General features: G+C 73.4%; 49 protein-coding genes and 1 tRNA gene (2 of these 50 cut by a window edge). 21 read left to right on the top strand and 29 right to left on the bottom strand.

Features of this window, described 5'->3' with window-relative positions; all coding sequences use genetic code 11:
- On the bottom strand, positions 1 to 229 hold the 5' end (the start) of the coding sequence (panC, locus tag OIE12_RS18260; RefSeq protein WP_329136651.1) for a pantoate--beta-alanine ligase. It extends 812 nt beyond the left edge of the window; 229 of the gene's 1041 nt are visible here — the first part of the coding sequence; its start codon is at positions 227 to 229; its stop codon lies beyond the left edge, outside the window.
- Complete coding sequence (locus OIE12_RS18255; RefSeq protein WP_329136649.1) at positions 226 to 1254, bottom strand: Rossmann-like and DUF2520 domain-containing protein; 1029 nt, start codon at positions 1252 to 1254, stop codon at positions 226 to 228. The genes panC and OIE12_RS18255 overlap by 4 nt, the downstream gene beginning before the upstream one ends.
- 248 nt (positions 1255 to 1502) lie before the next feature.
- Here OIE12_RS18255 and OIE12_RS18250 point away from each other — a divergent pair, with 248 nt between their 5' ends.
- From OIE12_RS18250 to OIE12_RS18235, 4 genes are all read left to right on the top strand, one after another.
- Complete coding sequence (locus OIE12_RS18250) at positions 1503 to 2708, top strand: sensor histidine kinase (RefSeq protein WP_329136648.1); 1206 nt, start codon at positions 1503 to 1505, stop codon at positions 2706 to 2708.
- Between the two features lie 106 nt (positions 2709 to 2814).
- Positions 2815 to 3486, top strand: a complete 672-nt coding sequence (locus tag OIE12_RS18245) for a response regulator (RefSeq protein WP_030378591.1) — start codon at positions 2815 to 2817, stop codon at positions 3484 to 3486.
- Positions 3487 to 3623: 137 nt separating this feature from the next.
- A complete protein-coding gene (locus OIE12_RS18240; protein ID WP_329136646.1) occupies positions 3624 to 4256 on the top strand; it encodes an AAA family ATPase in 633 nt (210 codons plus the stop codon).
- Positions 4257 to 4303: 47 nt separating this feature from the next.
- A complete protein-coding gene (locus OIE12_RS18235; protein WP_329136643.1) occupies positions 4304 to 5332 on the top strand; it encodes an SAM-dependent methyltransferase in 1029 nt (342 codons plus the stop codon).
- Between the two features lie 54 nt (positions 5333 to 5386).
- Here OIE12_RS18235 and OIE12_RS18230 read toward each other — a convergent pair whose 3' ends face one another.
- The gene (locus OIE12_RS18230) at positions 5387 to 6538 is read right to left on the bottom strand and encodes an NADH-quinone oxidoreductase subunit D (protein WP_329136642.1); all 1152 of its coding nucleotides are present in this window, start codon (positions 6536 to 6538) and stop codon (positions 5387 to 5389) included.
- 31 nt (positions 6539 to 6569) lie between these two features.
- On the opposite strand from OIE12_RS18230, the gene OIE12_RS18225 reads away from it, so the two are divergent.
- Both OIE12_RS18225 and OIE12_RS18220 read left to right on the top strand, forming a co-directional pair.
- On the top strand, positions 6570 to 7124 hold the full coding sequence (locus OIE12_RS18225; RefSeq protein WP_329136640.1) for a PH domain-containing protein: 555 nt from the start codon (positions 6570 to 6572) through the stop codon (positions 7122 to 7124).
- Positions 7125 to 7183: 59 nt separating this feature from the next.
- The gene (locus tag OIE12_RS18220; protein ID WP_329136638.1) at positions 7184 to 8515 is read left to right on the top strand and encodes a PH domain-containing protein; all 1332 of its coding nucleotides are present in this window, start codon (positions 7184 to 7186) and stop codon (positions 8513 to 8515) included.
- Between the two features lie 271 nt (positions 8516 to 8786).
- On the opposite strand, the gene OIE12_RS18215 is transcribed toward OIE12_RS18220, so the two are convergent.
- A complete protein-coding gene (locus OIE12_RS18215; protein WP_329136636.1) occupies positions 8787 to 10175 on the bottom strand; it encodes a hypothetical protein in 1389 nt (462 codons plus the stop codon).
- Positions 10176 to 10430: 255 nt separating this feature from the next.
- Positions 10431 to 11552: an alpha/beta hydrolase gene (locus OIE12_RS18210; protein ID WP_443053848.1), complete on the bottom strand. Its 1122-nt coding sequence runs from the start codon at positions 11550 to 11552 to the stop codon at positions 10431 to 10433.
- 147 nt (positions 11553 to 11699) lie between these two features.
- Here OIE12_RS18210 and folP point away from each other — a divergent pair, with 147 nt between their 5' ends.
- From folP to OIE12_RS18185, 5 genes are all read left to right on the top strand, one after another.
- Positions 11700 to 12560 (top strand): dihydropteroate synthase, encoded by an 861-nt coding sequence (gene folP, locus OIE12_RS18205; RefSeq protein ID WP_329136634.1) that lies wholly within the window; start codon positions 11700 to 11702, stop codon positions 12558 to 12560.
- Positions 12557 to 13066 carry a nuclear transport factor 2 family protein gene (locus OIE12_RS18200; RefSeq protein WP_329136632.1) on the top strand — a complete coding sequence of 170 codons (510 nt, stop codon included), beginning with the start codon at positions 12557 to 12559 and terminating at the stop codon, positions 13064 to 13066. The genes folP and OIE12_RS18200 overlap by 4 nt, the downstream gene beginning before the upstream one ends.
- 287 nt (positions 13067 to 13353) lie before the next feature.
- Positions 13354 to 13713 carry a dihydroneopterin aldolase gene (folB, locus tag OIE12_RS18195; protein ID WP_329136630.1) on the top strand — a complete coding sequence of 120 codons (360 nt, stop codon included), beginning with the start codon at positions 13354 to 13356 and terminating at the stop codon, positions 13711 to 13713.
- Positions 13710 to 14318: a 2-amino-4-hydroxy-6-hydroxymethyldihydropteridine diphosphokinase gene (gene folK / locus OIE12_RS18190; protein WP_329136628.1), complete on the top strand. Its 609-nt coding sequence runs from the start codon at positions 13710 to 13712 to the stop codon at positions 14316 to 14318. Before folB ends, folK begins: the two co-directional genes overlap by 4 nt.
- A gap of 53 nt (positions 14319 to 14371) precedes the next feature.
- A complete protein-coding gene (locus OIE12_RS18185) occupies positions 14372 to 14869 on the top strand; it encodes a DUF3180 domain-containing protein (protein ID WP_030378603.1) in 498 nt (165 codons plus the stop codon).
- Between the two features lie 25 nt (positions 14870 to 14894).
- Here OIE12_RS18185 and folE read toward each other — a convergent pair whose 3' ends face one another.
- From folE to dacB, 6 genes are all read right to left on the bottom strand, one after another.
- The gene (gene folE, locus OIE12_RS18180) at positions 14895 to 15500 is read right to left on the bottom strand and encodes a GTP cyclohydrolase I FolE (protein ID WP_329136626.1); all 606 of its coding nucleotides are present in this window, start codon (positions 15498 to 15500) and stop codon (positions 14895 to 14897) included.
- A 188-nt stretch (positions 15501 to 15688) separates the two neighbouring features.
- Positions 15689 to 17725 (bottom strand): ATP-dependent zinc metalloprotease FtsH, encoded by a 2037-nt coding sequence (gene ftsH / locus OIE12_RS18175; RefSeq protein ID WP_329136625.1) that lies wholly within the window; start codon positions 17723 to 17725, stop codon positions 15689 to 15691.
- Between the two features lie 200 nt (positions 17726 to 17925).
- Complete coding sequence (gene hpt / locus OIE12_RS18170; RefSeq protein ID WP_030378606.1) at positions 17926 to 18486, bottom strand: hypoxanthine phosphoribosyltransferase; 561 nt, start codon at positions 18484 to 18486, stop codon at positions 17926 to 17928.
- A gap of 76 nt (positions 18487 to 18562) precedes the next feature.
- Complete coding sequence (gene tilS / locus OIE12_RS18165) at positions 18563 to 19768, bottom strand: tRNA lysidine(34) synthetase TilS (protein ID WP_329136623.1); 1206 nt, start codon at positions 19766 to 19768, stop codon at positions 18563 to 18565.
- Positions 19769 to 19942: 174 nt separating this feature from the next.
- Positions 19943 to 21076 (bottom strand): zinc-dependent metalloprotease, encoded by a 1134-nt coding sequence (locus OIE12_RS18160; RefSeq protein WP_329136621.1) that lies wholly within the window; start codon positions 21074 to 21076, stop codon positions 19943 to 19945.
- Positions 21077 to 21274: 198 nt separating this feature from the next.
- A complete protein-coding gene (dacB, locus tag OIE12_RS18155) occupies positions 21275 to 22693 on the bottom strand; it encodes a D-alanyl-D-alanine carboxypeptidase/D-alanyl-D-alanine endopeptidase (RefSeq protein ID WP_329136619.1) in 1419 nt (472 codons plus the stop codon).
- Between the two features lie 1059 nt (positions 22694 to 23752).
- On the opposite strand from dacB, the gene OIE12_RS18150 reads away from it, so the two are divergent.
- Both OIE12_RS18150 and OIE12_RS18145 read left to right on the top strand, forming a co-directional pair.
- Positions 23753 to 24244 (top strand): inorganic diphosphatase, encoded by a 492-nt coding sequence (locus OIE12_RS18150; RefSeq protein ID WP_006142076.1) that lies wholly within the window; start codon positions 23753 to 23755, stop codon positions 24242 to 24244.
- 146 nt (positions 24245 to 24390) lie between these two features.
- Positions 24391 to 26148 (top strand): threonine/serine ThrE exporter family protein, encoded by a 1758-nt coding sequence (locus OIE12_RS18145; protein ID WP_329136617.1) that lies wholly within the window; start codon positions 24391 to 24393, stop codon positions 26146 to 26148.
- A gap of 19 nt (positions 26149 to 26167) precedes the next feature.
- Here OIE12_RS18145 and OIE12_RS18140 read toward each other — a convergent pair whose 3' ends face one another.
- From OIE12_RS18140 to OIE12_RS18130, 3 genes are all read right to left on the bottom strand, one after another.
- On the bottom strand, positions 26168 to 27130 hold the full coding sequence (locus OIE12_RS18140; protein ID WP_329136614.1) for a DedA family protein: 963 nt from the start codon (positions 27128 to 27130) through the stop codon (positions 26168 to 26170).
- A gap of 146 nt (positions 27131 to 27276) precedes the next feature.
- The gene (locus tag OIE12_RS18135; protein WP_329136613.1) at positions 27277 to 28737 is read right to left on the bottom strand and encodes an aldehyde dehydrogenase family protein; all 1461 of its coding nucleotides are present in this window, start codon (positions 28735 to 28737) and stop codon (positions 27277 to 27279) included.
- 171 nt (positions 28738 to 28908) lie between these two features.
- The gene (locus OIE12_RS18130; RefSeq protein WP_329136611.1) at positions 28909 to 29733 is read right to left on the bottom strand and encodes a helix-turn-helix domain-containing protein; all 825 of its coding nucleotides are present in this window, start codon (positions 29731 to 29733) and stop codon (positions 28909 to 28911) included.
- Positions 29734 to 30080: 347 nt separating this feature from the next.
- On the opposite strand from OIE12_RS18130, the gene OIE12_RS18125 reads away from it, so the two are divergent.
- Entirely contained in the window at positions 30081 to 30590 is a 510-nt protein-coding gene (locus tag OIE12_RS18125) for an ATP-binding protein (RefSeq protein ID WP_329136609.1), read from the top strand.
- A gap of 165 nt (positions 30591 to 30755) precedes the next feature.
- Here the strand turns inward: OIE12_RS18125 and OIE12_RS18120 are convergent, their stop codons facing one another.
- Entirely contained in the window at positions 30756 to 31013 is a 258-nt protein-coding gene (locus OIE12_RS18120) for a DUF397 domain-containing protein (RefSeq protein ID WP_329136607.1), read from the bottom strand.
- A gap of 486 nt (positions 31014 to 31499) precedes the next feature.
- On the opposite strand from OIE12_RS18120, the gene OIE12_RS18115 reads away from it, so the two are divergent.
- Both OIE12_RS18115 and OIE12_RS18110 read left to right on the top strand, forming a co-directional pair.
- The gene (locus tag OIE12_RS18115; protein ID WP_329136605.1) at positions 31500 to 32018 is read left to right on the top strand and encodes a hypothetical protein; all 519 of its coding nucleotides are present in this window, start codon (positions 31500 to 31502) and stop codon (positions 32016 to 32018) included.
- 139 nt (positions 32019 to 32157) lie between these two features.
- Positions 32158 to 32715, top strand: coding sequence for a DUF4232 domain-containing protein (locus OIE12_RS18110; protein ID WP_329136603.1), 558 nt, complete (start codon positions 32158 to 32160; stop codon positions 32713 to 32715).
- Positions 32716 to 32834: 119 nt separating this feature from the next.
- On the opposite strand, the gene OIE12_RS18105 is transcribed toward OIE12_RS18110, so the two are convergent.
- Positions 32835 to 33977 (bottom strand): DUF2786 domain-containing protein, encoded by a 1143-nt coding sequence (locus OIE12_RS18105; protein WP_329136601.1) that lies wholly within the window; start codon positions 33975 to 33977, stop codon positions 32835 to 32837.
- Between the two features lie 91 nt (positions 33978 to 34068).
- On the opposite strand from OIE12_RS18105, the gene OIE12_RS18100 reads away from it, so the two are divergent.
- A complete protein-coding gene (locus OIE12_RS18100) occupies positions 34069 to 34791 on the top strand; it encodes a Clp protease N-terminal domain-containing protein (protein WP_329136599.1) in 723 nt (240 codons plus the stop codon).
- A 97-nt stretch (positions 34792 to 34888) separates the two neighbouring features.
- Entirely contained in the window at positions 34889 to 36562 is a 1674-nt protein-coding gene (locus tag OIE12_RS18095; RefSeq protein WP_329136597.1) for a bifunctional 3'-5' exonuclease/DNA polymerase, read from the top strand.
- Positions 36563 to 36730: 168 nt separating this feature from the next.
- Here OIE12_RS18095 and argG read toward each other — a convergent pair whose 3' ends face one another.
- Positions 36731 to 38179 (bottom strand): argininosuccinate synthase, encoded by a 1449-nt coding sequence (argG, locus tag OIE12_RS18090; protein ID WP_329136595.1) that lies wholly within the window; start codon positions 38177 to 38179, stop codon positions 36731 to 36733.
- Positions 38180 to 38403: 224 nt separating this feature from the next.
- On the opposite strand from argG, the gene OIE12_RS18085 reads away from it, so the two are divergent.
- Positions 38404 to 39519: a fatty acid desaturase family protein gene (locus OIE12_RS18085; RefSeq protein WP_329136594.1), complete on the top strand. Its 1116-nt coding sequence runs from the start codon at positions 38404 to 38406 to the stop codon at positions 39517 to 39519.
- 33 nt (positions 39520 to 39552) lie between these two features.
- Here the strand turns inward: OIE12_RS18085 and OIE12_RS18080 are convergent, their stop codons facing one another.
- From OIE12_RS18080 to OIE12_RS18070, 3 genes are all read right to left on the bottom strand, one after another.
- Positions 39553 to 40692 (bottom strand): hypothetical protein, encoded by a 1140-nt coding sequence (locus OIE12_RS18080; protein WP_329136593.1) that lies wholly within the window; start codon positions 40690 to 40692, stop codon positions 39553 to 39555.
- Between the two features lie 91 nt (positions 40693 to 40783).
- On the bottom strand, positions 40784 to 40951 hold the full coding sequence (locus tag OIE12_RS18075) for a hypothetical protein (RefSeq protein WP_329136592.1): 168 nt from the start codon (positions 40949 to 40951) through the stop codon (positions 40784 to 40786).
- Between the two features lie 79 nt (positions 40952 to 41030).
- A complete protein-coding gene (locus OIE12_RS18070) occupies positions 41031 to 41321 on the bottom strand; it encodes a hypothetical protein (RefSeq protein ID WP_329136591.1) in 291 nt (96 codons plus the stop codon).
- A 153-nt stretch (positions 41322 to 41474) separates the two neighbouring features.
- Here OIE12_RS18070 and OIE12_RS18065 point away from each other — a divergent pair, with 153 nt between their 5' ends.
- On the top strand, positions 41475 to 43004 hold the full coding sequence (locus OIE12_RS18065; RefSeq protein ID WP_329136589.1) for a helix-turn-helix domain-containing protein: 1530 nt from the start codon (positions 41475 to 41477) through the stop codon (positions 43002 to 43004).
- 16 nt (positions 43005 to 43020) lie between these two features.
- Here the strand turns inward: OIE12_RS18065 and OIE12_RS18060 are convergent, their stop codons facing one another.
- The 4 genes from OIE12_RS18060 to OIE12_RS18045 all read right to left on the bottom strand — a co-directional run bounded on the left by OIE12_RS18060 (position 43021) and on the right by OIE12_RS18045 (position 46728).
- Positions 43021 to 43887: a hypothetical protein gene (locus tag OIE12_RS18060; RefSeq protein WP_329136587.1), complete on the bottom strand. Its 867-nt coding sequence runs from the start codon at positions 43885 to 43887 to the stop codon at positions 43021 to 43023.
- Complete coding sequence (locus OIE12_RS18055) at positions 43868 to 45457, bottom strand: protein kinase domain-containing protein (RefSeq protein ID WP_329136585.1); 1590 nt, start codon at positions 45455 to 45457, stop codon at positions 43868 to 43870. The genes OIE12_RS18060 and OIE12_RS18055 overlap by 20 nt, the downstream gene beginning before the upstream one ends.
- A 177-nt stretch (positions 45458 to 45634) precedes the next feature.
- Positions 45635 to 45838 (bottom strand): hypothetical protein, encoded by a 204-nt coding sequence (locus OIE12_RS18050; RefSeq protein WP_329136584.1) that lies wholly within the window; start codon positions 45836 to 45838, stop codon positions 45635 to 45637.
- Between the two features lie 143 nt (positions 45839 to 45981).
- A complete protein-coding gene (locus OIE12_RS18045; RefSeq protein WP_329136582.1) occupies positions 45982 to 46728 on the bottom strand; it encodes a TetR/AcrR family transcriptional regulator in 747 nt (248 codons plus the stop codon).
- Between the two features lie 88 nt (positions 46729 to 46816).
- On the opposite strand from OIE12_RS18045, the gene OIE12_RS18040 reads away from it, so the two are divergent.
- Entirely contained in the window at positions 46817 to 48274 is a 1458-nt protein-coding gene (locus tag OIE12_RS18040) for an MFS transporter (RefSeq protein WP_329136580.1), read from the top strand.
- A 52-nt stretch (positions 48275 to 48326) separates the two neighbouring features.
- Here OIE12_RS18040 and OIE12_RS18035 read toward each other — a convergent pair.
- The 5 genes from OIE12_RS18035 to topA all read right to left on the bottom strand — a co-directional run.
- Positions 48327 to 48400, bottom strand: a tRNA-Thr gene (locus tag OIE12_RS18035).
- A 109-nt stretch (positions 48401 to 48509) separates the two neighbouring features.
- The gene (locus OIE12_RS18030) at positions 48510 to 50144 is read right to left on the bottom strand and encodes an alpha/beta hydrolase (protein WP_329136578.1); all 1635 of its coding nucleotides are present in this window, start codon (positions 50142 to 50144) and stop codon (positions 48510 to 48512) included.
- 170 nt (positions 50145 to 50314) lie between these two features.
- The gene (locus OIE12_RS18025; RefSeq protein ID WP_329136576.1) at positions 50315 to 51520 is read right to left on the bottom strand and encodes a DNA polymerase III subunit delta'; all 1206 of its coding nucleotides are present in this window, start codon (positions 51518 to 51520) and stop codon (positions 50315 to 50317) included.
- A gap of 254 nt (positions 51521 to 51774) precedes the next feature.
- Positions 51775 to 55023 (bottom strand): dTMP kinase, encoded by a 3249-nt coding sequence (tmk, locus tag OIE12_RS18020; protein WP_329136574.1) that lies wholly within the window; start codon positions 55021 to 55023, stop codon positions 51775 to 51777.
- A gap of 341 nt (positions 55024 to 55364) precedes the next feature.
- A protein-coding gene (gene topA, locus OIE12_RS18015; RefSeq protein ID WP_329136572.1) for a type I DNA topoisomerase crosses the window boundary here: on the bottom strand, positions 55365 to 56878 show its 3' portion. 1327 nt of this gene lie beyond the right edge of the window; only the last 1514 of its 2841 coding nucleotides appear in the window; the start codon falls outside the window, past its right edge; it ends in the stop codon at positions 55365 to 55367.

Genomic DNA, 56878 nt, shown 5'->3' with positions numbered 1-56878 from the left:
CGAGGTCCTCGCCGGCGCCGAACTGCAGCGGGTTGACGAAGACGGTGACGACGACGAGGCCCGCCGCGCCGACGTGCGCGCGGGCGGCCCTGATGAGGGTCGCGTGGCCCTCGTGGAGGGCGCCCATCGTCATGACGACGCCGGTGGTGCCGCTCCCCGCACGCTGGGCGCGCAGCTGTTCGAGGTCGCGGAGGGTGGGGGCGAGGGCGAAGCCGTGGCGGGAGCTCATCGGGTGTGCCCACTTCCGGGGTTCTCGGGGTTGTCGGGGTCGTCGAAGTCGTCGTGGGGTCCTGCGCCGGGGTTTCCGAGCGGCCCGGGTGCTCCGGGGCCGCCGGGGGCCTCGGGGAGGTCCGTCGCGCCCGCGAGCACCCCGAGCAGGTCCTCGGCCGGCTCCGGCCTGAGCAGGCCGTGGGCGAGCGCCCGGTCGGCGGTGGCGCGGGCCATCGCGAGGTAGCCGGGCACGACCGCCGGGGCGTGCCGGCGCAACTCGGCGACGTGCGCGGCCACCGTTCCCGCGTCCCCGCGCGCGACGGGGCCGGTCAGGGCCGCGTCGCCGGAGCGCAGGGCGTTGTCGAGGGCGGCGCCGAGCAGCGGACCGAGCATCCGGTCGGGTGCCCCGACGCCGGCCGTGCGCAGCAGCTCCATCGACTGGGCGACGAGGGTGACCAGGTGGTTGGCGCCGAGCGCGAGGGCCGCGTGGTAGAGCGGCCGGCTCTCCTCGGCGATCCACTCGGGCTCGCCGCCCATCTCGATCACCAGGGCCTCGGCGGCCAGCCGCAGCTCCTCGGGCGCGGTGACGCCGAAGGAGCAGCCGGCCAGCCGCTGGACGTCCACGGGGGTGCCGGTGAACGTCATCGCCGGGTGCAGGGCGAGGGGAAGCGCGCCGGCGCGGCGGGCGGGGTCGAGCACCTTGGTGCCGTAACGGCCCGAGGTGTGCACGAGGAGCTGCCCGGGGCGCACGGCGCCGGTCTCGGCGAGGCCGGCCACCAGCGGAGGCAGGGCGTCGTCGGGGACCGTGAGCAGGACGAGCTCGGCACGCCGCAGGACCTCCTCGGGGGCGACGAGGGGGACGCCGGGCAGGAGCGCCTCGGCCCGGCGCCGGGAGGCGTCGGAGACGCCGGAGGCGGCCACCGGGCGGTGCCCGGCGAGCTCCAGGGAGGCGGCGAGGGGCGGGCCGACGCGGCCGGTGCCGATGACGCCGACGGTGAGTCGGGCGGGGCGGTCCCGGGGGTCTGGCTGCTGGACTGTACTCACGCGAGGGTGGCCTTCCCGTTCCAGTCCGCGAGGGGTACCGGACGATTTCTCGTCATGCTAACGCGATCCCCGGGCCGGGGCTCCGCTCCCCCGTCGTTGCCCGAAGGGCGGCCCGCCGAGGCCCCTCCGGGGCAGCCGCACCGGCCACTCGGGCACCGCAGCATCCACCTTGGGGAGTACGCGCCGGGTCCCCGGATCGACCCTCCGGTTGACTCCTGCATACCGCACGGTTCTTTACGCTGGGTTACGTGCAGCGCCTCTACGACTTCCTCCGCCGGCACCCGACCTGGGTCGACAGCTTCTGGGCCGTTGTTCTCTTCGGCCTGGCCGGTGTGAGCGTGGAGAGCACCGACGGGGTCAGGGGGCACCACGGCGGTTACGCCGAGTCCCTGATCCTGTCCGCCGTCCTGTGCGTCGTCGTGGCCCTGCGCCGCCGGGTGCCGGAGCGGATGCTCCTGCTCACCACCGCCGTCGGGCTGGCGCAACTCGTCCTCGACGTGGAGCCGACGGCCGCCGACTTCGCCATGCTGGTGATCGTCTACACGGTCGCCGCCAACGGCGCCCGCTGGGCCTCACGGTTCGCCCTGGCCGTCGGCCTGTGCGCGGCGGCCGTCGGCGAGATCCGCTGGCCGGAGCCGGACACGAGGGCGCTGACACATGTCGCCCTCGTCGTCTTCATGACGGTGCCGTTCGCCCTCGCCTGGGTGCTCGGCGACTCGCTGCGCACCCGCCGCGCGTACTTCGCGCAGCTGGAGGAGCGCGCCGCCCGCCTGGAGAAGGAGCGCGAGGCGCAGGCCAAGGTCGCGGTCGCCGCCGAGCGCGCCCGCATCGCCCGCGAGCTGCACGACGTCGTCGCGCACAACGTCTCCGTGATGGTCGTCCAGGCCGACGGCGCCGCCTACGTCCTGGACGCCGCCCCCGACCAGGCGAAGAACGCCCTGGAGACGATCTCCTCCACCGGCCGCCAGGCCCTCGCCGAGATGCGCCGCCTGCTGGGCGTGCTGCGCACCGGCGAGCACGTGGAGGGCGGCGAGTACGTGCCGCAGCCGGACGTCGAACAGATAGACGAGCTGATAGAGCAGTGCCGCTCCTCCGGGCTGCCCGTCGACTTCAAGGTCGAGGGCACCCCGCGCCCGCTGCCCAGCGGCGTGGAACTGACGGCGTACCGGATCGTGCAGGAGGCGCTCACCAACACGCGCAAGCACGGCGGCCCCAACACGGGCGCCAGCGTGCGCCTGGTGTACTTCGACGACGGCCTCGGGCTGCTCATCGAGGACGACGGCAAGGGCGCCCCCCACGAGCTGTACGAGGAGGGCGGCTTCGACGGACAGGGGCACGGGCTGATCGGCATGCGCGAGCGGGTCGGTATGGTCGGCGGCACGCTCGACGCGGGCCCGCGCCCGGGCGGCGGGTTCCGCATCAGCGCGCTGCTGCCGCTCAAGCCGGTCCACTGACACGTGCACGTTTCGGCCAGTCGCACCTTCGAGAACCCGCCAGACGCACCTCTGAGATCTTCAGACGCACCTTCGGAAACCCGCCAGACGATGTGAGGACACCGCCATGTCGATCCGCGTGATGCTCGTCGACGACCAGGAGCTGCTGCGCACCGGCTTCCGCATGGTGCTCGCCGCCCAGCCGGACATGGAGGTCGTCGCGGAGGCGGGCGACGGCGTCGCGGCGCTGGCGGCGCTGCGCGCGACCGCGGTCGACGTCGTCCTGATGGACGTCCGCATGCCGAAGCTGGACGGCGTGGAGACCACCCGCCGGATCTGCGCCCAGCCCGATCCGCCCAAGGTGCTGATCCTGACCACGTTCGACCTCGACGAGTACGCGTTCTCCGGGCTCAAGGCGGGGGCCTCCGGCTTCATGCTCAAGGACGTGCCGCCCGGCGAGCTCCTCGCCGCGATCCGCTCCGTGCACAGCGGGGACGCGGTGGTCGCCCCGTCCACCACGCGCCGGCTGCTCGACCGCTTCGCTCCGATGCTTCCCGAGACGACGGCCCGGCCCCGGCACGAGGGTCTGGAGCGGCTCACCGAACGCGAACGCGAGGTGATGGTGCTGGTCGCGCAGGGCCTGTCCAACGGTGAGATCGCGGCCCGGCTGGTGCTCTCCGAGGCCACGGTGAAGACCCATGTGGGCCGCATACTCACCAAGCTGGGGCTGCGGGACCGGGTGCAGGTCGTGGTCCTGGCGTACGAGACGGGCCTGGTCCGCGCGGGCGGCAACGGCTGACGGAAGCCCGGCCCCGACGGCCGGCGGAAGGGCCCCGACGGCCGGCGGAAGGGGCCCCTGCGGCCTGCGGGAGGGCCGCTGCGCCGGATCGGCCGAACGTGGCCGTCCGCCCGGCGCCGTACCACTAGGGTCTGCGCATGCTCCTGTGGATCAACGGGCCCTTCGGGGGCGGCAAGACACAGACCGCGTACGAGATACGGCGGCGGTTGCCCGGCAGCGTCGTCTGCGACCCCGAGCACGCCGGTTTCGGGCTGCACCGCATGCTCCCGCCGGAGCTGCGGGGAGACTTCCAGGACCTCGTCTCCTGGCGGCAGGGCGTCGTGGAGGTCCTCGACCTCACCCTGAGCAGGCACGACGGCGTGGTGATCGCCCCGATGACGGTCACCGACCCCGGGTACTTCGCCGAGACCGTCGGCAGGCTGCGCGAACTCGGCCACGACGTACGGCACTTCTCACTGCTCGCGGAGCGCGAGACCGTCCTGCGGCGGCTGCGCGAGCGCGGCCCCGGCGAACTGGTCGGGCGCGCCGTCTCCCGGCGCACCGGGCCGCGCCGGGAGAGCTGGGCGGTCCAGCGGCTCGACCACTGCCTCGAACGGCTGCGCGAGCCGGAGTTCGCCGAGCACCTGTGGACCGACCACTCGACGGTGCCGAAGACCGCCGACCGCATCGCCGTCCTGGCCGGCCTGACACTCCGCCCTAACCACGAGGGCCGGCTGCGCACCCGGGCGCGCCAGGCGCGGATCGGGCTCCGGCACATCCGCTTCGACTGACCCGCCCGGTCCGCGTCCGCGCACGCGGCGGCACATAGCCTGTGCGGGTGAGCGAGGAAACGGCGGACGAGGGGCCCGGGCCCGAGTGGCAGGGGTGGCGGGAAGCCGCCCAGGAGGCCCTGTACGGGCCGGAGGGCTTCTACCGGCGCCAGGGACCCGAGGGACCCGCCGGACACTTCCGTACGTCCGTACACGCCTCGCCGCTCTACGCGGCCGCCGTGGCCCGGCTGCTCGCCCGGATCGACACGGCGCTGGACCGCCCCGCCGAACTGGCCTTCGTCGACATGGCGACCGGCCGCGGGGAACTCGCCGCCGGTGTCCTCGCCGCGCTCCCCGGAGAGCTCGCGTCCCGCACGCGCGCGTACGCCGTCGAAATCGCCGGCCGTCCCGAGGGACTCGACCCCCGCGTCACCTGGCTGACCGAGCCCCCCGAGGGCGTCACCGGGCTCCTGTTCGCCAACGAGTGGCTCGACAACGTGCCCGTGGACGTGGCGGAGACGGACGCGGCCGGGGTACGGCGCCGGGTCCTCGTGCGGCGGGACGGCACCGAACGCCTCGGGGAGCCCGTCACCGGGCCGGAGGCGGAGTGGCTGGAGCGGTGGTGGCCGCTGCCCGAGGACGAGAATCCTCGCGCCCGGGAGGGCCTGCGCGCCGAGATCGGGCTGCCCCGGGACGCCGCCTGGGCCTCGGCCCTCGCCTCACTCGGCCGGGGGCTGGCCGTCGCCGTCGACTACGCGCACACCAGGGACGCCCGGCCGCCCTTCGGGACCCTCACCGGGTTCCGGGCGGGCCGTGAGACGCGCCCCGTGCCCGACGGCGCCCGCGACCTCACCGCGCACGTCGCCCTGGACGCCTGCGCGGGCCCCGGCGCCCGGCTGCTGCCCCAGCGGGAGGCTCTGCGCGCCCTGGACGTCACCGGCGCCCGTCCCCCGCTCGCACTGGCCACCACCGACCCGGCGGCGTACGTACGCGCCCTGGCGTCGGCCGGCGAGGCCGCCGAGCTGACCGCCCCGGGCGGTCTCGGCGACTTCGGGTGGCTGCTCCAGCCGGTCGGCATCGCGGACGTGCCTCTATAAGCGGACGCGCCCCTACAAGGAGCACGATTTCCGCGTGCCGCCCCGCGTGCCGCCCTACTTGTCGATGTCGCCGACCACGAAGAACATCGACCCCAGGATGGCCACCATGTCCGCGACCAGCGTCCCCGGCAGCAGTTCGGTGAGCGCCTGGATGTTGTTGTACGAGGCCGAGCGCAGCTTGAGCCGGTACGGCGTCTTGTCGCCCTTGCTGACCAGGTAGTAACCGTTGATCCCGAGCGGGTTCTCGGTCCAGGCGTAGGTGTGGCCCTCGGGGGCCTTGAGCACCTTGGGCAGGCGCTGGTTGACCGGGCCCGGCGGCAGCTCGGCGAGCCGGTCCAGGCAGGCGTCGGCGAGGTCGAGGGCGTTGTGGGTCTGCTCCAGCAGGCACTCGAAGCGGGCCAGGCAGTCGCCCTCGTCCCGAATGACGACCTTCAGGACGTCCTGGAGCTCCCCGTACGCCAGGTACGGCTCGTCCCGCCGCAGATCGAAGTCGACCCCGGACGCGCGCGCGATGGGGCCGCTCACTCCGTAGGCGTGCACGGCCTCGGGCGCCAGGACGCCGACCCCGCGGGTACGGCCGCGGAAGATCTCGTTGCCGAGCACCAGGTCGTCGTAGACGTCCATGCGGGAGCGGACGGCGGCGACGGCTCCGCGCGCGCGTGCGGTCCATCCGGCGGGCAGGTCCTCCTTGAGGCCGCCGACCCGGTTGAACATGTAGTGCAGCCGCCCGCCGGAGACCTCCTCCATGACGTGCTGGATCTCCTCGCGCTCCCGGAACGCGTAGAACATCGGCGTGATGCCGCCGAGCTCCAGCGGGTACGAACCGAGGAACATCAGGTGGTTGAGCACCCGGTTCAGCTCCGCGAGCAGCGTGCGGATCCAGACCGCGCGGCCGGGGACCTCCATGCCGAGCATCCGTTCGACGGCGAGGACGACGCCCAGTTCGTTGGCGAAGGCCGACAGCCAGTCGTGGCGGTTGGCGAGCACGATGATCTGGCGGTAGTCGCGCGCCTCGAACAGCTTCTCGGCACCCCGGTGCATATAGCCGATCACCGGCTCGGCGCTCAGGATCCGCTCGCCGTCCAGTACGAGGCGCAGCCGCAGCACGCCGTGCGTGGAGGGGTGCTGGGGGCCGATGTTGAGCACCATGTCGGTGCTCTCCGCGGCGCCGCCGATACCGACCGTGGTCTCCGTCGTGGGAGTCATGGCACCAGTCTCTCGTACGTACGCTTGCGGCATGGAGCAGGGGAGCACCGCGGCCGGTACCGCGGCGGACGGCGGGCACGGGGGCGCGGCCGACGGCGGTGACGCCGGTACGGGCGTGGGCGGCGAGCCCGTGTGGCGCGGGCTTCCGCCCGGACTGCTGCGGATGCGGCGGCTGCTGCTGGTGCTGTGGCTCGTGCCCGCGGCCCTCGCCGCCGGGCTGCTGCCGGGGCTGCTGGCCGGGCCCGGCTGGGCGCTGTTCGCGCTGCTGCCGCTCGTCGCCCTCGCCTGGGGCTGGGTGCTGCTCGGCCGCAACTGGCGCTCCTGGCGGTACGCCGAGCGCGCGGACGAGCTGCTGATCAGCCGGGGCGTGCTGTGGCGCGAGGAGACCGTGGTGCCGTACGGCAGGATGCAGCTGGTGGAGGTCTCCTCCGGCCCCGTCGAACGGCGGTTCGGACTGGCGACCGTGCAGCTGCACACGGCGGCCGCGGCCACGGACGCGACGATCCCGGGCCTCGCCCCCGTCGAGGCCGAGCGCCTGCGCGACCACCTCACCCGGCTCGGCGAGGCCCGATCGGCGGGGCTGTGACGGGCGAGGGGGCGCGGGGGGAGCGTGCGGCGGAGGCCCCGGAGGAGCGTGTGCCGGGCGTGCGGGAGCATTCCGCGCCGAAGACGCACACCGGCGCGGGGCCCCGGCCCGGTGAGCGGCGGCTGCACCCCGTCACGCCGTTCCGGCGCGCCTGGGCGCCGGTCGCCGTCGTCTTCGGCTGGGCCGTGCACGACCCCGACCAGACGCAGCGCCAGCTGGACCGGCTGGCCACCACCACCCTGCTGCTCGCCCTCGCCGTCCTCGTCCCGGCCGCCGCCCTGTACGGCTTCCTGAGCTGGTGGTTCACCCACTTCTCGGTCACCGAAAGCGAGCTGCGCATCCGCACCGGACTGCTGTTCCGCCGCACCGCGCACATCCGGCTCGAACGGCTCCAGGCGGTCGACGTCACCCAGCCGCTGCTCGCCCGGGTCGCGGGCGTGGCCAAGCTGCGGCTGGACGTCATAGGCGTCGACAAGAAGGACGAGCTGGCCTATCTGGGCCAGTCCGAGGCCCGCGCCCTGCGCGCCGAACTCCTCGCCCGCGCGGCCGGTTTCGCGCCCGAGACCGCGCACCGGGTGGGCGAGGCACCGGCCCGCCGACTGCTGCGCGTGCCGCCCGGCCGGCTCGCCGTCTCGCTGCTGCTGACCGTCACCAACTGGGCCGCGCCGGCCGGCGCGCTCGTCGTTCCGGCACTGCTGTGGCTCGCCACCCACAACCTGTGGACAGTGCTGGCGACCGCGCTGCCGCTGCTCGGCGCGGCCGGCGCGGGCAGCGTGGGCCGGTTCGCCACCGAGTACGACTGGACGGTGGGCGAGTCGCCCGACGGGCTCCGCATCGACCGCGGACTGCTCGACCGCGCGCACGAGACCGTGCCGCCGGGGCGGGTGCAGACCGTGCGGTTCGTGCAGCCGGTGCTGTGGCGGCGGCGCGACTGGGTGCGGGTGGAGCTGGACGTCGCCGGGTCGTCCAACTCGCTGCTGGTGCCGGTCGCCCCGCGCGAGGTCGCGGAGGCGGTGGTGGCCCGGATACTCCCGGGCGTCACCGTGCCGGCCGGTCTGTCGCGCCCGCCGCGCCGGGCGGGCCGTTGTCTGCCGGTGTGGTGGCGGGGCCACGGGCTCGCGGTGACGGACACGGTGTTCGCCGCCGGGCGCGGGCTGCTGCGCCGCCGGCTCGCCCTGGTCCCGCACGCGAAGGTGCAGAGCGTACGGCTGACGCAGGGGCCGTGGGCACGGCTGCACGGACTGGCCTCGGTGCACGTGGACAACGGCGCGGGCGGCACGGTCACGGCCCGGCTGCGGGACGCGGGCGAGGCGGCGGCCCTCCTGCGCGCCCAGGCGGACCGCTCCCGCACGGGACGCCGGGCGGCCCGCCCGGATCGCTGGATGGCGTGAGCGGGCGTTGAGTGGCGGCCTCCGGGGCCGGAAGCGGCCTCCGGGAGCCGGGCCGGTCTCGAGCCGCCGTGGGCGGCCGCTGAGCGCTGCGGGCGTGGTGCCGGCCGACGGCCGATGGGGGCCGGCCGCGCCCACGCGGCGGAGCCGCAGATCGGATGCGGCCTTGCGCTCCTGAGGGGGGCGCGGCGGCGGCTCGCGCCCCCCTCAGGGACGCCGGTGGCCGCCCTGGCATGGTCGGGGCCGGGATGGCCCCCGGTCGGGTGCGCCCGGCCTACGACGCCGCCGTGCGGAGACCCTCGATGTCGATCTGCTCGGTCTCGTCGTGCTCGGTCAGGTCGATGACCTGTCCGGCCCGCACCTCGGGGCCGGCCGGCTTGAAGCCGGACTCGGCCTCCGCCTTGTGCAGCGCGAGCGCCTCCTGGCCGACGACGTCCGCGAGGTCCTCGTTGTGCACGGAGTCCGCCGTGCGCTCGGGGGCCGTCTTCTGGGTGCCGAAGAAGTCGAAACCGCCCTGGACGGAGGGGCGCCGGGGAGCCTCGGTCGGTACGACGGCGACCGCGGTCGGCACGGTGAAGTGCCCGGGTCCGGCCGGCCGGCCCAGGGAGGCGGGTGCGGCGTGCTCGGGGGCGGGGGCCGCCGCAGAGTCCGTCGGCCCGTGGGCGGCGGTGTCCTGCGCGGGGGCGTCGGCCGCGGCGGCCGCGTCCTCGGCGGAGCGCTGTCGGGGGGCGCGGGTCGGCGGGTCGTCCTGCGGACCGCGGTCGTCGGGCGAGCCGCCCTCGCCGTCCTGCTTCCCCTCGGGCTCCTGCCCGTGCGCGGCGGCCTCGGCGGCCGGCTCGGGAAGGTCGTCGCCCTCCGCGGCCGCCTCGGACGCCTCCGCCCCGGCGGCCGCGTGCTCGACGGGGTCGGACGCGTCCTCGGTGACGGAGGCGGGCTCCGAGGCGTCCGCCTCCTCGTCGGCGCCGTCGGCCTTGTCGGCGGCGCCCTCGCGCACCAGACGCTCCAGCGCGGACCCGGCCTGCCGGAAGAGCTTCGCGCCGGCCGGGGAGAACGCCCGGGGCGCCTCGGAGGCCGCCGGTGCCGACGCGTCGGCGTCGCTCCCGGCCGCCGTGGCGGCGGTCGTCGCACCGGCCTCGGCCGTCGTGGCGGCCGTCGTCGCCACGTCCGACGCCGCCGTGTCCTCCGGCGCGGACTCCTCCGCCTCCGGTGCCGCCTCTATCTCCAGCAGGCGGCGGCCCTCCAGGGCGCTCGCCCGCTCCGTCTCCGCCGTGGCGTACCGGCGCAGCAGCGCGGCGTGCTCGTTGCGCAGCCGGGCGAGCTCCGTCCGCTTGCCGCGCAGCTTCTGCTCCAGCTTCTGGCGCAGCTCGCGCGACTCCTCGATGTCGGTCTCGAGCTCCGCGACCCGCTCCTCGTGCCGCCACTCGTCGCTCGCCCGCGCGCGCGTGAGGTCGGCGACGCGCTTGCCGGCCGCGACGTCCCAGCGGCGCATGACGAACGTGCCGACGACCGTCGTCACCGCGGCACCCGCGGCCAGCCCACGGAGCAGCGCGGCTTCCGTGAACAACCAGGGCCCCACGGCGCAGACGACCGAGACGCCTGCGATCACCGAGGGGGGCAACAGCCGGTGCAGGGGCGGGGAATGACGGTGGCGTCCACGTGGCATGGCCAGAAACTTACCGCGCGTAGGCGAATGATGGTGCCCCGCCCGGTAAAAACACGGCCACACCGAAAGCTTCACCCCGCATCAGCCGTACCAGGGGCGCGGACGGGAAGTGCGGGGGCGGTGCGCGGGAGTTACGGCGGCGCGCTTTCAAGATCATTCATGGCGGGGGTCCAGGGTGCCGGACAGCGCGGAATTCCGGCCCCGCACACACCACCTGACCTGCGCATACGCCACCCTCGCCCATTGCACCGCGAATTACCGCTCGCCGATCCGGTCGCTCATCCACCGCAGCGTCGCCGGGATCTCCCGCCGCCAGGTGTTGAAGTTGTGGCCGCCGCTGTCCAGGATGATCGACGAGATCCGGGTGACCCCCTTGGCCTTCACCCGCCTTATGAACTCCAGCGTGTCCTTGTAGTTGTTCTCGCCCGTGCGGCTGCTGCTGACGAGCAGTGAGGTGTCCGGCGCGGGCAGGTGGGCGAGGCACCACCACAGGTCGGCGCGGTCGCGCAGGTTCCGGTCGCCGCCGTAGAGGTCGCCGGTGGTGCGGTCGACCGGCGCCCGGTAGTACGGCGACAGGCCCGCCCCGGCGGCGTAGACCTCCGGGTGATGCATGGCCAGTTTCAGTGCGCAGTAGCCGCCCGTGGAGTCGCCGACGACACCCCAGCCGGCGGGCGCGCGGTCCACCCGGTAGTGCACGCGGACGGCCGCGGGCAGGTCCTCGGCGAAGAACGACTCGGTACGCGGACCGCCCGGGACGTCCGCGCACTCCGTGTCGCGCGGCGGCGCCACGGTGGGCCGCAGCATCACGAGCACCATGGGGCGCATCCGTCCCGCCGCGGCCAGCCGGTGGGCCGTCCGCGGGTAGCGCAGCCCCCGGACCAGCGCCTCGGCCGTGCCCGGGTAGCCGGTGAGCACGACGGCGACGGGGAACGTGCGGGTGCGGTAGCGGGGCTGGAAGTACTCCGGCGGCAGGTAGACCAGCGCGGGCGTGGCGATCCGGGTCGTACGGCCGACGACGCGGACGCGCTGGATCCGTCCGCCGGTCCCGTCCGCGTCGCGGAGGCCGACGACGCGGAGCGCTCCGCCCGCGCCGCCCTGGCCGCCCGTGCCGTACGGAGTGTGGTCGACGACCACACCCTCGCCCCGCTCCTGGCCGAAGAGGTCCGCCCAGCTCGCGTAGAAGCCGAAGCTCCGGTTGGCGGCCAGGACGACGCAGGCGAAGAGCGCGAGCTGGGTGGCCAGCAGCAGGCCGACGCGGCCGCCGACGGTCCGCCAGGTGGTGCGGGCCAGGCGGGGCCAGCACCAGACGGCTCCGGTGAGCAGTGCGGTGGCGCACAGTGTGGTCGTGAGGAGGGTGGGGGTGCTGGTGAGGCCCACGGGGCGTCCCTTCGCCTGTACCGGCAGGTCCGGCGAACCGGGAGGAAACAGGTTATGCCCCGCACCCCTCAGGGGCGTTGCCCCGTGTCCCTCAGGGGCATTGCCCCGTGTCCCTCATCAGGCGCGTGCGCCGCCTACGCTGAACACATGCGCGACAAGACCGGGCGGAGCCCCGTGGGTGGACTGCCGACATGGGACCGCTGTGCGGTCATGGGCGTCGTCAACGTGACGCCCGACTCCTTCTCCGACGGGGGCCGCTGGTTCGACACCACCGTCGCCGTCAAGCACGGCCTGGACCTCGTCGCGGAGGGCGCCGACCTCGTCGACGTCGGCGGCGAGTCCACCCGGCCCGGCGCCACCCGCGTCGACGAGGCGGAGGAGCTGCGCCGCGTCGTCCCCGTCGTGCGGGGCCTGGCCTCCGAGGGGGTCGTCGTCTCCGTCGACACCATGCGCGCGCGGGTCGCCGAGCAGGCGCTCGCCGCCGGTGCCGTCCTGGTCAACGACGTCAGCGGCGGCCTGGCCGACCCGGCGATGGTCCCCGTCGTCGCCGCCTCGGGCGCCCCCTTCGTCGTCATGCACTGGCGCGGCTTCCTGGAGGGCGGCAACGTCAGGGGGGTGTACGAGGACGTCGTCACCGAGGTCGTCGACGAGCTCCACGCGCGCGTGGAGGCCGTGCTGGCCGGCGGCGTCGCGCCCGACCGGGTCGTGGTCGACCCGGGGCTCGGCTTCTCCAAGGACGTCGACCACGACCTCGCCCTGCTGGCCCGCCTGGACCGGGTGCTCGGCCTCGGCCACCCGCTGCTGGTCGCCGCCTCCCGCAAGCGGTTCCTGGGCCGGGTGCTGGCCGGTCCGGACGGCGCCCCGCCGCCCGCGCGGGAGCGGGACGCCGCCACGGCGGCCGTCTCCGCGCTGGCCGCGCAGGCGGGCGCCTGGGCGGTCCGGGTGCACGAGGTGCGCGCGACCGCCGACGCCGTGCGTGTCGCCCGTGCCGTGGAAGGAGCCCGATGACCGCTCCCCACCTCGACGTCGAACAGGTCGAACAGGCCAACACCGCCTTCTACGAGGCGATGGAGCGCGGCGACTTCGAGGAACTGTCGTCGATGTGGCTGACCCCGTCCGACGTGGGCGTCGACGAGGAGTACCACGACCCCGCCGAGGCCGGGGTGATCTCCTGCGTCCATCCCGGCTGGCCGGTGCTCACCGGGCGCGGCGAGGTGCTGCGGTCGTACGCGCTGATCATGGCGAACACGGAGTACATCCAGTTCTTCCTGACCGACGTGCACGTGTCGGTGACCGGCGACACCGCGCTGGTCACGTGCACCGAGAACATCCTCAGCGGCGGACCCGCGGAGGACGGCGACGAGCCGGGTCCGCTCGTCGGCCAGCTGGTGGTCGCCACCAACGTCTTCCGGCGCACGCCGGACGGCTGGCGGCTGTGGTCCCACCACGCCTCCCCGGTGCTGGCCGAATCCGACGGCGGGGAGCCGGACGGCACGCCGGACGCGACGGCCTGAGCGAACCCCTCCGCCCGGCCGGTACGGGCCGGAACGCCCCGGAACGTCCCTCCGCATGCTGGACGTGGGGGAATTCACGGCCCCCGTGCGGCGGCCCGCCCGGTGGCGCCCTTCGCCCAGGTGGGGCGGCCGGAGCGGCCCGTTCCGGCCGTCGTCCAGGCCGTGCCCCCGTGCGGGGGTGCTGTCAGTGGGCGCGGGTAGATTCGTTCGTGGCCGGTATGCCGCCCGCATATGGCCCCGACGGCCGCTGCCCGGCCGTTCCCGTACGAGACGCAGGAGTGAGGCGCGTGGATCGTGTCGCGTTGCGCGGCCTGAGGGCCCGCGGGCACCACGGCGTGTTCCCCGAGGAACGCGAGCGGGGCCAGACCTTCGTGGTGGACGTGGTCCTCGGCCTGGACACCCGCCCCGCCGCGGCGGACGACGACCTGACGAAGACGGTGCACTACGGCATCGTCGCCGAGGAGATCGCCGCCCTCGTCGCGGGCGACCCCGTCGACCTGATCGAGACGCTCGCCCAGCGCATCGCCGACGCCTGCCTGCGGCACGAGCCGGTCCAGGAGGTCGAGGTGTGCGTGCACAAGCCCGAGGCCCCCATCACCGTGCCGTTCGACGACGTGACCGTCACCCTCACCCGGAGCCGCGTATGACAGCCTTCACCCCCGGTCCCAGCGACCCGGTGGTCCAGCCCGTGCCCGCCGCGGTGACCGCGCGCGTGGACGCCGCCGACAGCACGCTCCAGAACCCCCGGCGCGCGGTGCTCTCCCTGGGCTCCAACCTCGGCAACCGCCTGGAGACGCTCCAGGGCGCCGTCGACGCCCTGGAGGACACGCCCGGCGTCCGCGTCAAGGCGGTCTCCCCCGTCTACGAGACGGAGCCGTGGGGCGTCGAGCCCGGCAGCCAGCCGTCGTACTTCAACGCGGTGGCCGTGCTGAGGACGACCCTGCCGCCGTCCTCGCTCCTGGAGCGGGCGCACGCGGTGGAGGAGGCCTTCCACCGGGTCCGGGACGAGCGCTGGGGGCCGCGCACCCTCGACGTGGACATCGTGTCCTACGACGACGTCGTCTCCGACGACCCGGTGCTCACCCTCCCCCACCCCCGCGCGCACGAGCGGGCCTTCGTCCTGGCGCCCTGGCACGACGTGGATCCCGCGGCGGCGCTGCCCGGGCGCGGCCCGGTGGCCGAACTGCTCGACGGGATCACCCGTGAAGGCGTGACGCCGCGCGCCGACCTGGAACTCCGGCTGCCCGAGTAGTCGTTAAGGTCTACCGAGCCGGAACGACCGCTCGACACCGACGAAGGGGCACCGTGGAAGAGCTGCGCATCAGGACGCTGGCGGCGGTGTTCGTGGTGGCCGGAGTGCTGTCCTGGTCGGGCGCCCGCCTGTGGATGGCGGTGGGGACCCTGCCGAGCGTCCCGCTGGCCGCGCCGATCGTACTGGCGCTGATCGCCGTGGTCCTGCTGGCCACCGCGCTGTCGCTGCGCGCCCGGCTGCGGGCCCAGCGCGAGCGCCGGCCCGGGGCGAAGGGCGTGGACCCCCTGATGGCCGCCCGCGCGGTCGTCTTCGGCCAGGCCAGCGCCCTGGTCGCCGCGCTCGTCGCCGGCATGTACGGCGGCACGGGCGCCCTCCTCCTTGAGTACCTCGACTTCCCCGCCCGCCGGGACCAGGCGATCTACGCCGGCTTCTCGGTCGTGGGCGGCATCGCGGTCATAGCGGCCGCCCTCTTCCTGGAGCGCGTCTGCAAGCTCCCGGAGGACGGGGACGACGACAACAGCGACAACGACGGCACCGCGGCCGCCGCCTGACCACCGTCCTCCGTCGCTGCGAAGCTCAGCGCGCCATGATCAGGCTCATCGCCTCGTTGCGGGTGGCGGCGTCGCGGAGCTGGCCGCGCACCGCCGAGGTGATCGTCTTGGCGCCGGGCTTGCGGATGCCCCGCATCGACATGCACATGTGCTCGCACTCGACCACGACGATCACGCCGCGCGGTTCGAGGATCTCCATGAGCGAGTCGGCGATCTGGGTGGTGAGCCGCTCCTGTACCTGGGGGCGGCGGGCGTAGACGTCCACGAGCCGGGCCAGCTTCGACAGACCGGTGATCTTGCCGTTGGCCGACGGGATGTACCCGACGTGCGCCACACCGCGGAACGGCACCAGGTGGTGCTCGCAGGTCGAGTACACCTCGATGTCCTTCACCAGGACCATCTCGTCGTGGCCCAGGTCGAACGTCGTGGTCAGCACGTCCTCGGGACGCTGCCACAGCCCCGCGAATATCTCCCGGTACGCCCGCGCCACCCGGCCCGGGGTGTCCCTGAGGCCCTCGCGGTCGGGGTCCTCTCCCAGGGCGATGAGGAGCTCGCGCACGGCGTTCTCGGCGCGCTTCTCGTCGAACTCGCCGATCGTGTGCTCACCGTCCAGCGTCACCGGGTCGGTCATGTGGTGCCTCGTTCCTGAGCCTGTGACGCGTTCGGGTCTGTCACGCGTCGTGCGTAGGGGCCGCGCATACGTACGGACATACGTGCGGGCATACGACGAATGCCGCGCCTCCCAGGCTAGAACCTGGGTGACGCGGCATTTGTTCCGGGCCCGACGGGCGGCCGGCGGGGCCGGCCGGAGCCGTGGGCTCAGCTGTCCCGGCGGTCCTCCGGGGCGGGCTCGGCCGCCGGGGCGGACTCGGCCGCCGTGGACTTGGCCGTGCTGATCGCCGGAGTGCCGTTGGCCCCGTTGGTCAGTGCGAGCTCCTTGGGGGAGAGCACCGGCGGGCGGGTGGACGGCGTGCGGCGCGAGGAGCCGGTCCACGCGGGCCGCGGGGGACGCTTGTGGATGGGGGCGAAGATCTCGGCGATCTCCTCCTTGCCCAGCGTCTCCTTCTCCAGCAGGGCGAGGACCAGGTTGTCGAGCACGTCGCGGTTCTCGACCAGGATCTCCCAGGCCTCGTTGTGCGCGTTCTCGATCAGCTTCTTGACTTCCTCGTCCACCAGCGCGGCGACCTCTTCCGAGTAGTCGCGCTGGTGGGCCATCTCACGGCCGAGGAACGGCTCGGTGTTGTCGCCGCCGAACTTGATGGCGCCGAGGCGCTCGGTCATGCCGTACTGGGTGACCATGGCGCGCGCCGTGGACGTGGCCTTCTCGATGTCGTTGGCCGCACCCGTGGTCGGGTCGTGGAAGACGAGCTCCTCGGCCGCGCGGCCGCCCAGCATGTAGGCGAGCTGGTCCAGCATCTCGTTGCGCGTGGTCGAGTACTTGTCCTCGTCGGGCAGGACCATCGTGTAGCCGAGGGCCCGGCCCCTGGACAGGATCGTGATCTTGTGGACCGGGTCGGAGTTCGGCGAGGCCGCCGCGACCAGGGCGTGACCGCCCTCGTGGTACGCGGTGATCTTCTTCTCCTTGTCCGACATGATCCGGGTCCGCTTCTGCGGGCCCGCGACCACGCGGTCGATCGCCTCGTCCAGCATGTGGTTGTCGATCAGCTTGCGGTCGCTGCGGGCCGTGAGGAGCGCGGCCTCGTTCAGCACGTTGGACAGATCGGCACCGGTGAAGCCGGGGGTGCGTCGGGCGACGGCCGACAGGTCGACGTCCGGGGCGACCGGCTTGCCCTTCTGGTGGACCTTGAGGATCTCGAGGCGGCCCTGCATGTCCGGACGGTCGACGGCGATCTGCCGGTCGAAACGGCCGGGGCGCAGCAGCGCCGGGTCCAGGATGTCGGGCCGGTTGGTGGCCGCGATGAGGATCACGCCGCCCTTGACGTCGAAGCCGTCCATCTCGACGAGGAGCTGGTTCAGCGTCTGCTCGCGCTCGTCGTGACCGCCGCCGAGGCCGGCGCCGCGGTGGCGGCCGACCGCGTCGATCTCGTCGACGAAGACGATCGCCGGGGCGTTCGCCTTGGCCTGCTCGAACAGGTCACGGACCCGGGAGGCACCGACACCGACGAACATCTCGACGAAGTCGGAACCGGAGATCGAATAGAAGGGGACCCCGGCCTCACCGGCGACGGCCCGCGCGAGCAGGGTCTTGCCGGTTCCGGGCGGGCCATACAGCAGCACGCCCTTGGGGATCTTGGCGCCGACGGCCTGGAACTTGGCCGGCTCCTGGAGGAACTCCTTGATCTCCTGGAGCTCCTCGACCGCCTCGTCCGAACCGGCGACGTCCGAGAACGTCGTCTTCGGGGTGTCCTTGGTGATGAGCTTCGCCTTGGACTTCCCGAAGTTCATGACCCGGGAGCCGCCGCCCTGCATCTGGTTCATCAGGAACAGGAAGACGACCACGATCAGGACGAAGGGCAGCAGCGAGAGCAGGATCCCGAGGAACGGGTTCTGCTTGGACGGCGAGACCGTGTAGCCGTCCGGGATCTGCTTGTTCTGGTACTTGTCCTGAAGGGTGTTGGCCACATTGACGCCCTGGTCGCCGATGTAGCTCGCCTGGATCTTCGAGCTGCCCTCGACCTTGACGCCGTCCTTGAGCTGGACCTTGATGACCTGCTCGTCGCCGGTGGTGACCTTGGCCGACTCGACCTTGTTCTGGTTGATCGCCTGGACGACCTGGCCGGTGTCCACCGTCTTGTAGCCGCCGGAGGAGCCGACGACCTGCATCAACACGACCACGGCAAGGACGGCCAGCACGATCCACATGACCGGCCCACGGAAGTATCGCTTCACGTCCATCCATACGGAGCGGTGCCGCCCCGTCCCTCCTGCCATAGTGAGTTTGATAAAAGACTGTTCTTCGGACGGTACCCCAGGATCGTCACCCGACGCCGCAGGGGAGTTCCCGCGATCCCGTCCTCGCATGCTTCAACGGCGCGGAACCCGCAGGGGTTCCCGGCCGTCCCGGCGGAAGCCGCGGGGGCCCCGCCGCCGGGGGTTCAGCCGCCGTAGACGTGGGGCGCGAGCGTACCGACGAACGGGAGGTTGCGGTACTTCTCGGCGTAGTCGAGGCCGTAGCCCACGACGAACTCGTTGGCGATGTCGAAGCCGACCCACTCCACGTCGATGGCGACCTTGGCCGCCTCCGGCTTGCGCAGCAGCGTGCACACCTTGAGGGAGGCGGGCTCGCGGGAGCCGAGGTTGGAGATCAGCCAGGACAGGGTGAGCCCGGAGTCGATGATGTCCTCGACGATCAGGACGTGCCGGCCCTTGATGTCGGTGTCGAGGTCCTTGAGGATCCGCACCACGCCGGAGGACTGGGTGCCGGCCCCGTAGGAGGAGACCGCCATCCAGTCCATCGTGACGGGGGTGGACAGCGCGCGGGCGAGGTCGGCCATGACCATCACCGCGCCCTTGAGGACGCCGACGATCAGCAGGTCCTTGTCCGCGTACTCCGCGTCGATCTTCGCGGCCAGCTCGGCCAGCTTCGCGTCGATCTCTTCCTTGGTGATGAGCACCTCTTTGAGGTCGGTGCCCATGTCTTTCGCGTCCACCCGCATCACTTTCGGTCGTCCCACCGGCCATTCCGGGCCACCGCGCGACCCCTGCGGAGGGTCCGGTGGGAGGGGCCCGGATTCAGCCTTGCCGAATCACCAGTCTGCCACCCTGCCGACGGACCACGACTCGGCCCGGGAGATTGATGGCTCCCTGACCTCGCCAGGCGGTGACCAGGCGGTCGACCTCCTCGATGTGGCGGGCGAAGAGGGAGCCGCCCGGGGCCCCGGCCGCGAGGGCGGCGCGGCGCAGGATGCGGCGGCGGACGGCCGGGGGGAGCGCGTCGAGTTTGGCGCATTCCAGCCGTCCGGCGTCGTCCCGTACGCCCCGCTCGGCCTCGCGGGCCCAGGCGTCGAGGGCGTCGGCGTCGTCGCGGGAGAGCTGGGCGGTGCGGGCGAGGGCCTCGACGACACCCTTGCCGAGCGCCTTCTCCAGGGCGGGCAGGCCCTCGTGGCGCAGCCGGGAGCGGGTGTAGGCGGGGTCGGTGTTGTGCGGGTCGTCCCAGACGGGCAGGGACTGGACCATGCAGGCCTTGCGGGCGGTCTGCCGGTCGAGCCGCAGGAAGGGGCGCCGGTAACGGCCGGCGGCCCCCGAGACCGCCGCCATTCCGGACAGGGAGCGGATGCCGGAGCCGCGGGCCAGGCCGAGCAGGACCGTCTCGGCCTGGTCGTCGCGGGTGTGGCCGAGCAGGACGGCGGCGGCGCCGTGACGGTCCGCGGCGGCGTCGAGCGCGGCGTAGCGGGCGTCGCGGGCGGCGGCCTCGGGGCCTCCGTCGCGGCCGACGGAGACGGCGACCGCGTCGACGGGGTCGAGACCGAGCTCGCGCAGGCGTTCGACGACCTCCTCGGCGCGCTGGTCGGAGCCGGCCTGCAGACCGTGGTCGACGGTGATGCCGCCGGCCCGGACGCCGAGCCGGGGCGCCTCGAAGGCGAGGGCGGAGGCGAGCGCCATCGAGTCGGCGCCGCCGGAGCAGGCCACGAGCACGAGCGGCGCGGGGCGGCCGGGGCCGAGCGGGGCGGGCACGGCCGGGAAGACGCCGGGCACGCGGGGCGGGCGGGCGGCCTCGGCGGGGGGCGCGGGATGGTCGCTGTGCGCGGGGGGCGCGGACCGTGCGGGGTGGGCGGCGGTCGTCGCCCGCGCGGTGCGGCCGACGCCGGCGAGCGGGACGTGGGCGCGGCGAGGGGCGCCGGCGCCGTCAGGGGCGTCGGCGGTGTGTTCGGTGAGGATGTCGTGGAGGACGCGGCGGACCGCCAGGCGTATCGCCGCGACCGCGGGGTGGGGACCCATGTCCGGTTCCCTTCATGAAGTTTTCGGGGGGTTGGCCCCGGGTTCGGTCACGCAGAGTGTGTAGATGGTGACAGAACCGGGGCGTTTCCCGAGCATTGCACGCCTTTCCCGGGCCGACGGTCCCTCGGACGGGTGATTGAGGGGGCGTTCCCCTGCCGTCGGCCGCCCTCGGGCTCACGATTCCGGCGTGCGGTGCACCCTGGCGATCCAGTCCGCCGGTGCGGCGATCTCCGCCTTGGTGGGCAGGGTGTTCGGCGAGGTCCACACCCGGTTGAAGCCGTCCATGCCGACCTCCTCGACGACGCCCCGGACGAACCGTTCGCCGTCCCGGTACTGCCGCAGCTTGGCGTCAAGGCCGAGCAGCCGGCGCAGGGCGAGGTCGAGGCGGGAGGCGCCCTTGGCGCGGCGCTGCTGGAACTTCTCGCGGATCTCGGCGACGGACGGCACGACCGAGGGGCCGACGCCGTCCATCACGAAGTCGGCGTGCCCCTCGAGGAGGGACATCACCGCGGTCAGCCGTCCGAGGATCTCCCGCTGCGCGGGCGTCTGCACCAACTCGACCAGGGAGCGGCCGCCGTCCTCGTCCTGTTCGCCCTCGGGGCGGCCGCCGGCCAGCGACTGGGCCGCCTCCCGGATGCGCTCCAGGATCGTCATGGGGTCCATCTCGGTCTCGCCGAGGAAGGACTGGATCTCGCCCTGGAGGTGGTCGCGCAGCCAGGGGACGGCCGTGAACTGCGTGCGGTGGGTCTCCTCGTGCAGGCAGACCCAGAGCCGGAAGTCGTGCGGGTCGACCTCCAGTTCACGTTCCACGTGGACGATGTTGGGCGCGACCAGGAGCAGCCGGCCGCCGCCGTTCCCGCCCGCGGGCAGGTCGCGGGAGGCCGGGGCGAAGGTCTCGTACTGGCCGAGGACCCGGGAGGACATGAAGGACAGCAGCATGCCGACCTCCACGCCGGTGACCTTGCCGCCGACGGCGCCGAGGACGGCGCCGCCGGGGGTGCCGCTGCGACGTTCCTGCATTCTGTCCAGCAGCGGCTTGAGCAGTTCGCGGAAGCCGGCGACGTTGGCCCGGACCCAGCCGGGGCGGTCGACGACCAGGACGGGGGTGTCGTGCGCGCCGGCCTCGCCGAGCCGGGTGAAGCCGCGGACGTGCTCCTCGGAGGCCTTGGCGTGCCTGCGCAGTTCCGTGACGACGGCCCGGGCCTCGTCACGGCTGACGTCGGGGCCCGGCCGCACGAAGCGGGTCGCGGTCGCCACCGCGAGATTCCAGTCGACCATCCCGGATGCTGCACCACCGATGCGGGTCATGTGTTCAACCGTACGGGAGCGCTGCCGCTGGGGGCAGGTGGAAGGGGGGCGCCCCTTCTGACCCCGGGCGCGTTCTGTCCTGCCCCTTGCGGTGTCTTGGCGGCTGACGGCCGGTTTGTGGTTGCTCGCGCCCGCGCGGCGGAGCCGCACATGTCACAGCCCCGCGCCCCTTTGGGGCGCGGGTGCCGGCGCCTGGTGTCATTGGCTCGCCAGGCGGGCCGCTGCGCGGTCGAGGGCGGCTCGGGCTTCGGGTTGGTTCATGGAGTTCTCGGTGAGTAAGGCGAAGGCGAGGAGGTGGCCGTCCGTGTCGACGACCGTGCCGGCGAGGGTGTTGACGCCGGTGAGGGAGCCGGTCTTGGCGCGGACGAGGCCGGTGCCGGCGCGGGAGTCGGTGGACTCGTAGCGGTCGCTGAGGGTGCCGGTGAAGCCGGCGACGGGCAGGCCGGTGAGGACCGGGCGGAGTTCGGGGTGGTCCTTCGAGCCGGCCAGGGCGAGCAGGGAGGTCAGCAGGCGGGCGGTGAGCTTGTCGCGGCGGTCGAGGCCGCTGCCGTCGTGGAACTCCGCGCCCCCGACCGGCAGTCCGAGCTTCTTCACCTGGGCGCCGACGGCCGCGGCGCCGCCCGCGAAGCTGCCCCTGCCACCGGTGCCGAGGGCGGTCTGGCGGGCCAGGGCCTCGGCGATGTCGTTGTCGCTGTGGGTGAGCATGCGTTCGACGACGGCGGTGAGCGGCGGCGACTGGACGGAGGCCAGGGCCTCCGCGCGGTCGGTGGCCTCGGCGGAGCCGTCCGGGGTGGCCTTGACGCCGTGGCCTTCGAGCAGGGCGGCGAAGCGGTGGGCGGCGGCGTCGGCCGGGTCGGCGGCGCGGGGGGCGGGGCCGCTCGTGGAGTCGTCCAGGCGGCCCTCGTCGGCCGTCAGCGGGGTGACGGCGGCGAGGTTCTCGTTGACGCCGAGGGGGTGCCGGGAGGTGCCGGCGTAGAGGGAGATGTCGTACGTCAGGGTCACGGAGGTCAGGTGGCGCTTCTTCAGCGCGGCGGCGGTGGTGTCGGCGAGCGTGCGCAGGCTGGCCCAGCCGTCGGCCTTCTTGCGTGCGGTGAGGGTGGGGTCGCCGCCGCCGACGAGGACGACCTTCTTGGTGCCGGGCTCCAGGACGGTGCGGGTGGTGAGGCGGTGGTCGGGGCCGAGGGCGGAGAGCGCGGCGACGGCGGTGGCGATCTTGGTGGTGGAGGCGGGGGTGAGCCCGGCGTCGGCGTCCTTGGCGTACAGACGTCTCCCGGTGGCGACGTCGACGACGGCGGCCCCACGGTGGTCGCCGAGCGAGGGGTCGCTCAGCAGCGGGTCGAGAATGTCGGCGAGGCTCTTGCCGGTGGGCGGCGTGCGGTCGAGGCCGGCCAGGACGGCGGCGGCGCTGGGGGCGGGGCGGGGGGCGCCCGCGCGGCTGCCGGAGCCGTGGTCCGTGCCGGCCCCGGCGCGCTCCCGCTCGGCGACGCGCTGCCCGCCGGCGCTCCAGGGACCGGCGGCGGTCACCGCCCCGGCGGCGAGCGCCATCCCGACGACGACGGCCACGGCGACGAACTGCACGGTGGTGAGCCGCGCCGAGCGCGCACGCAGCGAACGCACGGCGCGCGCGAGGTCCCCACGCCCACGCCGCACGCCGCGCACGACGCGGGCGTACCCACCCCGCGCGACGCGCACGACGCCCACGAACGCGCCGTCCCGCTCCGGAGCCGACGCGAGGGCCCGGGAGCCCGGGCCCGCAGCCGCCCCGGCAGCCACGTCCGTCTCCCGCGGCGCCGAATCGACGCCTGCCGCAGCGGCCCGGCCGCCCGCAGCCGCACGCTCCGGATCGGCGGCTTCCCGGACGGCCCCGCTCGCGGCACTGCCGACCGGCTCCGGGGGAGCACCCGGATCAACCCGAGCCGCAGGCCCCGGGCCGTCCCCGGGAGCCGGGTACGGAATGACCCCGCCGCCTCCGTGCACGGCGGTGCCGTCCCGCTCCGACGCGGGCTCCGCGTCGGCCGAGGCCGCAGGCTCCGGGCCGGCCTCGGCGGCCGGCTCCGGGAGGTCCCGGGCGGCCCCGCTCGCGGCGGTGCGGTCCGGCCCCGCCACCGATGCCGTCGCCTCCGCCGTGGCCCGGGAGGCCGGGCCCGCCGTCGCCCCGGCAGCGCCTTCCCCGACGGTTGCCCGCGCTGGGGGCGCGGGGACCGCGGCCGCCGCAGCCGGGGCCGTCGGAGCCGTAGATCCCGGATCGGTCGGCGTCTCGGGGGTTCCAGGGGCCCCGGCCGTCCCGCCCCCTGCGGTGCCGTCCGGCGTCGGGGACGCGGGCTCTGCCGTGGCTCCGGGAGCCGGGAGCGGCTCGGTGGAGTTGGCGTCGGTGGCCGCCTCCCCCGGTGTGCCGCTCGGCTCCGGCCTGCCGTTCGACTCCGAGGCACCCGAGCTTGTGAGGTGTGTCACGAGGGAGCCCCCTCTCTCGTGATCCGCGCCACACGCGGTGTCACCGTGTGCTCGGTTCGTGCCACCCTCTGTTCCGGCACGGCCTCCGCGAACCGCGCCGGGCGCGGGTGCGCGGCCGGCCAGGCCCTCAGCTCCGGCACGACCACCAGCCCCTTTCGCGATCACACACATGCGTGAGGGACACTTAACCACCAGAACTATGTGTTGATCATGGAGGAGCCACCGGTGGAGTTCGACGTCACGATCGAGATCCCGAAGGGTTCGCGGAACAAGTACGAGGTGGACCACGAGACCGGTCGGATCCGCCTGGACCGTCGACTCTTCACCTCGACCAGCTACCCGGCCGACTACGGCTTCGTCGAGAACACCCTCGGCGAGGACGGCGACCCGCTGGACGCCCTTGTCCTGCTGGAGGAGCCGACCTTCCCCGGCTGCCTCATCAAGTGCCGCACCATCGGCATGTTCCGGATGACCGACGAGGCCGGCGGCGACGACAAGCTGCTGTGCGTCCCGGCCTCGGACCCGCGCGTGGAGCACCTGCGGGACATCCACCACGTGTCCGAGTTCGACCGCCTGGAGATCCAGCACTTCTTCGAGGTCTACAAGGACCTCGAGCCCGGCAAGTCGGTCGAGGGCGCCAACTGGGTCGGTCGCACGGACGCCGAGGCCGAGATCGAGCGGTCGTACAAGCGTGCCGAGGAGCACGGGGGTCACTGACCCTCCCCCGCCGTACCGAACGGGCCGCGTGACTCTTACGGGTGACGCGGCCCGTTGGCATGTCGTGCGCATACTGAGGCGTGCGGGGAGTACCCGTACCGGAGGTGCAGGGATCGGGACCCGCGGGCGGAAGGTGGGGCGAACTGGTGGCGGAGGGCGAGGCGGACGACCGCAAGCCGCGGTCGGACGAGGCACGCAGCGCGTTCGTTCCCCCGGCGGCGGTCGTGACGGGAGCCCACGGCGCCCACGGCGCACCGGGCACCCAGGGCACCCACGGCGCACCGGGTGACAGCGAGTCGTCGACGACGTCCGAGTTCGCGATCCCCGCGGGCCTGGACGTCCCGCAGGCGCCCGCCGCCGAGCCCGAGACCACCTCCGAGTTCGCCGTGCCGAGCGGCCTCGACGTGCCGCAGGCTCCGCCCGCCGAGCCCGAGGGCTCCGCGTTCAGCCCCCCGCGCACGTACAGCGCCCGGGACGCCCTCCACGCCTTCACCCCGCCCACCGGCGTGCCCCTGGTGAAGCTCACCAAGGAGGCGCCCTGGCAGGACCGGATGCGTGCGATGCTGCGCATGTCCGTCACCGAACGCCCCGCCCTGGAGACCGTACGGCGCGCCGACGAGCCGGGCCCGGCCGTGCCGCGCGTCCTCGACCTCACCCTCCGCATCGGCGAACTGCTGCTCGCGGGCGGCGAGGGCGCCGAGGACGTCGAGGCGGCGATGTTCGCGGTCTGCCGCTCCTACGGCCTGGACCGCTGCGAGCCCAACGTCACCTTCACGCTGCTGTCGGTCTCGTACCAGCCGTCCCTGGTCGACGACCCGGTCTCGGCCTCCCGCGTGGTGCGCCGCCGCGGCACCGACTACACCCGGCTGGCCGCCGTCTTCCAGCTCGTCGACGACCTCAGTGACGACGAGACGGAGATCTCCCTGGAGGAGGCCTACCGGCGGCTCGCGGAGATACGGCGCAACCGGCACCCGTACCCCGGCTGGGCGCTGACCGTGGCGAGCGGGCTGCTCGCGGGCGCGGCCTCGGTACTGGTCGGCGGCGGACTGTTCGTGTTCGTCGCCGCGGCGGCGGGCGCGATGCTCGGCGACCGGCTCGCCTGGCTGTGCGCCGGGCGCGGGCTGCCCGAGTTCTACCAGTTCACGGTGGCCGCCACGCCCCCGGCCGCGATCGGCGTCGCCCTCACGCTCGCGCACGTCGACGTGAAGGCGTCCGCCGTCATCACCGGTGGCCTGTTCGCGCTGCTGCCTGGGCGGGCGCTGGTGGCGGGCGTGCAGGACGGGCTGACCGGCTTCTACATCACCGCCTCCGCGCGCCTGCTGGAGGTCATGTACTTCTTCACCGGCATCGTCGTCGGCGTCCTGATGGTGCTGTACTTCGGCGTCACCCTGGGCGCCAAGCTCAATCCGGACGCGGCGCTGAGCGGCGTCGAGCGGCCGGGGTGGCAGCTCGCCGCCTCCATGCTGCTGTCGCTGACCTTCGCGGTGCTGCTCCAGCAGGAGCGGTCCACGGTGCTGCTGGTCACCCTCAACGGCGGGGTGGCCTGGTCGGTCTACGGGGCCATGTACTACGCGGGCGACCTGTCACCGGTGGCGTCCACGGCCGCGGCGGCCGGCCTCGTCGGCCTCTTCGGGCAGTTGCTGTCCCGCTACCGGTTCGCGTCCGCGCTGCCGTTCACCACGGCGGCGATCGGACCGCTGCTGCCCGGTTCGGCGACGTACTTCGGGCTGCTGGGCATCGCCCAGAGCGACGTCGACGGCGGGTTGGTGTCGCTCACCAAGGCGGTGGCGCTGTCCATGGCCATCGCGATCGGCGTCAACCTGGGGGCGGAGGTCTCCCGACTGTTCCTGCGGGTCGGCACGGCGGAGGGACGGCGGGCCGCGAAGCGGACGCGGGGGTTCTAGGGTTCCCCGCGCCCCTCGCTCAGCCCTGGTTGTACGGGTACTGCCGCTGGTCGTAGCCGTCGTACTGCTGGGGGTACTGCTGCTCCTGGCCGTAGTCCCGGTGTCCGTGGTCCTGGTAGCCGTACTGCTGGTCGTACCCCTGCTGTCCGCCGTAGTGCTGCTGGTCGCCGTACCCCTGCTGGTCGCCGTACGGCTGCTGCTGCCCGGCGTTGCCGTTTCCGTTGCCGTAGCGCTGGTCCCGGTGGGCCGGGGGGACGGCGCGCAGGCGGGTGGTGGCGTCGTCCATCGGGGGGTGCTGGGGGGAGCCGTGCGCCGCCTGTCCGGCCGGCACCGGCCGGGGCGCGGCCTCGGGGGGGTTCTTCTTCGCCTTCGAACGGGCGCGCAGGTACTCGATGGCGATCGGGATCACCGAGACGAGGACGATCAGGATGAGGATCGCCTCGATGTTGTTCTTGACCGCGTCGATCTTGCCCAGCCAGGAGCCGAGCAGTGTCACGCCCGCGCCCCACAGGACGCCGCCGATGACGTTGAAGACGACGAACGAGCGGTACCGCATGCCGCTGACGCCCGCGATGATCGGGGTGAACGTACGGACGACGGGTACGAAACGGGCCAGCACCAGGGACTTCGGGCCGTACTTCTCGAAGAACTCGTGCGCCTTGACGACGTTCTCCTGCTTGAACAGGCGGGAGTCCGGCCGGTTGAAGAGCGAGGGGCCGACCTTCTTGCCGAACATGTAGCCCGCCTGGTCGCCCAGGACCGCGGCGACGCAGATCAGCGCGATCGCCCCCCACAGCGGGAAGTCCATCTGGTGCGAGGTGATCAGCAGGCCGCAGGTGAACAGCAGCGAGTCGCCCGGCAGGAAGAAACCGATGAGCAGGCCCGACTCGGCGAAGACGATGAGGAGCAGGCCCCAGATGCCGAACGTGTCGAGGAGGTGATTCGGATCCAGCCAGCTCGGTCCGAGGGCAAGCGTCTGCACGGTTCCGGGCTCCCGAGGAGTGAGGGGGTACGGCCGCACCCGAGAAAGGTACGGCCGGTCAAAGCTATCAACGCACGGTGTCCCCGCCAGGTTCCACGGGTGCCACCAGGATGCCCTGTGCGCCCCCTGGGATGCTCCTGTGGGTCTCAGAACGGGAAGCGGCTGCGTCCGTGCTGCACCGAGATCCACTTCTGCGTGGTGAAGGCCTCCACCGTCGTCTCGCCGTTCAGCCTCCCCACCCCGGAGTGCTTCTCGCCGCCGAAGGGGACCTGCGGCTCGTCGTGGACGGTGCCGTCGTTGACGTGGAACATGCCGGTGTCGATCCGCTGGGCGAATGCGACGCCGCGCTCGACGTCCCCGGTGTGGACGGCGCCGCTGAGGCCGTAGGGCGTGTCGTTGACGAGGCGGACGGCCTCCTCCTCGCCGTCGAACGGCAGGAGCAGCGCCACCGGCCCGAAGAGCTCCTGCTTGAGCAGGGGCGAGCCGGCCGGGATGTCGGTGAGGACGGACGGCTCGACCAGGTTGTCCGTGGTACGGCCGCGCACCAGGGCGGTGGCGCCGTTCTCGACGGCCTGGTCGACGGCGCCGGTGAGGGCGTCGGCCTGGGAGGAGTTGATGACGGGCCCGATGACCGTGGCCGGATCCTTCGGGTCGCCGGTCTTGAGGGACGTCACCTTGGCGACGAACTTGGCGGTGAACTCCTCCAGCACCGAGCGGTCCACGAGGACGCGGTTGGCGGCCATGCAGACCTGGCCCTGGTGGACGTACCGGCTGAAGACGGCCGCGTCGACGGCGTAGTCGATGTCGGCGTCGTCCAGCACCACCAGGGCGCTGTTGCCGCCGAGTTCCAGGACCGTGCGCTTGAAGTGCGAGGCGCAGACGGTGGCGACGTGCCGGCCGACCTTGTCGGAGCCGGTGAAGGAGATCACCTTGGGCACCGGGTGCTCCAGGAAGGCGTCGCCTATCTCCGAGATGTCGGTGACGACGACATTGAGGACGCCGCCGGGCAGCCCCGCGTCCTCGAAGAGCTTCGCGACCAGGGTGCCGCCCGTCACGGGGGTGTCCTGGTGCGGCTTGAGGACGACCGCGTTGCCGAGCGCGAGCGCGGGGGCGACGGACTTCAGGGAGAGCAGGAAGGGGAAGTTGAAGGGGCTGATCACCCCGACGACGCCGACGGGGACGCGGTAGAGGCGGTTCTCCTTGCCCTCGGTCGGCGAGGGCAGGATGCGGCCCTGGGGGGTCAGTGTGAGCTGGGCCGCCTCGCGCAGGAACTCCTTGGCGAGGTGCAGTTCGAAGCCGGCCTTGGTGCGGGTGCCGCCCAGCTCGGCGATGATCAGCTCGGCGATCTCCGCCTCGCGCTCCTCCAGCAGGCGCAGCGCCTTCTCGAACACCCCACGGCGGGCGTAGGCGTTGGTGGCCGCCCAGTCGCGCTGGGCGCGTTCGGCGGCGCGGTAGGCCTGGTCCACCTCGTCCACGGTGGCTGTCGTGATCGCCGCGAGCTTCTCGCCGTCGTACGGGTTGAAGTCGATGATCTCCCAGCCGCCGGTGCCCGGACGCCACTCGCCGTCGATGTACTGCTGAGCCAGGTCCGTGAAGTAGGACGACATGTGCTCCCTCAATCCCTGTCGCTGCCGTGCGATCCCTGTCGCTGCCGTGACAGCCTTCGCAGTCATCATCCGATCAACGTTCGATATGACGTCATCGTACGTGCGAGGAACGGGAGTTGGGAGGAGCCGGGAGGGACGGGAACGGGTACCGGGGCGTGGCTCCGGGTGCGCTCAGGAGAGCTGGAGCAGCCCGCGCAGGAGGTCGCGGCTCTCCTCGGGCGAGGGGCTGTCCTGCTGGAGCTGCTTGAGCGCCTGCTCGTACTGGGCGACGTCCTCGGGCTTGTCGAGGTAGAGGGCGCTGGTGAGCTGCTCGAGGTAGACGACGTCCGAGAGGTCGGACTCGGGGAAGCTGAGCAGGGTGAAGGCGCCGCTCTCGCCGGAGTGGCCGCCGAAGCCGAAGGGCATGACCTGCAACCGCACGTTGGACCGCTCGGAGATGTCGATGAGGTGCTGGAGCTGGCCGCGCATCACCTCGCGGTCGCCGTAGGGGCGGCGCAGCGCCGCCTCGTCCAGGACGACGTGGAACTCGGGGGCCTTCTCGGAGACGAGGTACTTCTGCCGCTCCAGGCGCAGCGCCACCCGCCGGTCGACGTCGGCCGCGCTCGCGCCGCCCATGCCGCGGGAGACGACGGCGCGGGCGTACGCCTCCGTCTGCAGCAGACCGTGCACGAACTGCACCTCGTAGGAGCGGATGAGGTGGGCCGAGCCCTCCAGGCCGATGTACGTGGGGAACCAGCTGGGCAGGACGTCCGAGTAGCTGTGCCACCACCCGGCGACGTTCGCCTCCTTCGCCAGCGAGAGCAGGGAGGTGCGCTCCGCCTCGTCGGCGACGCCGTACAGCGTCAGCAGGTCCTCGACGTCCCGCGTCTTGAAGCTCACGCGCCCCAACTCCATGCGGCTGATCTTCGATTCGGAGGCGCGGATCGAGTAGCCGGCCGCTTCCCGGGTGATGCTCCGCGACTCCCGCAGACGCCTGAGATGCGACCCGAGCAGCATGCGCCGCACCACCGAGCCGCTAGTGGACTCCCCAGCGCTCACTTCGTCAGCCCTCCCCAACGTCTTCCGGACGCGCAGTCTGCCACTAAACCACGACCAGCAGTACTCGTGCGGTTACAGAAACGGAAAGGAGTGGCCGTTCGGCCACGGCAGAGGGCTCCGGGAGCGCTCCCGCGAGGGGAACCGGGGAAGAAAGTGGCGGAAGAAATGCGTGGCAAGCGGTACTTGAGGGTCCATTTCCGGCGCGTGCACGTGCATCTGCCCTTGCATCTGCCGTGCGCATCGGAAACCATGGTGCCGCGCCACCGCTGCATCGCCACGACCGCGAACACCCGGGAGTGCCTCGCATGGGGACGAATGGATCGACCATGCTCGAGCCCTTACGGCAGGGACTTCCGCCGCTGGACCCCGCGTCCGTGTCCACCGCCGCCTCCTGCGGACTTCCCGCCCGTTACGAAGCGGTGCGCGAGGCACGGCAGTTCACCCGGCGGACCTTGGACCAGTGGGAGCGGGGCGACCTCTTCGACGACGTCTGCCTGGTGGTCTCCGAACTCGTCACCAACGCGCTGCGCCACGCACTGCCGGCGGATCTGCCGCACGGCGCCGACCAGGCGGCTCCGGTGCGGCTGCACCTGATGCGCTGGGCGACGCGGCTGGTCTGCGCGGTGCGCGATCCCAGCAGGGAGAGCCCCGTCGCGCCTGACGCGGAGGGGGCCTCCGACGACTTCTCGGCGGAGTGCGGCCGAGGGCTGCTCCTCGTCGAGTCCTTCGCCGACGGCTGGGGCTGGCATCCGCTGGCCGGCACGCTCGGCGGCAAGGTCGTGTGGGCGATGTTCCGGCTGACGCCGGGAGAATGACGCCGGGAGAATGACGCCGGGGGACCGACGGTAGGACCCGGCCAAGGAGTCACCGGGCGCGGAAACGCTTCGGCAAGGCGTGGGGCGATGTGGGGCGACGGGGTTCACGAACCCGGTCGCCCCACGCATCGTTCGCTCACGTATTTCACGACCACTTGACGCGTGTCACACGATCAGATGATCGAACTCGCCGTCCTTGACGCCCAGCAGCATGGCCTCGATCTCGGCGCGCGTGTAGACGAGGGCGGGCCCGTCGGGGAACCGCGAGTTGCGTACGGCCACGTCGCCGCCCGGCAGCCGGGCGAACTCCACGCAGGAGCCCTGCGAGTTGCTGTGCCGGCTCTTCTGCCAGGCCACTCCGGACAACTCGGTCGCAGCCATGCCGTTGTACACGTCATCCACGTCGCACACGTCGTGGTCCACAGGTCGCTCCCCGGGTGGTGCATTGGCTGATGTGGCCATTGATGCAGTGGTCAACTGCCCCGGATCATAGCCCCGTTCACCTGCGGATGCATGAGCAGATGCACGTGCACGCGGGGTGTTCCCGCGGTTACAGCTTTTACGGTCCCTTGACTGACCACTCTCCCCACCGTTTGCCCAGCCCCCCGCGCCCCATGCGAGCCCACCCCACGAGTGGCCAGTTTTCCGCCCACACAAGCAAAGACGAGCGAATTCCGCCCCCTGTTCCCAGTCAGGGCCGCGGGCCTGTGCTGTCTGCGCGGCTCCGCCACGGAGGGCGCGACCACCCACCCCGGGGTCCAAGGGGCGGAGCCCCTTGAAAGGGACGGGAAGGGTAAGGGCGGCGGGGGCGAAAAACCCCCACAACACCCCCACCCACCCCACCACCCCTCCTGATAACTTGCCGCCACGCCGACAAACACCGGCACCGACAACCCCCTGGAGGCACACGTGACGTCGGCGCCCCGCCCCACCCGCCTCACCACGACAACCGCGGCCACCACCCTGGCCGCCGCCCTCGCCCTCACCTTCACCCTCACCGCCTGCAGCAGCGACAACGACGGCGACGGCGACTCCACCACACCCACCACCTCCACCTCCACCGCGGCCTCCGGCACCGACTCCCCCTCCCCCAGCACGAAACCCGGAAAGCTGGACGGCAGCTGGCTGACCACCGCCGACGGCAAGGCGGTCGTCCTCATCGTCACTGGCAAACAGGCCGCCCTGTTCGCCACGGGCGGCACCGTGTGCAGCGGCACGGCCGCCAAGAAGTCGGGCACCTGGACGATCGACCTGCCCGACTGCCAGGGCGCGTCCGACAACGACCGCGGCACCGGCACGGTGGACTCCGTGACCTCGAAAACCCTCAAGGTCACCTGGAAGGGCGACGCCGGCACGGAGACGTACCAGAAGTCCGACGGCACCCACCTCCCCAGCGGCTTCCCGACGTCGAACCTGCCGGGAACGTAGCCCCCGGGCCCGCCCGGGTCGTAGCCCCGCACGCACGCCCGGGGGCGCGCGTGCACGACGTACGCGCCTGCACGATGATCGTGACCCCGACGCACCGGCACGAACGCCGTGCCACCGTCACGAACCGCCGAAGGACCCCATGCGCGCCACGTTCCCCCTCGCCGTCACCGCCCTCGCGGCGGCCCTCGCCCTGACCGCCTGCAGCAGCGACGACCCGAACACCGGCACAGGCTCCGACGCCGCCACCGGCGGCAAGAACGGCACCAGCACGGCCGCCGCCGACGCGGGGGCCTGCGCCCTGACCGGGCTCAACATCGAGGTCGGCCCGGCCAACGCCGCCCCGGCCGTGGGCGACACGGGCAACCTCCCCGTCACCCTGACCAACACCAAGGCCGGCGCCTGCACGCTCGACGGCTTCCCCAAGGTGACGCTGTTGTCCGGCAGCACCTCGTGGACCGTCACCGAGGAGAAGTCGGCGCAGCCCAGCGAGCTGACCCTGCACCAGGACGAGTCGGCGACGTTCACCCTCACCTACGTACGCGGCGAGGAGGGCGGCAAGGGGGCCGCGGACACCCTGCGGTTCTCGCTGCCGGGCGACTCCGGCGACAAGACGGCGAAGTGGACGTACGGCGTGATCGCCGAGAAGGGCTCGGGCCTGGACGCCACGGTGACCCCCTTCCAGACGGCGGGGGACTGAACGACCGGACCGCGGACCGCCCCGGCCGGCCGGAGCACGGCCCTCGGCGCGGCGGCCGACCGTCGGCACAGCGGTCGGCCGTCGGCGCGGTGGCCGGCCGTCACCGCGGTGGCCGGCCGTCAGCGCAGCGGCCGGTGCCGCTCCACCCTCGCCCGGTCGGCCGCCGCCGCGCCCTCGTGCCAGCCGGCCTCGTCGGAGACACCGCGCAGCCGGGTGGTGACGGTCTCGGGGAACATGTGTTCAAGGTGTTCCGTGACCGCCACGTCCCGGGCCGCGAGGACCGGCAGGAACTCCCGGCCCTCCCCCGCCGCCGCGGCCGTCTGCTCCCGCACGGCGGTCGCGAGCCGGTCGCCCACCCGGTGCGCGTACGCCGCCAGGAACGACTGCCGGAACGTTTTCGTCCGCCTCCGTCCGCCCGCGCGCTGCGCCGCCTCCGCCCTGGTCATCGCGGTCGTCGCCTGGACCAGCAGCGAGGTGTGGAGCAGCTCGACCGCCTCCAGGTCGGCCTCGAACCCGACGACCGTGGAGAAGCCGAACTCCTCGTGCCACACCGCACGGCAGTGGTTGGCGGCGGCGACCGCGTCCAGCAGGACCGCCTTGGCCGTCTCGTAGGGCGGATCGACGCCTATTCGGCAGGCCCCGGGCACGTCCGCGCCGCCGGGACGCGCGGGGGAGCCGCCCGCCGCGAGCACGGCCTCGTCGATGCTGTGCCGGGCCATCAGCTCCTGTGCCTTGGCACTGAGCGCCTCCGCCTCCTCCGGATAACCGGTCGCCTCGGCCTTGGCGAGCAGGGCCCGGATCCGGGCGAGCATCCGGGAGCCGGCCGAGGAGGCATCGACGGCCCGGCGCGGCGGGTCCAGCGGCTCCAGCGCGGGCAGCCGGAGCAGCAGCCGGTACAGCTCCAGCAGGGCGGTGGCCCGCGAGAAGCGGTCGGTGCGCGGGGGCGGGGTGCCGTCGAGCTCGGCCAGCTGCGCGGCCCAGCGCGGATACGGTGCCGGCCGCTCCCCCGCCTCGCCGAGGATCAGCGCCGACACCAGCCGTATGTGCGCCTCGCCCAGCTCGCGGCGGACGTACCGCACGAGATCGGCGGGCTGCCACCCGCGCCGCCAGGCCGCGGCGACGAACTCCTCGCCCCGCCGGGCGACCTCGGCGTCGGCGGCGGAGTCGGCGGCCAGCAGGGAGGCCCCGGCGTCGAGGGCGGCGTCGGTCTCGGCGTACAGAGCGGCCTCGAAGGCGCGCTCGACGGTGGTCGGCATACTCACCCTCCGATCGTGACACGGGGGTACGACAACGGGTGCGGCCGACTGTCAACTTCGCGTTGACAGTCGGCAGGTGTCAACTTACGGTTGACACATGACGTCGAACTCACCCGGCACACGATCCGTACGCCTCGACGACCTGATCGAGGCCATCAAGAAGGTGCACACCGACGCACTCGACCAGCTCCAGGACGCGATGCTCGCCGCCGAGCACCTGGACGAGGTGGCCGACCATCTGATCGGCCACTTCGTGGACCAGGCACGGCGGTCCGGCGCCTCCTGGACCGACATCGGCCGATGCATGGGCGTCACCCGGCAGGCGGCCCAGAAGCGCTTCGTGCCCAAGGAGGGCCCGGACCTCGACCCCAGCCAGGGGTTCAGCCGCTACACGACGCGCGCGCGGAGCGCGGTCCTGGCCGCGCAGGACGCGGCCAGGACCGCCCGCAACCCGGAGATCTCCGGCGAGCACCTCGTTCTCGGCCTGCTCACCGAGCCGGAGTCGCTGGCCGGGAAGGCGATCGTCGCGCAGGGCGTCACCCTGGACGCCGTCCGCGAGGCGGCGACAGCGGCGCTGTCCCCGGCGGCGGACGAGGTCCCGGATCTGGTCCCGTTCGACGCGGGCGCCAAGAAAGCCCTCGAACTGACGTTCCGCGAGGCGCTGCGCCTCGGCCACAACTACGTCGGCACCGAGCATCTCCTGCTTGCCCTGCTCGAACACGAGAACGGCGACGGCGTGCTGAGCGGCCTGGGGCTGACCAAGACGGCGGTGGAGGCGTATGTGGCCGAACAGCTCGCCGCCCTGACGAAGGAGGCGTAGGGCGGGGGCCCGGCGGTCGGAGTCGGCAGTCAGCAGTCGGCGGTCGGCGGTCGGCGGTTGAAAGCCGTTGTCAGACCCTCCTGCGAGACTCGGAACCATGACCGGCCACTGGGCACTCGTCCCGGCCGAGGACGGCGGCGCGCACCTCGCCCCCCTCGGTCCGGACGGGCTGCCCGCCGGCCCCGTACGGCGGGAGCCGGACCTCGCGGCGGCGGTCCGCGGCCGCCCGGAGGTCACCCGCTGGGTGTGGCGCTCCACCCCCGAGCTCTACCCGCGCCTGCTCGGCGCCGGCCTGCGCGTCGAGCGGTGCTACGACGTGGAGGACGCCGAGACGCTCCTGCTCGGCCACGAGGGCAGGCTCGGCGAGCCCCGGTCCGCGGCGGCCGCGCTGGCCAGGCTGCGCGGAACCGCCGTACCCCCGGACCCGCCCGGGCGCCCCGCCGACCCCGGCACCCAGTCCTCCCTCTTCGACCCGCGCCCCGCACACGAAGAGGTGTCCCTGGAGGATCTCGCCGAGGTGTACGCCGCGCAGCAGCGCCGTATCGACGCCACCGCCCGGCCGGACCGGATGCGGCTGCTGATCACGTCGGAGTCGGCCGGCATGCTGATCGCCGCCGAGATGAACGCCGCGGGGCTGCCCTGGCGCGCGGACGTGCACCGCGAGGTGCTGCGCGAACTGCTCGGCGAGCGGTACCCCGGCGGCGGCGAGCCGACGCGGCTGGCGGAGCTCGCGGAGGAGGTGTCGGCGGCGTTCGGCCGCCGGGTGCGGCCGGATCTGCCGGCCGATGTCGTCAGGGCGTTCGCACAGGCCGGGATCAAGGTGCGGTCAACCCGGCGCTGGGAGATCGCGTCCCTCGACCACCCCGCCGTGCGGCCGCTGCTCGAGTACAAGCGGCTGTACCGCGTCTGGGTCGCCCACGGCTGGTCCTGGCTGCAGGACTGGGTGCGCGACGGCCGCTTCCGCCCGGAGTTCCACGCGGGCGGCACGGTCACCGGCCGCTGGGTCACCAACGGCGGCGGCGCATTGCAGATACCCAAGGTCATCCGGCGGGCGGTGGTCGCCGACCCCGGCCACTGCCTGGTCGTGGCCGACGCCGCGCAGCTGGAACCGCGGGTGCTGGCGGCGATCTCCCGCGATCCGGGGCTGATGGAGGTCGCCGGCCGTACGGACGACCTGTACCAGTCGGTGTCGGACCGGGCGTTCTCCGGCGACCGCGCCCAGGCCAAGCTCGCCGTGCTCGGCGCGATCTACGGCCAGACCTCGGGGGACGGCCTGAAGAATCTCGCCGCGCTGCGCCGCCGTTTCCCCCGGGCCGTGGCGTACGTCGACGAGGCGGCCCGCGCGGGCGAGGAGGGGCGGCTGGTGCGGACCTGGCTCGGGCGGACGTGCCCGCCGGCGGCGGGGGCCGGCGACGCAGAGGAGGAGGCGGGCATCCCGCAGGAAGGCCCCGACGGCGACGGCCGCCGGGTCCCCGGCGACGCCCGCTCACGGGGCCGGTTCGCGCGCAACTTCGTGGTGCAGGGCAGCGCGGCGGACTGGGCCCTGCTGCTCCTGGCCGCCCTCCGCCGTGCCTGCGCCGGCCTCTCGGCCGAGCTGGTCTTCTTCCAGCACGACGAGGTGATCGTGCACTGTCCGGTGGAGGAGGCGGATACGGTCGTGACCGCGCTGGAGAAGGCTTCCGACCTGGCCACCCGCCTGGCCTTCGGCGACACACCGGTACGGGTGCCGTTCACGACGGCGGTGGTGGAGTGCTACGCAGACGCGAAGTGATGTCTTGATGTCTCAAGGGGCGCGGGGAACTGCGCAAAACGGGGCGAAGCCCCGTGCCGGGGGCGCAGGGGGCGGAGCTCCCGCCCGGGGTCGAAGGGGCGAAGCCCCTGGAGGACGGGAAGGGTAAGGGCGGCGGGGGCGAAATCCCCCCGCCGCCACACCCGCCCCTCAGTCCGTCCCCGACTCCATAGCCGCCCGGTCCAGCAGCTCGACCTCCTCCGACACCTCACCCCGCGAGGCGATCGCCTCGGCACCACCGCTCGGCATCGCCCCGATCAGCCCCGTCGCCGCGGCCTGCGCCGCGCCGATCAGCGCGGGGTGGTCCGTCCCGACCATCCCGATGCTCGCGTACTGCTCCAGCCGCGCCCGCGAGTCCGCGATGTCGAGGTTCCGCATCGTCAGCTGCCCGATCCGGTCCACCGGCCCGAACGCGGAGTCCTCCGTCCGCTCCATGGACAGCTTGTCCGGGTGGTAGCTGAGCGCGGGGCCGCGCGTGTCGAGGACGGAGTAGTCCTCGCCCCGCCGCAGCCGCAGCGTCACCTCGCCGGTGACCGCCGCGCCGACCCACCGCTGCAGCGACTCCCGCACCATCAGCGCCTGCGGGTCCAGCCACCGCCCCTCGTACATCAGCCGCCCGAGCCGCCGTCCCTCGTTGTGGTAGGCGGCCACCGTGTCCTCGTTGTGGATGGCGTTGACCAGCCGCTCGTAGACGATGTGCAGCAGCGCCATGCCGGGCGCCTCGTAGATGCCCCGGCTCTTGGCCTCGATGACCCGGTTCTCGATCTGGTCGGACATGCCGAGCCCGTGCCGGCCGCCGATCGCGTTGACCTCCATGACGAGGTCGACGGGGGAGGCGAACTCCTTGCCGTTGACCGTCACCGGACGGCCCTGGTCGAAGCCGACCGTGACGTCCTCGGCGGCGATCTCGACCGCGGGGTCCCAGAACCGGACACCCATGATCGGGTCCACGGTCTCGATGCCGGTGTCGAGGTGCTCCAGCGTCTTCGCCTCGTGCGTGGCGCCCCAGATGTTGGCGTCGGTCGAGTACGCCTTCTCCGTGCTGTCGCGGTAGGGCAGCCCGTGCGCGAGCAGCCACTCCGACATCTCCTTGCGCCCGCCGAGCTCGGTCACGAAGTCCGCGTCGAGCCAGGGCTTGTAGATGCGCAGGTGCGGGTTGGCGAGCAGACCGTAGCGGTAGAACCGCTCGATGTCGTTGCCCTTGAAGGTCGAGCCGTCGCCCCAGATCTGGACGTCGTCCTCGAGCATCGCCCGGACCAGCAGGGTCCCGGTGACCGCGCGGCCGAGCGGCGTGGTGTTGAAGTACGCGCGCCCGGCGGAGCGGATGTGGAACGCGCCGCAGGCCAGCGCGGCCAGGCCCTCCTCGACCAGCGCCGCACGGCAGTCGACCAGGCGTGCGATCTCCGCGCCGTACGACGTCGCACGGCTGGGCACCGAGGCGATGTCGGGCTCGTCGTACTGACCGATGTCGGCGGTGTACGTGCAGGGCACGGCGCCCTTGTCACGCATCCACGCGACGGCGACCGACGTGTCGAGGCCGCCCGAGAAGGCGATACCGACGCGCTCGCCGGTGGGCAGGGAGGTGAGAACCTTGGACATAGCAAGAGTATGCACTGCTTCGCATTATCATGCAACGCCGATCGCGTGAGACGCGCGACGGGACGGCGGCCGGAATGCCCGCCGGACCCTCCCCGAGGCTCATACCCGCAGCTCAGCAGCCCCATGGTGGTGAAAACCCCCTCACCTTCCCGGGGGACAGCACCGCTCGGATACGGGGCCCAGCAGGCTGCCGCGCCCAGCCGTCCGTCCAGAGACTCGACCGTATGACGATCCCGACGGACAGCCGCCCCGCCCCCGGCCCGCCGACAGGCACCGCCACCGAACCCGGCACCGGCACCGGCACCGGCACCGGCACCGGCACCGGCACCGGCAGTGACTTCGCCCGCCTCTCCCGCCGCATCGCCGAAGCCGGTCTATTGGAACGGCGCCCCGGGTACTACACCGCGCGCCTGACCCTGGTGACCGCGGCCCTCGCGGCGGGCTGGGCCGCCTTCGCCGTGCTCGGCGACACCTGGTGGCAGCTGGCGGTCGCCGCCTTCCTGGCCTTCGTCTTCGGCCAGACCGCCCTGGTCGCCCACGACCTGGCGCACCGGCAGATCTTCCGGCGCCGCCGGCCGAGCGAGATCGGCGGCCGGCTGTTCGGCAACCTCGGCGTCGGCATGAGCTACGGCTGGTGGATGAACAAGCACACCCGCCACCACGCCAACCCCAACCACGAGGAGCTGGACCCGGACGTCGCCCCGGACATCCTGGTGTGGTCCACCGACCAGGCCCGCTCCAGCCGGGGTATCGCCCGCTTCATCGGCGGTCACCAGGCGCTGCTGTTCTTCCCGCTGCTCACACTGGAGGGCTTCAACCTGCACGTCGCCGGGCTGCGGGCGCTGCGCTCACCGTCGATGAAGCAGCGGCCGCTGGAGGCCGCGCTGCTCCTGCTGCATCTGACGGCCTTCCTGTCCGCCCTCTTCCTGGTGCTGTCACCGGGGCGGGCGCTGGCGTTCCTGGCCGTGAACCAGTGCCTGTTCGGCGTCTACCTCGGCTGCGTCTTCGCCCCCAATCACAAGGGCATGCCGACCCTGACCGGCGAGGACCGCCCCGACTTCCTGCGCCGCCAGGTGCTGACCTCGCGCAATGTGCGCGGCGGTCGCTTCACCGACCTGATGCTCGGCGGCCTCAACTACCAGATCGAGCACCATCTGTTCCCCAGCATGCCGACGCCGCACCTGCGCCGGGCGCAGCGGATCGTCCGCGCGTACTGCGCCGAGATCGGCGTCCCGTACCACGAGACGGGTCTGCTCCGGTCGTACCGCGAGGCGCTGACCCATCTGCACCGGGTGGGCGAGCCGATCAGGAACCGGCGGACGGCGGAGCGGGCCGACTGAGCCGGCCGACCCGCCCCGTCTTCCCCCCGCCGGTCACCAGGAGTCGGGGCCGTGACGTGCGACCCAGCGCTGGAAGTCGTTGAACGACAGGTGCTCCGCCCCGACGCCGGTGGTCCGGTAGAACTCCAGACCGGCATCCCAGATCGCGCCGTACGCCTGCCCCTCCTCGTCGTGCACGCCCAGCTCGCGCAGGCAGCGCGACGCTCCGTACACCGCCCAGCCGCCCACCGGCAGGACCGCGGCGGCCAGCCGCTCGGGGGAGACGTTCAGATAGGGCCGCAGGCAGACGTCCCAGATCCGTCCGGCGTCGAGGCTGCTGTTCTCGGGCCCCTTCGCGGTGTAGCGGCCCAATATCTCCATCCGCGACGGCGTCCGTGCCGGCAGCCCGCGGGGCTCGGCCGCGGCGTCCGCCGCGGCCAGGCGCTCCAGTTCCCGCCCCCACTCCTCCTCCGGATCGCGCCGTCCGGCCATGGTGTGCCGCAGCCGGACCCAGGACCGGTCGAACTCCGCGGTGGTGATGCCCGCGACGACGGGCTGGAACTCCCGCAGTGCTTCCCAGACCGTCTGCCGGTCGGTGGACCGCGTGGCGGGCGCCTCGTCCAGGAAATGGACCATGGAGGAGGCCAGCATGCGCGCCTCGGTGCGCTGCGCGTTGTCCTTCAGGTCGTCGCAGCGCACGGACCCCCGCCACCGGCGCAGGACGTCGACAGCGATCCCCCACTCCTGGTGGTCGGTCAGCAGCCGCACCAGGAGGAACAACTGGCCGCCCACGTGGTCACGGCCCGCCGGGCGTGGGCCGGCCGACAGGCCGCTCAGCGCCGCCGCGAGCTCCGGCACCAGGCCGGCCCGCCCGCCGCGCAGCGCGTCGTCGGCCGCCCACAGCAGATCCTCCGCGCGCGCCCGGGCGGGGTCGCCGTACGAGGGCGAACCGTTCAGCCGGGCGTCGAGTTCCACCCGCTTCGCCGCGTGCTGCCACGGCTCGGCCAGCGAGAAGGTGACGACCTCGCCGCCGCAGCCGGGGCAGCGCCTCGGCCAGCGGTCCGACGGGGCGTCGGGGCCGCCCCGCCCGCACCCGTCGGCGGGGCACATCCAGCGGAGCCCCACCGCCCCCTTCGGGGGCAGATATCCGTAGCGCGTCGGCGGCAGGTTCCCCGACCGTGAGAAAAGCGCCATCAGCGGTTCCTCCCCATGTGGTGTCCGCGCTCCCCGTGCATCCCCGGCCTCCCGCGCGGCCTCTTCACGTCTCTCCGCCGCGTCTCCGTGCTCAACTGGTGGAGACGAATTCCTTCACGACGTGCGTGCACTTGCCGCGGCACGTCGAGCAACGGGAGATCTTGCATTCGAAGACCCCCCAGTAGCCGTACCTCTCCTGCTTCTCACGCGACTTCTCCCACAGCCCGACGTGGCAGTGCGGACAGGTCGGTCGTCCCATGGGTCGTCCTCCTCCGTGATGCGTCGTTCTCGTCCTGGGCCGGTCCCGCGGCTGCCGCTGCGGGCCGGCATCGCGCCCCTCATCCTCCGGCGGTCTCCTCGACCGGGTGTCCCCGGACGATCCGTCCGCTGCGACTGTCGTGCGGGACGCCCCACCGCGAGGGCGGCTTCCCGTTGAACAGCCAGAACGCCAGGACCGCCTCCCAGACGAAGGCCTTCGCCAACGTCACGACGAACCACTCGGGGCTGATCAGAATGATGCGCACGGGAAGCCCGTGCCAGCCCGAATAGCCGGTCCTGCCGGTGAGGACCCATACCGAGACGATGGCTCCCAGACAGTGCAGCAAAGCGATCAGCGGACCGAAACCCATCAGCCGCCCCCCATTCGCGTATGAACTCCCCTGCAACTCGGCCGCCTTGTGACGCGGCTGCCTCACTCAGCATGCGGGAAAGCAGATCCGGCCACTCGTCATTTCTGTACGCTTTTGTCGTCACATTTGTTGGGCCGGGGGTTGTGGGGGCACGTGACGTACAAGGACGGCGAACTGCGGAACGCCGGGCACGTTTTCGGCGAACTGCGCAGGCAGGCGGAGACCAGGCACGGGCCCCTCACGGACGAGGCGCTCGCCGAGCGGCTGGGCGTCAGCCCCGGGGCGCTGCGCAGCTACACGACCGCCAGGACGATGCCCAAACCGGCCACGGTGCGGGCGCTCGCGGAACTCGCCGGAATCCGGGTGACCCGGGTCTACGCGGAGCTGGGCTGGCTGCCCGGGCACGAGGTCCCGCACGTCCACCAGCCCGACCTTCTCACCCAGCTGGAGACCACCAAGGAGGCCGTGTCCCGGCTGACCGAGACTCTCGACGGCATCCCCTCCGAGAGCACCGGCCGGGCCGCGGTGCTGGCGTCCGCGGCGGTGCTGGACGATGCACAGGCCGGTCCGCGCTTCCAGGTGCGGCTGCGTGCGCTGGAGGCGGGCGGGCGCTGCCCCGTGGTGACGACAGTGGTCGCGGAGTTCACCCCGCAGGACACCGCCCGGCCCCGGGACCTGCCGGAGCTGCAGGCCCGCGCCCTGGCGGCAGGTCTGCGGCCGGCCGGGTCCGCCGGGCCGACCGGGGCGGACGACCCCGCGGCCGCCCGCCACCACCTCTTCCAGACCGAACTGGAAGTGGTCACCGCCGAGGCGCTGGAGCGGGCCGGGGACTTCAGCTGGCAGGGCCGGCCGGGGACGACGCTGTGGAGACCCGTCTCCCGGCACTGGCCGACCCATCTGCTCGTGCAGCACGTGCTGACCGGGCAGCCCCTCTCCCCCCGCCGGCCCTGGGCCTCGACCGACGGCCTGCCCGTGGTGGTGATCGGCGCGGACTACTCGATCGGCGCCACCGCGGCGCTCCTCGCCGGAGCCCTCGGCTGGCGCCACACCACCGTCACCTCCGCCACCGCCTTCGACTCCGGACGGCTCGTCAGGTCGCGGGCGCTGGCCCCGGCGGCCCGCCGTCGGCAGGGCTGGATCGCCGCCGCGCGGCGCGCGGGCACGCTCACCGACCCGGCGGACCCGTGGCCCGCCGTGCTGCTCGTCAGGCCGTACGTCTTCGGTGACCAGGACATCCACGACGAGGCGACGCGTCGCCTGTTGCGCGACGTCCGCGCCCGTGTCGTGTACGCCCGGCCGACCGCCGCGCACCTGGACTGGTGGGCGGCGCGCCGACAGCTCACCGCGCTCGGGGCGCGCCCCGCCGACGAGTGGAAGGCGGAGACGCAGCGCGCGCTCGAGCGGGTCGAGGAGGTGCTGGAGGAGCGCCGTGCGGCGCTGGGCCCGGACCACGACCTGCGGCTGCGGCTCGCTCCCCTGTCCCCGGCCCCCGATCCCGGCGACCCTGTCTTCCCGGCCCAGTTGATCGACTCCCAGTTCGACTGTGCGGCCCGGTGCCTGGACTGGCTGGACCACACCGCGAACAAGGGGCGCGCCTCGCTCCTGCGTGAGCTGCGCCCCTCGGTGCTGAGGACCCGTCTGCCGCGGACGGATCCCTCCGAGGCGACGGTCGGCCCCTGGTGACGGGGCCCGCCGTCCCTCATCCCGGACGGCGGTGCCGCAGCGCCTCCGCCAGGCGGGGGCGCACCTGGCCCGCGGCGGCGAAGTACCCCGCGGTGATCCGGTTCTTCGCTGCCATGAACGACTCGCCGCTGACGTAGGGGGTGTCCTCGATCCGCTCGGCCCACGGCCACGGCTGCACGTCCTCGATCGCCGCCATCGGACGTCCGTCGGTGCTGAGCGCGCCGGCCAGCGTCTCGCGCAGCCGGAAGAGCGTGTGCCGGGGCTCCGGCGGGTCCGAGTCCCACAGTTCGCGGTAGCGGTCCACGATCCGCGGGACGGACCAGCCCTCCGCGCGCGGGCGCGGCACCCCCGCGACGACCGGCCAGGCCAGTGCCGCGGCCATCGGCAGCAGCCGCTGTCCGGTGACCCGGAGCACGGGCAGGCAGGTCGTTCCGCTGGCGGGCGGCGGATCGAGCGGCGGCGGCGTGCTCAGCAGTCGGAGCACCAGGGTGCGCGGGGCTCCGGCCGGGTCGACGACGATCTCGTGCACCGGCCCGGCCAGCCGCGTCCCGCCGGGCGCCGGGACCGCGCCGTCCACCAGCAGATGGCCGGCCCCGTGTCCGGCGCCGAGGTGCACGATGCTCCGGCCGACGGCGAGGACCAGCGCGGTCGCCGGCACGCTGCGCCGCACGCCGGGCCCGAGCGAGAGGAACGTTCCCGGGCCCGCCGGCGGCGTCCGCAACCGGCCCGGCCGGCCGATCACGTAACGGTCCCCCTCGTACAGCGGCACGTCGTGGGGGCGGCCGACGCCCGCCGGGAAGGTCCCGGAAAGCACGCCCACCACGTCCTCGGCGACGGTCGGCACGCCCACCACGTCCGTGCGGTCACGGCGCCAGTGCGTCATGTCCCTCGTTCCCCTCCCTCCGCACCACCTGGATCATCACCTCGATGCCGAGCGTGTTGACTCCGGGGAAGCAGAACTGCCCCTCCTCGTCGATCATCTTGAACCGCTGCCGGTACACGGCCGGCCAGCCGGGAGCGCGCACCGGGATGCGGACGGTGGCCACGGCGCCCGGTGCGGTCTCCGGTACGTCGAAGCGCTCGCCGCGCAGCCGCACCGTCTCCGTCCCGGTGGCCGGGGCCATCGCCCGCAACTGCCGGTTCCGCCAGGTCACCGTTCCGCTGTTGCGGAGGTGCAGCGGGAACTCACCGCGCTCCCAAGGAAGGAGTTCGATGAGCGAGGGGGTGTCCTCGTGCTGCTCGCTGCGGTCCCCCGCGATCGGGTAGCGCGATCCGCGCGGACGGCCGTCCAGGCCGAGCAGGTCGCTGCCCCGGGCGCAGAGGTGGAGGTACCGCAGGTAGCCCTGGGCCTCGGTGATGCGGTCGATCGTCGAGACGATGTCGAAGGGCGGCTCGCGCCAGCCCATCTCATAGGCCCACAGCCGCCACGCGCTCGTCCTGCCCAGCAGTTCCCGCTGGCTCGCGAGCCGGCGGCGCGTCATCGACCAGGCGCCGTGCCTGCGGTGATGGCGCATCTGGGCGCCCAGTTCGTGCCACGGCGTCGGCCCCGCCTTGCGCGGGTTGATCCGGCCCAGCCGCAGCGTGCGGGCGGGTGCGCCGGCGAAGGCGTCCTCCACCGCCCCGAGGAGCGCGCGGGTGTCGCACCGGGGACGGCTCACCTCGCCCGGGACGGGCGCCGCGTCCAGGGGCCAGCGCAGGGCGGGGTCGCGGTGCCAGCACCCGACGAGGATCTCCCACAGCCGGCCGGAGGCGGCGCCCGCCGCCGCGTGGAACGGCGCCGGGTCCGGCAGCGCGTCCCGGTCGCGGACGGCGGCCACGGCCGCCGCGCCGGTGCCGAACGGGTGGCGGCCGGTGAGCAGGAAGTACACCGTGGACGCCCAGGAGAACAGGTCCGAGGGGGTGTACGCCGTGTCGAGCCTGAGCTGCTCGGGAGAGGCGAACGCCACGCTGTAGCCGGTGAGCCGGGTGTGCGTGGCCTCGGCGGACCGGGCGATGCCGAAGTCGATCAGGACGGGGGTGCGGGTGTCGGCGTCGTTGCGCAGCACCACGTTGTGCGGTTTGACGTCGAGGTGCGCCACGGGAGCGGCGTGGATCTCGCTCAGCGCCCGCAGCAGCCCCAGGACCGTGTCGCGGGCCGACTCCCCGACCAGCGGGCCGCGCCGGGCCACGAGCCGGTCCAAAGTGGTGCCGTCGATGTACTCGAACACCAGGTAGGGCGGGTCGCCGTCGGGGGCACCGCCGAGGAGGCGCACCACCCCCGGGTGGTCGACGCGCCGCACGAGAGCGGCCTCGCGGGCGATCCGCCGCCGCGCCTGTGCCGGGGCGGCGCCGAGGGCGTGCCACGCCTTGAGCGCGACGGTGTCGCCGTCCGGGCCGGTCGCCCGGTACACCGAGGCCTGTCCGCCGTGCCCGAGTTCGGCTTCGAGACGGTATCCGTCGATGGTTCGCCGCACGGCGCTCCTCCCTGCCGGACGGTGCCTCGCGGCACCGTCCCCCCGGGGCAGTATGGCCGGGGACGGCCGGTACGAGTGCCGTGATGGCGGAATGCCGCCAACGCGCGGGACCGCCGGCGCGGCCTGACCGCCGGCGCGCCGCCGTCCCGGGCGCGGCGGCGGTCAGGCCGGGCGGGGTCAGGCCGCGCGGCGGCGGGCGGGAACGAACGGGTCGTCCCCGTCCTCGGGGTCGGCCGTCATGGCAATGGGCCTCATGGCGATGAGCGGCATGGCAGCGGGCGGCACGGCGACGGCAGTCATGGCGATGGGCGGCACGGCGGCGGACAGTCGCTGAGCGGTGCGCGGGGGCGTCCCGGAGGAAGCCTCGTGGAACGTGGGCATGACGGATCTCTCCAGTCGGATGGGCAACGGGACCGCGGCGCGCGCTCGCGCAGCCACCCTCCCGCGCACCCGGCGGCCGGACCATCAACGGACGTTGAGGGAGCCCGTGCGGCGCGCTCCGACCGGAGCGGGGTGCTGCCCCTTCACCCCTCCCGCCGGTAGCCCCCGAGTCCGTCGATCATCAGACCGAGGGTGAAGTCGAAGCGGTCGGGAACCGTGCCGGCGGTGAGTTCGGCGGCGTGCCGCCGGGTGTGCGGAAAGGTGTCGGGCAGTGCGGCGAACCGGCGCAGCAGTTCGTCGCGGCCGACCACCCAGTGGTCGTCGCCGCTGCTCAGCCGCCTGTTCACCAGGGAGACCTCGTAGCTGTACGCGTTGACGTAGAGCACGAGGGCGTCGAGGGCCCAGGCGGCGGTCTGCGGTTCGACGCCTCCGGCGAGCAGCAGGGCGAGCATGCCCTCGCTGACGCGGAGGGTGTCGAGGTTGGAGGGGGCGGCGGCGAAGGCGGCCCGGGAGATGCCCGGGTAGCGCAGATACTGGTCGCGCAGCTGGGTGCAGACGCCGATGAGCTGCCGCCGCCAGTCGGCGGGGTCGGGTTCGGGGAGCTCGATCCCGGCGCACAGCCTGCCGATGAGCAGCTCGTCCAGGTCCTCCTTGTTGACCACGTGGGCGTAGAGCGAGGACGGCCCCGTCTCCAGCGCGGTGGCCACGCGCCGCATCGTCAGGGCCTCGTAGCCCTCCCGCTCCACGATGCCGAACGCGGTGTCGATGATGGCGTCGACCGTGATCGGCTTCTTGCGCCCGCCGGACGGTCCCCGGCGGGCCCCGGGCGCGTCCCGGCCGGCGCCGAGCTGATGCCGCGCCGCGCGCCGTTCCTGCGGAGTCGGTGACATGGGCGCAGTCTAGCGAACCCACGAACAGTGTTCTACGCCACAAGGAACGTCGCTCGCCTTGCTACGAACACTGTTCCTCTGTAGAACAATGTTCGTGTCCACTCCTCAACTCTCCTCCCCCGCACCCCCGGCCCCCTCCGACGCCCGCCCGTCGCGCACCGCGTGGCTGGTCCTGGTCGTCGTGGTCCTGGCCGACCTCATGGATCTGATCGACTCGAGCATCGCCAACCTCGCCGGCCCGTCCATCCACGCCGACCTCGGCGGCGGCCAGGTGACCGTGCAGTGGGTGCTCAGCGCCTACACCGCCACGTTCGCCCTCGGTCTGGTCACCTCCGGACGGCTCGGGGACCTGCTCGGCCGCCGGCGGCTGTTCCTGCTCGGCATGACCGGCTTCACGCTGGCCTCACTGGCCTGCGGCCTCGCCCCGGACGCGGTCTTCCTGATCGTCGCCCGGGCGTTGCAGGGCCTGTTCGGGTCGGTCATGATCCCGCAGGGCCTGGCCCTGGTGAAGGTGGTGTTCCCGCCGCGGCACCTGCGCAAGGCGCTGACCCCGGTCGGCCCGCTGATGGGCCTGACGATGGTGGGCGGCCCCCTCCTGGCCGGCTGGCTGCTCCATCTGGACCTGTTCGGCAGCCAGTGGCGCTCCCTCTTCCTGATCAACGTGCCGTTCGGCCTCGCCGCCGCCCTGCTCGGCCACCGCGTCATGCCACGGCACGGCGGCGAGGACCCGGACGCCCGCCTCGACCTCACCGGCATCGGCCTGCTCACCGCGGCCTCGGCCCTGCTCGTCGTCCCGCTCATCCAGGGCCGGGAGCTGGGCTGGCCTGCCTGGACCTACGTCATGATGGCCGCCGGGGCCCTGCTGTTCGCACTGTTCGCCGTCTCGCAGCGACGCAGCAGGCACCCGGTCGTCGCACCGACGCTGCTGCGCAGACGCAGCTTCGTCGTCGGCCTGCTGATCGTCGCCGGGTTCTACGCCTCACTCAGCGCGTTCGTGCTGGTCGTCAACCTGCTGCTGCAACAGGGCATGCACTGGACGCCGCTGCGTACCGGCCTCACGCTGCTTCCCTGGGCCCTCGGCACGGCCGTCGCGGTCCTGCTCGCGGGCGCCGTGCTCGCCGAGCGGCTGGGCCGGGCCACGCTGCACCTGGGGCTCGCCCTGGCCGTCGTAGGACTGCTGGCCCTGTGGTGGTCCGTGGCCCACTGGGACACCGGCATCACCGTCTGGAACCTGACCCCCGCACTGCTGCTCACCGGCTTCGGTTCCGGACTGGTGTTCGTCCCGCTCACCGACTTCATCATCGGCGACGCCACCCCCGAGGAGGTCGGCACCGGAGCGGGCCTCCTCAACGCCGTCCAGCAATTCGCCGGCGCCCTCGGCGTCGCCGCCCTGGGCACGCTCTTCTACACCCACGCCGGACGCCTGACTCCCCACTCCACCCTCACCGCAGCGGAACGGGTGTTCGCCATCACGGCAGCCCTGAACCTACTGACACTGCCCTTGGTAAACCTCCTGCCGAGGCACCCCCAGAACGCCCACGCCTGACCGCGCACACAAAGATGCCCAGGTCGACATCTTTCGACCTGGGCATCGAACGAGCCGCCTTCGGGATTCGAACCCGAGACCTACGCATTACGAGTGCGTTGCTCTGGCCATCTGAGCTAAGGCGGCGAGTCGGCTGTGTGCACCATGGTGCGATCAGCGACGACGGTAAGTCTACACAGTTTCCGGGGGTGGTCCGAACCGCCCCCGGGCGGCGGCCCGGGGGCGGGTTCGGCGGTCAGGTGCAGCGTTTGCCGTCCGTCGGCGGGGTGCCGTGGAGCAGGTAGGTGTTGATCGCCGTGTCGATGCAGCGGCTGCCGCGGCCGTACGCCGTGTGGCCGTCGCCCTCGTAGGTGAGGAGGCGGCCGGAGGAGAGCTGGGCGGCGAGGGACTTGGCCCAGCGGTACGGGGTGGCCGGGTCGCGGGTGGTGCCGACGACCACGATCGGCGCCGCGCCCTTCGCCTCGATCCGGTGCGGCTTGCCCGTCGGTTCCACGGGCCAGTACGCGCAGGTCAGCGAGGCCCAGGCGAGGCTCGGTCCGAACACCGGGGAGGCCTTTTCGAACGCCGGGAGCGCCTTGTCCACCTCGTCCGGGGTCCGGACGGCGGGCGGCAGGTCGAGGCAGTTCACGGCGGCGTTGGCGTACATCAGGTTGGTGTAGTGGCCGTCGGCGTCACGTTCGTAGTAGCTGTCCGAGAGGGCGAGGAGCGCGGCACCGTCCTTGTCCTTCATCGCGGAGGTGAGCGCCCGGCGCAGCTGGGGCCAGGCCGCCTCGTCGTACATGGCCGCGATCACGCCCGTGGTGGCCAGGGACTCGCCCAGCGTGCGGCCGTCCGCGTCGCCCGTCTTCAGGGGCTTCGCGTCCAGGTGACGGAAGAACGCCTCCAGGTGGTCACCGGCCTGCGCGGGGGTGGTGCCCGCGGTGCCGAGGGGGCAGCCGGAGCGCCGTACACAGTCCTTGGCGAAGGACTGGAACGCCGTCTCAAACCCCGCGGTCTGGTCCTCGTTCAGCTCGCGTGCGGACAGCGACGGATCCATCGCGCCGTCCAGGACGAGGCGTCCGGCGCGGTCGGGGAAGAGGCCCGCGTACGTGGCGCCGAGGAACGTGCCGTACGAGGCGCCCACATAGTTGAGCTTCTTGTCGCCCAGTGCCGCCCGGACGATGTCCATGTCGCGCGCCGCCTCGACCGTGGAGACGTGGCGCAGCAGCTTCGGGTCGTGCTTGCCGCAGCCCGCCGCGAACCTCTTGTACGCGTCGACGAGCTTCGTGGTCTCCGCGTGATCGTCCGGAGTGGCGTCCGTCTGCGTGTACGCGTCCATCTGACGGTCGGTGAGGCACTCGACCGGCTCGCTGCGGGCCACGCCGCGCGGGTCGACGGCCGCCATGTCGTACCGGGCGCGGACATCGGCCGGGTAGCCGATGCCCGCGAACTGCTGGAGGTAGCCGATCGCCGAGCCGCCGGGGCCGCCCGGGTTGACCAGCAGCGAGCCGAGGCGCTTGCCCGGACCGGTCGCCTTCTTCCGGGCCACCGCGAGCCGGACGTCGCCGGCTGAGGGCTTGTCGTAGTCCAGCGGCGCCTTGACCGTGGCGCACTGGAAGCCGGGGACGCCGCACGCGCGCCACGCCGGTTTCTGGCTGTAGTACGGGGTCAGCGCGGGGGGCGTGGACCGGGGCAGCGCGGCCAGGGCGGCCGGTGCCGCCTGCGCCGGGGAGGGTGCGGCGGGCGTCGCCGAGTGCCCCGAGGAGCACGCGGCGGAGAGCAGCAGGGCGAGCGCGGCGGCCAGCGGGGTGCCACGGGTGAGGAACCGGCGGGAGGGGCGGGGGCCGCCGGGCGAGGGGATACGGGGTGCGGGAGGGCGCCTGAGGTCCATCCTGCGAGCGTAACGCTGCGCTGTCGCCCGCTCACCGAATGTCGCGCACGCTCCCCTTTCGGGTGAGGACGTCAACCCGCACGTCGGCCTGCCGGTGCCGGCCCGGGCGCGACGCCGTCCTCCGCCGTCGGTGTCGGCCCGCCCGCAACGCCGTCGCCGGCCTGCCGGTGTCAGCCCGCGCGCAGCGCCATCGTCATCGCCTCCACCGCCAGCAGTGGTGCCACATTGCGGTCGAGGGCCTCGCGGCAGGCGGCGATCGCCTCGATGCGGCGCAGCGTGGCCTCCGGGGTGCTGCCGCGGGCCAGCCGCTCCAGCGCGTCCTCGGCGTCCGTGTTGGCGAGGGCCAGCCGGGAGCCGAGCTGGAGCGCGAGGACGTCGCGGTAGAAACCGGTGAGGTCCAGCAGGGCGACGTCCAGGCTGTCGCGCTGGACGCGTCTTCTGCGGCGCTTCTGGTCCTCCTCCAGCTCCTTCATCACGCCCGCGGTGCCGCGCGGCAGCCGACCGCCCTGGGCCGCGCCGAGCGCCGCCTTCAGCTCCTCGGTCTCCTTGGCTTCCCGCTCCTCGGCGAGCTGTTTGGAGTCCTCTGCGGCCGCGTCGACCAGTTCCTGCGCCGCCTTGAGGCAGCCGCCGACGTCGTCCAAGCGGAGCGGCAGCCTGAGCACGGTCGCGCGGCGGGCGCGGGCCCGCTCGTCGGTGGCGAGGCGGCGGGCGTGGTCGACATGGCCCTGGGTGGCGCGGGCGGCGGCGACCGCGACCTCCGGCTCGATGCCGTCCCGCCGGATCAGCAGGTCCGCGACGGCGTCCACCGGGGGTGTGCGCAGGTTCACGTGGCGGCAGCGGGAGCGGATGGTGGGCAGGACGTCCTCGACGGAGGGGGCGCACAGGAGCCAGACCGTGCGGGGGGCGGGCTCCTCGACGGCCTTCAGGACCGCGTTCGCCGACTGCTCGTTCAGACGTTCGGCGTCCTCGACCAGGATCACCTGCCAGCGGCCGTTCGCCGGCGAGGTGAACGACTTGCGGACGGTGTCGCGCATGTCGGCGGCGCGAATCTGGGCGCCGACGGCGGCGACCGTGCTGACGTCGGCGTGCGTGCCGATCAGGGCGGTGTGGCAGCCGTCGCAGAAGCCGCAGCCGGGGGTGCCGCCCAGGGCACGGTCGGGGCTGACGCACTGGAGGGCGGCCGCGAAGGCGCGGGCCGCCTGGGTGCGGCCGGCGCCGGGCGGGCCCGTGAACAGCCAGGCGTGCGTCATGCTCGACGCGTCGGGGAGCGGGGCGTTGGTCGCCGCGGCGGTGACGAAGGCGTCGGCGTCGCGGGCGGCGGCGGCGAGCTGGGCGCTCAGCCGGTCCTGGCCGACGAGGTCGTCCCATACGGGCATGGGCCGCCGCCTTTCGGTTCGTGCGGGGTCTGTCGGTTCCCATTGTGGGGGTGGGCACTGACAGTGGGGGTGCGGGTGGGGGCTTCGCTTCCACCGCCCCTACCCGACTGCGGATGCGTCGTGGCTGGTCGCGCAGTTCCCCGCGCCCCTGAGGGGCGCTGCTGCTGGTCGCGGCCCGCGGCGGAGCCGCAGAACGGCACAGCCCCGCGCCCCTCGAGGGCGCGGGTGGGAACCGTACCGTCGAGCAGAAACCCTTACGACCTGCCCCTTCCGCCGTTCTCCTCCTCGTCCCTCGGACCCAGGAGTTCGTCGGCCAGGGTGGGGAGGTCGTCCAGCGGGGTTTCCTCGGCCCAGTCGGGGCGGCGGCGGGTGCGGCGGCCCCGGCGCGGGGGTGCGTCCTCGGCGGGGATCTGCGGGAGTTCGCGGGTGCGGTCCTCGCGGCCGTCGGGGCGCGGTTCCCCGCGCTCCTCACCCTCCTCGCGCCCGTCACGTTCGTCGCGGAAGTACCCCGGCGGGACCCGGCCCGCCGGGTCCCCGCCCCGGTCGTCCCCGGCGTCGCCGTCGTCCCGTACCGGCGGCAGTACCGCCGTCTCGTCCGCCGCGCCCGGGGTCACCGCCGGGAGCACCGTCGTCTCGTCGTCCGCCGGTGCCTCCGGGCCCGTCGGACGGGGGAGCTGCGTGGTCGTCTCGGCGTCGGGGCCGTCCGGGGTCACCGGGGGCAGGACCGCCGTCTCGTCGACGGGGCCGCCCGTGGCGTTGGTCGGGATGACCACCGGCGTCGGCACGGTCTCCGCCGCGGCCGCCGGGCCCGCCGCGGCGCGCTCCTCCTCCGCGGCCCGGGCGTTGCGCGCCGCGGTCTCGGCCGCGGCGGCCGCTGCCGCCGCCTCCGCCGCCCGGCGGGCCTCCTCCGCCCGCAGCAGCGCGGCCTCGGCCTTGCGCTGCTTCTCCAGGCGCCGTTCCTCGGCCTCGGCGCGCAGCCGCGCCTCCTCCTCGGCCTGCCGGCGCAGCCGCTCCTGCTCCGCCTTGCGGCGGGCCTCCTCCTCGGCGCGCGCCTTCTCCTCCGCCAGCAGCCGGGCCTGCTCCTCCTCGGCCCTGCGGCGCGCCTCCTCCGCCCGCTGCCGGGCCTCCTCGGCCTGCCGCTCGGCCTCGCGCCGCTGGGCCTCCTCCAGCTCGCGCCGCTTGCGCTCCTCCTCCTCGGCGCGGAGCCTGGCGAGTTCCTCCTGGCGCTCGCGCTCCTTGCGCTCCTCCTCGGCCTTGCGCCGCGCCTCTTCCTCCGCCTTGCGCCGGGCCTCCTCCTCGGCCTTGCGGCGCGCCTCCTCCTGGGCCTTCACCTCGGCCTCGGAGAGCGGCAGCATCCGGTCGAGCCGGTGCCGTACGGCCGTCGTGACCGCCTCCGGCTCCTGGCCGCCGTCGACGACCAGGTAGCGCCCGGGGTCGGCGGCGGCGAGCGTGAGGAAACCGGCCCGCACGCGCGCGTGGAACTCGGCGGGCTCGGACTCCAGCCGGTCGGGCGCCTCGGTGAACCGCTCGCGGGCGGCCTGCGGATCGACGTCGAGCAGCACCGTCAGGTGCGGTACGAGGCCGTTGGTCGCCCAGCGCGAGATGCGGGCGATCTCCGTCGGGGACAGGTCGCGGCCCGCGCCCTGGTAGGCGACGGAGGAGTCGATGTACCGGTCGGAGATGACGACCGCGCCGCGTTCCAGGGCGGGCCGTACGACGGTGTCCACGTGCTCCGCGCGGTCCGCCGCGTAGAGCAGGGCCTCCGCACGGTGCGAGAGTCCGGCGCTGGAGACGTCCAGCAGGATCGAGCGCAGCCGCTTGCCGACCGGGGTCGCGCCCGGCTCGTGGGTGAGGACCACCTCGTGGCCCTTGGCGCGGATCCACTCGGCGAGCGCCTCCGCCTGCGTCGACTTCCCGGCGCCGTCGCCGCCCTCCAGGACGAGGAAGAAACCGTTCGTCGCGGGGGCCTGCACGGGGTCGTCCCCGCCGCGCAGCGCGTCCCGCAGGTCGAGCCGCAGGGGGACACCGGAGCGGTCGTCGACCTTGGCGAGCACCAGGGCGGCGACCGGCAGCAGCAGCGCGCCCACCAGCATCAGGGTGAACGCGGCGCCGCCGTGCGCGAAGACGAATTTGCCGTTGACCAGCCGGTGCGGTCCGATGCCGGCCGCCACCACCGGGCCGAGCAGGGCGCCGAGTGCGACGAACACCCGTACGACCGCGTGCAGGTGTTCGGTCGTACGGGCCCGGCGCTGGTCCTCGGTCTCCTGGTCGAGCAGGGTGTGCCCGGTGTTCGCGGCGACGCCGGCGCCGGTGCCGGCCAGGGCGACGAGCAGCAGCACGGTGGTGTCGTCCGGGACGAGCCCGGCGGCCAGCAGCGCCAGCCCCGTGAAGGCGATCGCCAGCGCGAGGAGCCGGCGCCGGGACAGCGCGGGCAGCAGCCCGGGCGCCGTACGGATGCCGACGACCACGCCGCCGGTGACGGCGAGCACCAGCAGCCCGTACAGCACGGGGCCGCCGCCGAGGTCCCTGGCGTGCAGCACGCTCACGGCGACGGCGGCCGCCACGGCGCCCGCGACCGAGGCGCAGGCCAGCACGAGCAGCGGTAGCACACCGGTGCGGCCCTTGTCGGGCACGACGCTCTTGTCGGAGCCGCCACCCGCCCTCGGGCGGCGCAGCCCCTCCAGCGGCGACCGCGCGCGCGGGGTGCGGGTGCCGGGCAGTTCCAGGGCGGTCAGCACGGAGAGCGCGGCGGCGAACAGGCCCGCGGTGACGTACGACGCCAGCGCCGCCTGGTGCTGGGCGAACCACTCGATCCCGGCGCCCAGCAGGTTGTTGACCAGCCCGGCGAGGACCAGCGTGGCCGCCGCCACCGGCACCGACACGAAGCCCGTGCGCAGCGACAGCCGGCGCAGCGCGTCCATGTGGTCGGGCAGCGGGCGCACCGAGGCGCCCTCCGGCGGGGGCGGCGGCAGCAGGGCGGGCGCCGCGCTCTCCTTGCACACCGTCCACAGCCGCTCGGCGACGCCGCCGACGAAGGCGGTCACCAGGAGCAGCGGCAGCGCGTTGTCGGGGGTCCAGTCGATCCACAGCGGGGCGACGATCATCAGCGCGGCCCGCAGTCCGTCCGCGCCGACCATGGTCCAGCGGCGGTCGAGCGGGCCGTCCGGCGCGGTGAGCGTGGCCAGCGGGCCGAGCAGTACGGCGCCGAAGAGGAGCGTCGCCAGGATCCGCGCGCCCAGGACGCACGCGACGGCGAACGCCACCCCGCGGTAGCCGCCGCCGAGGGAGCCCTGGAGGACCGCGGCCTGGAGGGCGAGGACGACCAGGACGAGCAGGCCCAGGGCGTCCCCGACTCCGTCCACGAGTTGTGCGCTCCACAGCCGCCTCAGCTGCGGCCTGCGCAGCAGCGCCCGTACGGCGCGCTCGCGGGAGTCGGCGACCAGGGCGTCGTCCGGGGCCTCGGGGGCCGTGGTGGGGGCCGTTGGCTGCTCGGCTCGCGTCATGCGTTCAGACTATCGGCAGCCACCGACACCCCGAAGCAACCACCCGAACGTACGCACGGCCTTCGCATTTACATACATCCACATATGCCGAACACCTCGCCGAATACAAGGTTCTGACGAGGCGTCAGGCACATGGGGCGCCGCGTCGAGACGCACCGGCCCGGGCGTGGCGCCGGGGCCGGGAGTGGCCAGGACGTGACGTCGGGGCCAAGCCGTGACGCCGACACCGGAGCCGCCGGGCACGGCCAAACCGTGCCACCCGGGCCGGACACGGCCAGGACGTGACGCCCGACCCCTGCCGCCCTACTCCGCCGGTACCGCCCTACTCCGCCGGTGCCGCCCTACTCCGCCGGTGCCGTCTTCTTCGTGGCCGCCTTCTTGGCCGCCGCCGTCGCCGTCGTCGTCTTCTTCGCCGCGGTCTTCTTCGCCGTCGTCGTCTTCTTGGCGGCCGTCTTCTTCGTGGTGGCCGCCTTCTTGGCGGGCGCCTTCTTCGCCGCCTTCTTGGCGGTCTTCTTGGCCGGCGCCTTCGCCCGCTTCTCCGCCAGCAGCTCGAACCCGCGTTCGGGGGTGATCTCCTCGACGCTGTCGCCGGAGCGCAGCGTCGCGTTGGTCTCCCCGTCGGTGACGTACGGCCCGAAGCGGCCGTCCTTGACCACCACCGGCTTCTCGCTGACCGGGTCGGTGCCCAGCTCCTTCAGCGGCGGCTTGGCCGCGGCCCGGCCACGCTGCTTGGGCTGGGCGTAGATCGCCAGCGCCTCCTCCAGCGTGATCGTGAAGAGCTGCTCCTCGGCCTGAAGGGAGCGCGAGTCGGTGCCCTTCTTCAGGTACGGCCCGTAGCGGCCGTTCTGTGCGGTGATCTCCTGGCCCTCGGCGTCGGTGCCGACGACCCGGGGCAGCGACATCAGCTTCAGGGCGTCGTCCAGCGTGACGGTGTCCAGGGACATCGACTTGAACAGCGAGGCCGTGCGCGGCTTGACGGCGTTCTTGCCGGTCTTCGGGGTGCCCTCGGGGAGCACCTCCGTGACGTACGGGCCGTAGCGGCCGGCCTTGGCCACGATCGGCCGGCCCGTCGACGGGTCGGTGCCCAGCTCGAAGTCGCCGCTCGGCTTGGCGAGCAGCTCCTCCGCGTACGCCACGCTCAGCTCGTCGGGCGCGAGGTCGTCGGGGACGTCGGCGTGCTGGTACCCCTCGGACTCCTTCTCGCCGCGCTCGACGTACGGCCCGTAGCGGCCGACCCGCAGCACGATGCCGTCGCCGATGGGGAACGACGACACCTCGCGCGCGTCGATCGCGCCCAGGTCGGTCACGAGTTCCTTCAGGCCGCCGAGGTGGTCACCGTCGCCGTTGCCCGCCTCCGCGGCGCTGCCGGCGCCGGTGCCGTCCTCGCTCTCACCGAAGTAGAACCGCCGCAGCCACGGCACGGCCCGCGCCTCACCGCGCGCGATGCGGTCGAGGTCGTCCTCCATGCGGGCGGTGAAGTCGTAGTCGACGAGCCGCCCGAAGTGCTTCTCCAGGAGGTTGACGACGGCGAAGGACAAGAAGGACGGCACCAGGGCCGTGCCCTTCTTGAAGACGTAGCCGCGGTCGAGGATGGTCCCGATGATCGACGCGTACGTCGACGGGCGGCCGATCTCGCGCTCTTCCAGCTCCTTGACCAGGCTCGCCTCGGTGTAGCGGGCCGGGGGCTTGGTGGCGTGCCCGTCGACCGAGATCTCCTCGGCGCCCAGCGCGTCGCCCTCGGCCACCTGCGGCAGCCGGCGCTCGCGGTCGTCGAGCTCGGCGTTCGGGTCGTCGGCGCCCTCGACGTACGCCTTGAGGAAGCCGTGGAACGTGATCGTCTTCCCGGAGGCGGTGA

This window comes from Streptomyces sp. NBC_00670 (assembly GCF_036226765.1).
Taxonomy (GTDB): Bacteria; Actinomycetota; Actinomycetes; order Streptomycetales; family Streptomycetaceae; genus Streptomyces.
Note: the sequence above shows the minus strand (reverse complement) of the source record. Positions and strands in the feature narration are given on the sequence as shown.

Excerpts from the sequence above, each read along its gene's own strand:
- OIE12_RS18245 (WP_030378591.1), top strand. The coding sequence starts at position 2,815 with ATGTCGATCCGCGTGATGCTCGTCGACGACCAGGAGCTGCTGCGCACC.
- OIE12_RS18240 (WP_329136646.1), top strand. The coding sequence starts at position 3,624 with ATGCTCCTGTGGATCAACGGGCCCTTCGGGGGCGGCAAGACACAGACC.
- OIE12_RS18230 (WP_329136642.1), bottom strand. The coding sequence starts at position 6,538 with ATGACTCCCACGACGGAGACCACGGTCGGTATCGGCGGCGCCGCGGAG.
- OIE12_RS18225 (WP_329136640.1), top strand. The coding sequence starts at position 6,570 with ATGGAGCAGGGGAGCACCGCGGCCGGTACCGCGGCGGACGGCGGGCAC.
- OIE12_RS18215 (WP_329136636.1), bottom strand. The coding sequence starts at position 10,175 with ATGCCACGTGGACGCCACCGTCATTCCCCGCCCCTGCACCGGCTGTTG.
- folP (WP_329136634.1), top strand. The coding sequence starts at position 11,700 with ATGCGCGACAAGACCGGGCGGAGCCCCGTGGGTGGACTGCCGACATGG.
- OIE12_RS18200 (WP_329136632.1), top strand. The coding sequence starts at position 12,557 with ATGACCGCTCCCCACCTCGACGTCGAACAGGTCGAACAGGCCAACACC.
- folK (WP_329136628.1), top strand. The coding sequence starts at position 13,710 with ATGACAGCCTTCACCCCCGGTCCCAGCGACCCGGTGGTCCAGCCCGTG.
- folE (WP_329136626.1), bottom strand. The coding sequence starts at position 15,500 with ATGACCGACCCGGTGACGCTGGACGGTGAGCACACGATCGGCGAGTTC.
- ftsH (WP_329136625.1), bottom strand. The coding sequence starts at position 17,725 with ATGGACGTGAAGCGATACTTCCGTGGGCCGGTCATGTGGATCGTGCTG.
- hpt (WP_030378606.1), bottom strand. The coding sequence starts at position 18,486 with ATGCGGGTGGACGCGAAAGACATGGGCACCGACCTCAAAGAGGTGCTC.
- tilS (WP_329136623.1), bottom strand. The coding sequence starts at position 19,768 with ATGGGTCCCCACCCCGCGGTCGCGGCGATACGCCTGGCGGTCCGCCGC.
- OIE12_RS18160 (WP_329136621.1), bottom strand. The coding sequence starts at position 21,076 with ATGACCCGCATCGGTGGTGCAGCATCCGGGATGGTCGACTGGAATCTC.
- OIE12_RS18135 (WP_329136613.1), bottom strand. The coding sequence starts at position 28,737 with ATGTCGTCCTACTTCACGGACCTGGCTCAGCAGTACATCGACGGCGAG.
- OIE12_RS18130 (WP_329136611.1), bottom strand. The coding sequence starts at position 29,733 with ATGCTGCTCGGGTCGCATCTCAGGCGTCTGCGGGAGTCGCGGAGCATC.
- OIE12_RS18125 (WP_329136609.1), top strand. The coding sequence starts at position 30,081 with ATGGGGACGAATGGATCGACCATGCTCGAGCCCTTACGGCAGGGACTT.
- OIE12_RS18110 (WP_329136603.1), top strand. The coding sequence starts at position 32,158 with ATGCGCGCCACGTTCCCCCTCGCCGTCACCGCCCTCGCGGCGGCCCTC.
- OIE12_RS18100 (WP_329136599.1), top strand. The coding sequence starts at position 34,069 with ATGACGTCGAACTCACCCGGCACACGATCCGTACGCCTCGACGACCTG.
- OIE12_RS18095 (WP_329136597.1), top strand. The coding sequence starts at position 34,889 with ATGACCGGCCACTGGGCACTCGTCCCGGCCGAGGACGGCGGCGCGCAC.
- argG (WP_329136595.1), bottom strand. The coding sequence starts at position 38,179 with ATGTCCAAGGTTCTCACCTCCCTGCCCACCGGCGAGCGCGTCGGTATC.
- OIE12_RS18085 (WP_329136594.1), top strand. The coding sequence starts at position 38,404 with ATGACGATCCCGACGGACAGCCGCCCCGCCCCCGGCCCGCCGACAGGC.
- OIE12_RS18080 (WP_329136593.1), bottom strand. The coding sequence starts at position 40,692 with ATGGCGCTTTTCTCACGGTCGGGGAACCTGCCGCCGACGCGCTACGGA.
- OIE12_RS18075 (WP_329136592.1), bottom strand. The coding sequence starts at position 40,951 with ATGGGACGACCGACCTGTCCGCACTGCCACGTCGGGCTGTGGGAGAAG.
- OIE12_RS18070 (WP_329136591.1), bottom strand. The coding sequence starts at position 41,321 with ATGGGTTTCGGTCCGCTGATCGCTTTGCTGCACTGTCTGGGAGCCATC.
- OIE12_RS18060 (WP_329136587.1), bottom strand. The coding sequence starts at position 43,887 with ATGACGCACTGGCGCCGTGACCGCACGGACGTGGTGGGCGTGCCGACC.
- OIE12_RS18050 (WP_329136584.1), bottom strand. The coding sequence starts at position 45,838 with ATGCCCACGTTCCACGAGGCTTCCTCCGGGACGCCCCCGCGCACCGCT.
- OIE12_RS18045 (WP_329136582.1), bottom strand. The coding sequence starts at position 46,728 with ATGTCACCGACTCCGCAGGAACGGCGCGCGGCGCGGCATCAGCTCGGC.
- OIE12_RS18040 (WP_329136580.1), top strand. The coding sequence starts at position 46,817 with ATGTTCGTGTCCACTCCTCAACTCTCCTCCCCCGCACCCCCGGCCCCC.
- OIE12_RS18030 (WP_329136578.1), bottom strand. The coding sequence starts at position 50,144 with ATGGACCTCAGGCGCCCTCCCGCACCCCGTATCCCCTCGCCCGGCGGC.
- OIE12_RS18025 (WP_329136576.1), bottom strand. The coding sequence starts at position 51,520 with ATGCCCGTATGGGACGACCTCGTCGGCCAGGACCGGCTGAGCGCCCAG.
- tmk (WP_329136574.1), bottom strand. The coding sequence starts at position 55,023 with ATGACGCGAGCCGAGCAGCCAACGGCCCCCACCACGGCCCCCGAGGCC.